General features: G+C 71.2%; 57 protein-coding genes and 2 pseudogenes (1 of these 59 cut by a window edge). 24 read left to right on the forward strand and 35 right to left on the reverse strand.

The window, feature by feature from the left end; all coding sequences use genetic code 11:
- Window positions 1–332: 332 nt before the first annotated feature.
- Window positions 333–1661, reverse strand: coding sequence for an IS110 family RNA-guided transposase (locus ABD899_RS11005; RefSeq protein WP_345205753.1), 1329 nt, complete (start codon window positions 1659–1661; stop codon window positions 333–335).
- 355 nt (window positions 1662–2016) lie between these two features.
- Window positions 2017–2376, reverse strand: coding sequence for a hypothetical protein (locus ABD899_RS11010; RefSeq protein WP_345205756.1), 360 nt, complete (start codon window positions 2374–2376; stop codon window positions 2017–2019).
- A 332-nt stretch (window positions 2377–2708) separates the two neighbouring features.
- On the opposite strand from ABD899_RS11010, the gene ABD899_RS11015 reads away from it, so the two are divergent.
- Window positions 2709–3308, forward strand: a complete 600-nt coding sequence (locus ABD899_RS11015; RefSeq protein WP_345205758.1) for a phage baseplate assembly protein V — start codon at window positions 2709–2711, stop codon at window positions 3306–3308.
- A 31-nt stretch (window positions 3309–3339) separates the two neighbouring features.
- Window positions 3340–3636: a PAAR domain-containing protein gene (locus ABD899_RS18935; RefSeq protein WP_425474960.1), complete on the forward strand. Its 297-nt coding sequence runs from the start codon at window positions 3340–3342 to the stop codon at window positions 3634–3636.
- A 261-nt stretch (window positions 3637–3897) separates the two neighbouring features.
- On the opposite strand, the gene ABD899_RS11020 is transcribed toward ABD899_RS18935, so the two are convergent.
- Both ABD899_RS11020 and ABD899_RS11025 read right to left on the reverse strand, forming a co-directional pair.
- The gene (locus ABD899_RS11020) at window positions 3898–4251 is read right to left on the reverse strand and encodes a hypothetical protein (RefSeq protein WP_345205761.1); all 354 of its coding nucleotides are present in this window, start codon (window positions 4249–4251) and stop codon (window positions 3898–3900) included.
- 27 nt (window positions 4252–4278) lie between these two features.
- Window positions 4279–5394 carry a hypothetical protein gene (locus ABD899_RS11025; protein ID WP_345205764.1) on the reverse strand — a complete coding sequence of 372 codons (1116 nt, stop codon included), beginning with the start codon at window positions 5392–5394 and terminating at the stop codon, window positions 4279–4281.
- A 459-nt stretch (window positions 5395–5853) separates the two neighbouring features.
- Here ABD899_RS11025 and ABD899_RS18940 point away from each other — a divergent pair.
- The 3 genes and pseudogenes from ABD899_RS18940 to ABD899_RS11040 form a co-directional block, all read left to right on the forward strand.
- Window positions 5854–5943: pseudogene (locus ABD899_RS18940) on the forward strand (hypothetical protein); the annotation flags it as partial.
- Window positions 5944–6075: 132 nt separating this feature from the next.
- The gene (locus tag ABD899_RS11035) at window positions 6076–6411 is read left to right on the forward strand and encodes a sensor histidine kinase (RefSeq protein ID WP_345205768.1); all 336 of its coding nucleotides are present in this window, start codon (window positions 6076–6078) and stop codon (window positions 6409–6411) included.
- Complete coding sequence (locus ABD899_RS11040) at window positions 6408–7022, forward strand: response regulator (RefSeq protein ID WP_345205771.1); 615 nt, start codon at window positions 6408–6410, stop codon at window positions 7020–7022. Before ABD899_RS11035 ends, ABD899_RS11040 begins: the two co-directional genes overlap by 4 nt.
- A 143-nt stretch (window positions 7023–7165) precedes the next feature.
- Here ABD899_RS11040 and ABD899_RS11045 read toward each other — a convergent pair.
- Window positions 7166–7526 (reverse strand): annotated as a pseudogene (locus ABD899_RS11045) (bleomycin resistance protein).
- Between the two features lie 736 nt (window positions 7527–8262).
- On the opposite strand from ABD899_RS11045, the gene ABD899_RS11050 reads away from it, so the two are divergent.
- From ABD899_RS11050 to ABD899_RS11060, 3 genes are all read left to right on the forward strand, one after another.
- Window positions 8263–8805 (forward strand): hypothetical protein, encoded by a 543-nt coding sequence (locus ABD899_RS11050; RefSeq protein WP_345205774.1) that lies wholly within the window; start codon window positions 8263–8265, stop codon window positions 8803–8805.
- A complete protein-coding gene (locus ABD899_RS11055; RefSeq protein WP_345205777.1) occupies window positions 8798–9253 on the forward strand; it encodes a hypothetical protein in 456 nt (151 codons plus the stop codon). The genes ABD899_RS11050 and ABD899_RS11055 overlap by 8 nt, the downstream gene beginning before the upstream one ends.
- Window positions 9254–9453: 200 nt before the next feature.
- Window positions 9454–10401, forward strand: a complete 948-nt coding sequence (locus ABD899_RS11060) for a hypothetical protein (protein WP_345205779.1) — start codon at window positions 9454–9456, stop codon at window positions 10399–10401.
- A gap of 93 nt (window positions 10402–10494) precedes the next feature.
- Here the strand turns inward: ABD899_RS11060 and ABD899_RS11065 are convergent, their stop codons facing one another.
- Window positions 10495–11556, reverse strand: coding sequence for an IS110 family RNA-guided transposase (locus ABD899_RS11065; RefSeq protein WP_345205781.1), 1062 nt, complete (start codon window positions 11554–11556; stop codon window positions 10495–10497).
- 414 nt (window positions 11557–11970) lie between these two features.
- On the opposite strand from ABD899_RS11065, the gene ABD899_RS11070 reads away from it, so the two are divergent.
- Window positions 11971–12618 (forward strand): hypothetical protein, encoded by a 648-nt coding sequence (locus tag ABD899_RS11070; protein ID WP_345205784.1) that lies wholly within the window; start codon window positions 11971–11973, stop codon window positions 12616–12618.
- A 157-nt stretch (window positions 12619–12775) separates the two neighbouring features.
- Entirely contained in the window at window positions 12776–13537 is a 762-nt protein-coding gene (locus tag ABD899_RS11075) for a hypothetical protein (RefSeq protein ID WP_345205787.1), read from the forward strand.
- A gap of 245 nt (window positions 13538–13782) precedes the next feature.
- Here the strand turns inward: ABD899_RS11075 and ABD899_RS11080 are convergent, their stop codons facing one another.
- A complete protein-coding gene (locus ABD899_RS11080) occupies window positions 13783–14100 on the reverse strand; it encodes an antibiotic biosynthesis monooxygenase (protein ID WP_345205789.1) in 318 nt (105 codons plus the stop codon).
- Window positions 14101–14236: 136 nt separating this feature from the next.
- On the reverse strand, window positions 14237–14551 hold the full coding sequence (locus ABD899_RS11085; RefSeq protein ID WP_345205790.1) for a cytoplasmic protein: 315 nt from the start codon (window positions 14549–14551) through the stop codon (window positions 14237–14239).
- Between the two features lie 1162 nt (window positions 14552–15713).
- Here ABD899_RS11085 and ABD899_RS11090 point away from each other — a divergent pair.
- Window positions 15714–16079, forward strand: coding sequence for a hypothetical protein (locus tag ABD899_RS11090; RefSeq protein WP_345205793.1), 366 nt, complete (start codon window positions 15714–15716; stop codon window positions 16077–16079).
- A 154-nt stretch (window positions 16080–16233) separates the two neighbouring features.
- Here ABD899_RS11090 and ABD899_RS11095 read toward each other — a convergent pair whose 3' ends face one another.
- The 5 genes from ABD899_RS11095 to ABD899_RS11115 form a co-directional block, all read right to left on the reverse strand.
- Window positions 16234–16560: a hypothetical protein gene (locus ABD899_RS11095; protein ID WP_345205795.1), complete on the reverse strand. Its 327-nt coding sequence runs from the start codon at window positions 16558–16560 to the stop codon at window positions 16234–16236.
- Between the two features lie 286 nt (window positions 16561–16846).
- Complete coding sequence (locus ABD899_RS11100; RefSeq protein WP_345205797.1) at window positions 16847–17347, reverse strand: hypothetical protein; 501 nt, start codon at window positions 17345–17347, stop codon at window positions 16847–16849.
- A 245-nt stretch (window positions 17348–17592) separates the two neighbouring features.
- Window positions 17593–18678, reverse strand: a complete 1086-nt coding sequence (gene ychF / locus ABD899_RS11105; protein ID WP_345205800.1) for a redox-regulated ATPase YchF — start codon at window positions 18676–18678, stop codon at window positions 17593–17595.
- A gap of 149 nt (window positions 18679–18827) precedes the next feature.
- Window positions 18828–19337 (reverse strand): NUDIX domain-containing protein, encoded by a 510-nt coding sequence (locus ABD899_RS11110; protein WP_345205802.1) that lies wholly within the window; start codon window positions 19335–19337, stop codon window positions 18828–18830.
- Window positions 19338–19346: 9 nt separating this feature from the next.
- On the reverse strand, window positions 19347–20351 hold the full coding sequence (locus tag ABD899_RS11115; protein ID WP_345205805.1) for a serine hydrolase domain-containing protein: 1005 nt from the start codon (window positions 20349–20351) through the stop codon (window positions 19347–19349).
- A gap of 33 nt (window positions 20352–20384) precedes the next feature.
- Between ABD899_RS11115 and ABD899_RS11120 the strand changes: the two genes are divergently transcribed.
- Window positions 20385–21584: a DNA recombination protein RmuC gene (locus tag ABD899_RS11120; protein WP_345205807.1), complete on the forward strand. Its 1200-nt coding sequence runs from the start codon at window positions 20385–20387 to the stop codon at window positions 21582–21584.
- Window positions 21585–21659: 75 nt separating this feature from the next.
- Here ABD899_RS11120 and ABD899_RS11125 read toward each other — a convergent pair whose 3' ends face one another.
- Window positions 21660–22325: a GNAT family N-acetyltransferase gene (locus tag ABD899_RS11125; RefSeq protein ID WP_345205811.1), complete on the reverse strand. Its 666-nt coding sequence runs from the start codon at window positions 22323–22325 to the stop codon at window positions 21660–21662.
- 5 nt (window positions 22326–22330) lie between these two features.
- Window positions 22331–23344, reverse strand: coding sequence for a 4-hydroxy-3-methylbut-2-enyl diphosphate reductase (locus ABD899_RS11130; protein WP_345205813.1), 1014 nt, complete (start codon window positions 23342–23344; stop codon window positions 22331–22333).
- A 98-nt stretch (window positions 23345–23442) separates the two neighbouring features.
- On the opposite strand from ABD899_RS11130, the gene xseA reads away from it, so the two are divergent.
- Window positions 23443–24723: an exodeoxyribonuclease VII large subunit gene (gene xseA, locus ABD899_RS11135; protein ID WP_345205816.1), complete on the forward strand. Its 1281-nt coding sequence runs from the start codon at window positions 23443–23445 to the stop codon at window positions 24721–24723.
- A 154-nt stretch (window positions 24724–24877) separates the two neighbouring features.
- Here the strand turns inward: xseA and ABD899_RS11140 are convergent, their stop codons facing one another.
- Window positions 24878–27016, reverse strand: a complete 2139-nt coding sequence (locus ABD899_RS11140; RefSeq protein ID WP_345205818.1) for an HNH endonuclease signature motif containing protein — start codon at window positions 27014–27016, stop codon at window positions 24878–24880.
- A 621-nt stretch (window positions 27017–27637) separates the two neighbouring features.
- On the opposite strand from ABD899_RS11140, the gene ABD899_RS11145 reads away from it, so the two are divergent.
- A complete protein-coding gene (locus tag ABD899_RS11145; protein WP_345205821.1) occupies window positions 27638–27916 on the forward strand; it encodes an exodeoxyribonuclease VII small subunit in 279 nt (92 codons plus the stop codon).
- Window positions 27917–28053: 137 nt separating this feature from the next.
- On the opposite strand, the gene ABD899_RS11150 is transcribed toward ABD899_RS11145, so the two are convergent.
- Window positions 28054–28611, reverse strand: coding sequence for a DUF4245 domain-containing protein (locus tag ABD899_RS11150; RefSeq protein ID WP_345205823.1), 558 nt, complete (start codon window positions 28609–28611; stop codon window positions 28054–28056).
- Window positions 28612–28701: 90 nt separating this feature from the next.
- Here ABD899_RS11150 and ABD899_RS11155 point away from each other — a divergent pair, with 90 nt between their 5' ends.
- Together ABD899_RS11155 and ABD899_RS11160 are read left to right on the forward strand one after the other, a co-directional pair.
- On the forward strand, window positions 28702–29715 hold the full coding sequence (locus tag ABD899_RS11155) for a carbohydrate kinase family protein (protein WP_345205826.1): 1014 nt from the start codon (window positions 28702–28704) through the stop codon (window positions 29713–29715).
- A complete protein-coding gene (locus tag ABD899_RS11160; protein ID WP_345205829.1) occupies window positions 29712–31427 on the forward strand; it encodes a fumarate hydratase in 1716 nt (571 codons plus the stop codon). The genes ABD899_RS11155 and ABD899_RS11160 overlap by 4 nt, the downstream gene beginning before the upstream one ends.
- Window positions 31428–31430: 3 nt before the next feature.
- Here ABD899_RS11160 and ABD899_RS11165 read toward each other — a convergent pair whose 3' ends face one another.
- Window positions 31431–31559 carry a hypothetical protein gene (locus tag ABD899_RS11165; protein ID WP_345205832.1) on the reverse strand — a complete coding sequence of 43 codons (129 nt, stop codon included), beginning with the start codon at window positions 31557–31559 and terminating at the stop codon, window positions 31431–31433.
- A gap of 68 nt (window positions 31560–31627) precedes the next feature.
- Here ABD899_RS11165 and ABD899_RS11170 point away from each other — a divergent pair, with 68 nt between their 5' ends.
- From ABD899_RS11170 to lhgO, 4 genes are read left to right on the forward strand one after another with little or no spacing between them, the layout of a single operon-like run.
- Window positions 31628–32296 carry a carbonic anhydrase gene (locus ABD899_RS11170; protein WP_345205835.1) on the forward strand — a complete coding sequence of 223 codons (669 nt, stop codon included), beginning with the start codon at window positions 31628–31630 and terminating at the stop codon, window positions 32294–32296.
- Window positions 32297–32334: 38 nt separating this feature from the next.
- Window positions 32335–33174, forward strand: a complete 840-nt coding sequence (locus ABD899_RS11175) for an MOSC domain-containing protein (RefSeq protein WP_345205837.1) — start codon at window positions 32335–32337, stop codon at window positions 33172–33174.
- Window positions 33175–33184: 10 nt separating this feature from the next.
- Window positions 33185–34585, forward strand: coding sequence for a GH1 family beta-glucosidase (locus ABD899_RS11180; RefSeq protein WP_345205839.1), 1401 nt, complete (start codon window positions 33185–33187; stop codon window positions 34583–34585).
- Window positions 34586–34605: 20 nt separating this feature from the next.
- Window positions 34606–35793 carry an L-2-hydroxyglutarate oxidase gene (gene lhgO / locus ABD899_RS11185; protein WP_345205841.1) on the forward strand — a complete coding sequence of 396 codons (1188 nt, stop codon included), beginning with the start codon at window positions 34606–34608 and terminating at the stop codon, window positions 35791–35793.
- A 24-nt stretch (window positions 35794–35817) separates the two neighbouring features.
- Here lhgO and glmM read toward each other — a convergent pair whose 3' ends face one another.
- From glmM to rplM, 3 genes are all read right to left on the reverse strand, one after another.
- Window positions 35818–37167, reverse strand: a complete 1350-nt coding sequence (gene glmM, locus ABD899_RS11190) for a phosphoglucosamine mutase (RefSeq protein WP_345205844.1) — start codon at window positions 37165–37167, stop codon at window positions 35818–35820.
- Window positions 37168–37282: 115 nt separating this feature from the next.
- Window positions 37283–37798: a 30S ribosomal protein S9 gene (rpsI, locus tag ABD899_RS11195; protein WP_345205846.1), complete on the reverse strand. Its 516-nt coding sequence runs from the start codon at window positions 37796–37798 to the stop codon at window positions 37283–37285.
- Window positions 37798–38241, reverse strand: coding sequence for a 50S ribosomal protein L13 (gene rplM, locus ABD899_RS11200; protein WP_345205849.1), 444 nt, complete (start codon window positions 38239–38241; stop codon window positions 37798–37800). Before rplM ends, rpsI begins: the two co-directional genes overlap by 1 nt.
- A 239-nt stretch (window positions 38242–38480) precedes the next feature.
- Between rplM and ABD899_RS11205 the strand changes: the two genes are divergently transcribed.
- From ABD899_RS11205 to ABD899_RS11215, 3 genes are read left to right on the forward strand one after another with little or no spacing between them, the layout of a single operon-like run.
- Complete coding sequence (locus ABD899_RS11205; protein WP_345205851.1) at window positions 38481–39095, forward strand: helix-turn-helix domain-containing protein; 615 nt, start codon at window positions 38481–38483, stop codon at window positions 39093–39095.
- Complete coding sequence (locus ABD899_RS11210; RefSeq protein ID WP_345205853.1) at window positions 39092–40405, forward strand: MFS transporter; 1314 nt, start codon at window positions 39092–39094, stop codon at window positions 40403–40405. Before ABD899_RS11205 ends, ABD899_RS11210 begins: the two co-directional genes overlap by 4 nt.
- Complete coding sequence (locus ABD899_RS11215; RefSeq protein WP_345205856.1) at window positions 40402–41076, forward strand: LmeA family phospholipid-binding protein; 675 nt, start codon at window positions 40402–40404, stop codon at window positions 41074–41076. Before ABD899_RS11210 ends, ABD899_RS11215 begins: the two co-directional genes overlap by 4 nt.
- Window positions 41077–41097: 21 nt before the next feature.
- Here ABD899_RS11215 and ABD899_RS11220 read toward each other — a convergent pair whose 3' ends face one another.
- The 14 genes from ABD899_RS11220 to infA form a co-directional block, all read right to left on the reverse strand.
- Window positions 41098–44619, reverse strand: a complete 3522-nt coding sequence (locus tag ABD899_RS11220; RefSeq protein WP_345205859.1) for an alpha-amylase family glycosyl hydrolase — start codon at window positions 44617–44619, stop codon at window positions 41098–41100.
- Between the two features lie 118 nt (window positions 44620–44737).
- Entirely contained in the window at window positions 44738–45844 is a 1107-nt protein-coding gene (locus ABD899_RS11225) for a glycosyltransferase (protein WP_345205861.1), read from the reverse strand.
- A gap of 15 nt (window positions 45845–45859) precedes the next feature.
- Window positions 45860–46480, reverse strand: a complete 621-nt coding sequence (locus ABD899_RS11230; protein ID WP_345205863.1) for a TetR/AcrR family transcriptional regulator — start codon at window positions 46478–46480, stop codon at window positions 45860–45862.
- A 234-nt stretch (window positions 46481–46714) separates the two neighbouring features.
- The gene (locus tag ABD899_RS11235; protein ID WP_345205866.1) at window positions 46715–47125 is read right to left on the reverse strand and encodes an ester cyclase; all 411 of its coding nucleotides are present in this window, start codon (window positions 47123–47125) and stop codon (window positions 46715–46717) included.
- Window positions 47126–47179: 54 nt separating this feature from the next.
- A complete protein-coding gene (locus tag ABD899_RS11240; RefSeq protein ID WP_345205868.1) occupies window positions 47180–48919 on the reverse strand; it encodes an ABC-F family ATP-binding cassette domain-containing protein in 1740 nt (579 codons plus the stop codon).
- Between the two features lie 61 nt (window positions 48920–48980).
- Entirely contained in the window at window positions 48981–49499 is a 519-nt protein-coding gene (locus tag ABD899_RS11245) for a hypothetical protein (protein ID WP_345205871.1), read from the reverse strand.
- Window positions 49500–49599: 100 nt separating this feature from the next.
- Window positions 49600–50436: a tRNA pseudouridine synthase A gene (locus ABD899_RS11250; protein WP_345206135.1), complete on the reverse strand. Its 837-nt coding sequence runs from the start codon at window positions 50434–50436 to the stop codon at window positions 49600–49602.
- A 166-nt stretch (window positions 50437–50602) separates the two neighbouring features.
- Window positions 50603–51370, reverse strand: coding sequence for a 50S ribosomal protein L17, sunset domain variant (gene rplQ, locus ABD899_RS11255; RefSeq protein WP_345205874.1), 768 nt, complete (start codon window positions 51368–51370; stop codon window positions 50603–50605).
- Window positions 51371–51411: 41 nt separating this feature from the next.
- Window positions 51412–52446: a DNA-directed RNA polymerase subunit alpha gene (locus ABD899_RS11260; RefSeq protein ID WP_345205877.1), complete on the reverse strand. Its 1035-nt coding sequence runs from the start codon at window positions 52444–52446 to the stop codon at window positions 51412–51414.
- Between the two features lie 147 nt (window positions 52447–52593).
- Window positions 52594–53202 (reverse strand): 30S ribosomal protein S4, encoded by a 609-nt coding sequence (rpsD, locus tag ABD899_RS11265; RefSeq protein ID WP_345205880.1) that lies wholly within the window; start codon window positions 53200–53202, stop codon window positions 52594–52596.
- Between the two features lie 38 nt (window positions 53203–53240).
- Window positions 53241–53645, reverse strand: coding sequence for a 30S ribosomal protein S11 (gene rpsK / locus ABD899_RS11270; RefSeq protein ID WP_159900872.1), 405 nt, complete (start codon window positions 53643–53645; stop codon window positions 53241–53243).
- Window positions 53646–53730: 85 nt separating this feature from the next.
- Window positions 53731–54108, reverse strand: a complete 378-nt coding sequence (gene rpsM, locus ABD899_RS11275; protein WP_345205883.1) for a 30S ribosomal protein S13 — start codon at window positions 54106–54108, stop codon at window positions 53731–53733.
- Between the two features lie 232 nt (window positions 54109–54340).
- Window positions 54341–54454: a 50S ribosomal protein L36 gene (rpmJ, locus tag ABD899_RS11280; RefSeq protein ID WP_006592630.1), complete on the reverse strand. Its 114-nt coding sequence runs from the start codon at window positions 54452–54454 to the stop codon at window positions 54341–54343.
- A gap of 32 nt (window positions 54455–54486) precedes the next feature.
- The gene (gene infA / locus ABD899_RS11285; protein WP_006946284.1) at window positions 54487–54708 is read right to left on the reverse strand and encodes a translation initiation factor IF-1; all 222 of its coding nucleotides are present in this window, start codon (window positions 54706–54708) and stop codon (window positions 54487–54489) included.
- 235 nt (window positions 54709–54943) lie between these two features.
- On the opposite strand from infA, the gene ABD899_RS11290 reads away from it, so the two are divergent.
- Window positions 54944–55555 carry the start of a CPBP family glutamic-type intramembrane protease gene (locus ABD899_RS11290; protein WP_345205886.1) on the forward strand. The gene runs 837 nt beyond the window's last position, so only the first 612 of its 1449 coding nucleotides appear in the window; it begins with the start codon at window positions 54944–54946; the stop codon falls past the right edge of the window.

A 55555-nucleotide genomic window follows, 5' to 3' on the forward strand; every position in this document is an offset into this window, starting at 1 on the left:
CCGACGAGATCCTGGACTCGATCGGACGACTTCTTACACGAATCTCAGGTGCAGGACACTAGGAGGGGGCACGCGGACACTGCGAGCACGGCAGTGATTCGGGGGAGCATCATGCGGCGGACCTTTCCTGGGCGGGACGAGCCGCGCCACGAGGTCCACGGCGCTGGTACTGAGCGTCCTCCTGCCTCTGCACCTTGTCTACGGAGTTAACGCGGCCGCCTCGCCCATCGTCAGGCGGCCACCCGGCCGCGCACGCGGCGATGATGACCAACGTCCGCACCTCGGCATTGCGCGCGAACATCGGGGTGCGTCTCAGCGGCACCCCTCTGACGTCAAGGGGTGGGTTGGAGGGACTTCGGCGTCACGGTCTTCCGCGTGGTCATGGGCGCGGGTAGCGTCGTTGGTGCGGGTCCGGGAAGTGGCTGATCCGAAGTGCCGGTGTGCGGGTGCAAGCCGGCCGCGCTGGACTGAAGTGCCGCCCCGCTGTGCCCTCCCGGGCCCGCCTCAAAGACCGCGGCTGCGTCGTCACGCAGCCGGCGGTACAGGGCGTCGGAGATCCGCCGCTTGAGGCAGCGCATCGCTTCACGCCGGGACTTCCCGGCGGCGATCTTGCGCCGGTAGTACGCCCGGCCAGGGGTGTCCAGTCGGATCTGGGTGGCTGCGGCGATGTGGATCATGTGGTTCATCCGCCGGTTTCCGGTGCGACGACCTGAGTCCCGCGGGACGGGGACCAGCCCGGCCGCTGAGGCGAGGTGTCCGGCGTCGACGTAGCGGGACAGGTCGCCGGCTGCCGCGATGAGCTCGGCGCCCAGGATCGTGCCGATGCCGGGCATCGACTCGATGATCTGTGCCTGGGGGTGGGCGTGGAAGGTGTCACCGATCCGCGCGTCCATGACGCGGATGCGCTGGTCGAGCTCGAGCAGGGCCGTGGCGATCTCCGCGACGATGCTTGCCGCGACGTCCTGGCCCGGGACGGTGGTGTGTTGCGTGCTGGCGGCCTTCACCGCGGCCGTCGCGATCTGCTCGGCGCTGCGGACCTTGCGGGCCCGCAGCCACGTCGTCAGGCGAGCCCGGCCACGAGCTCGGATCGCGGCTGGTGTCTGGTAGCCGGTCAACAGGACCACCGCTCCGCGACTGGTGGAGTAGTCGAACTCCCGCTCCAGAGAGGGGAAGTAGCCGCTGAGCACGTCCCGGAGCCGGTTGATCATCCGGACCCGGTCGGCGACCAGGTCGGTGCGGTGGGTGACCAGCAGCCGCAGCTCGGCCACCAACGCCGCCGGGACGTCCACGGGTGTGAGGTCACCGCGCAACCGAACCGTTTCTGCGATGACGTACGCGTCGCGGGCATCAGTCTTGGCCTCCCCGGCGTACGCCGTCGACATCTGGTTGACCGTTCGTCCCGGCACGTAGGTCGCAGCCTGCCCATGAGCGGTCAACAGGGCCAGCAGCAGGGCGCTGCTGGTGCCGGTGATGTCGACACCCCACGACACTCGCTGTGCTCGGCCCAACACCTCGGCGATCGTGTCCAGGATCGCCGCCTCGTCGTTGACGACCTTGCTCGACCACAGCGTCGAGCCCATGTCGTCGATCAGGCACACCCAGTGGTGCGCCTTGCCGACGTCGATACCTGCCCATCCAGGGGCGACCTGATCTGCTCCCACCGGTTCCTCCTCCGCAGGGGTTGGCCCAACCTGATGGCCCGAAGAACACCCCGCTGACGGATCCGTAAACAGCGACCAGAACGCACATCTCAATCAGCAGTCAGGGCGCCCCGAAGGGTCGGACGGCCAATCCACCGGAGCCACCAAGGACGATCAAGGCTCAGCCACATCCGACCCTCCCGGGCCACCCACCAACTTACGGATCGAGGCTAAGGCGCCTGCCCCGCCCGGCCAAGGGTCCTGGGGCGGCGAGCGGCGCTCCGGATCGCGCGGTAGGCAGCGACGAGTGCGTCTCACCGCCGCCTGCAGTTCGCATACCTGGCCCGAGCTTGAGGCCCGCCGCCATCGTGGTGCATCAGGGCGTCGGTTCGCGTTCGCCTCGGGCGATGCCATCGGTTGGGTGGTCACCCACAACATCGAAGTGAGCGGAATGCTGATCGAACCGCGACAGCAGCGCTCGAGCCTGCGGGGGAACCACACTGCCCAGTCCATCACCGCCGGCGAACTCCCGGACGGCGTCCCAGCCCTCGAACGTCATGATCGTGATGAACTGGACCTCGCTCCCCTGCGGCTCGCGTTCTCGCAGGATGACGGTGCCACGATGGCCCGCGATACGCCGAGCCGTGATGCCCGGAACGATGGCCGTGTTCAGCAGTTGCTCGTACTCGTCGGCGTTGTCCACACTCGTCCAACCACGCCAGATCCGTTTGATCATGGATGCTCCTCACGTGCCGTCAGGGCAATTCTGAAGCCAGGGCAGGATCGGCTGCAAGGGAGCAAGGTTGGGATGGAGATCTCTCCGCTTGTCGGCCTGAGGGCGACCGCGCGACCAGTGTTGGGTAGCCCCCAGACGACCCCACCCGCGAAGGTCCCCTGGTTCAAACCGGGAACGTCCAGCCCGGTGCACCGGTTTGGGTCAGCGTCCACCGCTGAGGAGTCGTTCTAGGCTTGCCGCTGGGTGGCAGCGGAGCGACACCCGGCTGATAGGCCCGCGCCACCCGCCGTGCGGATGCCCCGATGTTCGTGGAGTTGAGAGGAGACACACCTATGGGTAAACGATTGGAAGGGGTAGCCGTCGGCGTGGTCACCGACAATAGGGACCCGGATAGCCTCGCCCGCGTCCGGGTCCGGCTGCCCTCACGCGCTGAGGGCGACAGCAGCTACTGGGCCCGTCTCGCAGTCCCCATGGCCGGCAACGACCGGGGCACCTACTTCCTCCCCGAGGTCGGCGACGAAGTCCTGGTGGCCGCCGAGCAGGGTGACCCATCACGTCTGTACGTCCTTGGGATGCTCTGGAACGGCAGGCAGTCACCCCCCGCCAACAACGACGACGGCGCCAACAACGGTCGGATGATCAAGAGCCGCTCAGGCCACCAGATCAGGTTCAACGATGACGAGACCAAGCCAGAAGTCGAGGTGCGCTTGCAGGACGGCAAGCTGGTCCTGCTCGACGCGGACGGAATCACCCTCAGCGACGGCGGCGAGAACGTCATCACCCTCACCGCGACATCGGGCACCATCCGGATAGAGGCAGGCCAGAGGCTCTCCCTGACCGCTCCCAACGTCTCAATCGAGGCAGCGGCGACGATGGCGGTGAAGTCCTCCGGGACGCTCACCCTCAACGGCGCGCTGGTCAAGATCAACTGACGCCAGGCGCCCAACACCTCCAAGGATCACGATGGGACAGCCAGCCGCCCGTGTCGGCGACCCCACGAGCCACGGAAATCCTCTGGGCCCAGGCCCCGGCTGCCCGACCGTTCTCATCGGCGGCAGACCGGCATGGCGTGCTACGAGCGACGCCCACAGCTGTCCGCTGTACGACGGGCCCAAACCACATGTCGGAGGAACCGTCGCCCTCGGCAGCGTCACCGTGCTGATCGGTGGTCTTCCCGCATCCCGAGTGGGCGACCGAGTCATCGAGGCGGCGGCGCCGAATACCATCACCACGGGCGAAGTGACGGTGCTGATCGGGTGAGCTTGCGGGCCAACCGACCCGGCGTCGACCAAGGGGCTCTCGCGGAAGTCTCGAGCCTGTCCCCGAGTAGTGACTAGCTCATCGTGCGCCTCATCCGCGGACCTATGCCTCCAACTCCCCCCGGTTGGTGAGCGCACGACCGCCCTTGGTGCGTCACCACGGCTGCCGCCTGTCCGCCGAATGTGGCGCCGTGCTCGACCAACCCCTTGCGACCCAAGGTGACCGTCGACTGGTTATCCTCGACTCCGGCTTCGGCAGGCATTAGCTTTGGCTGCGATCGATCTCGTCCAAGATGCGGAGCGCGTGCTGGGCTGCCTGGGCAAGATCTGGCGAGCCACTGGAAGCCAGTCGCTGGAGCTCCAACCGGGCCGTGTCGGTGCCGATGCTGCCGAGGATCTCGACGAGAGCTGACGAGGGTCCGTAGGCAGTGAGTCCTTCGTGGATCAGTGGCACCGCTTGGTCGCCGGCCTTGACGAGGAAGAAGGCCGCGATCGTCTGCTCATTCTCGCCGCCTTGGTTGACGGCATCGACAAGCCTGCGACCGGCCGCCGCACGGCCGGTCAGCCGCCAGGCCGAGCCCGTCGCGAGGACCTTCGCAGAGGAGGCCGCACCCACCCGGGCAAGCCTATCGGCGATCGCGGATCACAACGCGGCGGGCAGGCCGTGCTGTTGCCAGTACCCCGGGTCGTGGGTCGCCCCATGGTCGAACCACCCATTGACGTGCGAGGTGACCTTGCCTCGGTATTCCGCTGGGGGCGTGAAGGTCTGTCCACCCCGGTCGGCGATGATCACGAGGTCGAGGCGGACCCTGACATCGACGATCCGCTGAACCTGGGTGAAGTCCGGGAACCACTGGGTGTGGACCGGCCAACTGAGCAGGACGAGGCGCTTGAACTCCGCGCCCGCGCGGGTGGCGAGGTTGCCCACGGTTCCACCGTGGCTGTGTGCGAACAGGTCCGGCTGCTGCAGCCCCTGGTCCACGAGCCAGGCGGCCAACTGCTGCGCCGCCAGCCTCCGAGCGGGATCGCTGTAGAGGCCGCTCCATCCGAAGCTCGGGTCGTGGAGGCTAAGCGGCGGAACCAGCCCATCCAGATAGGTGTAGAAGTCGCCCCCCGGACGCCACCAGCGGGTCCTGCCCGCGAACGTCCCGTGGGTGAGGACGGCGGTATGCGACGGACGGTCCCTGCCGGTCAGGTCTGCCGCTCGGCCGACCACACGGGCCAACTTGTCATGCTCCGGGTCCACTCGTGCGAGTCCGATCCGCGCGATCTGCCGGGTCAGGGCATCCCTGGCGTCGGCGCCGTCCACGAGCGTCGCCACCACATCGGTTCGCTGCGCCCCACCCGCCGTGTCGAGCGCCGCAACCGCTGCCGAGGTGCGCACCAAGCGGCTGTCGCTGTGCAGGCTCACTTCGACCAGTGCTGCGGCGGTCACCGCGTGTGGCCGGTCGATGAGACGTTGCGTCATCTCGGCACCAAGTTCCGAGGGGATCCTGCGTCCCCGAGCGGAGACATAGGACTCGGCATCGACCTCGAGCGGCGCCACCGCCTCCTCGAGGCTGACGCCGCCGGCCTTCTCGATCTGGCCGAGCTCCGGCGGAAGCCCCAAGGCCTCGGGTGAATCCAGGCGCCCCCATTGGCCACCGACCGCTGCTCCGGCGGACAAGACGATCGCTGCCTGGCTCAATCGCGCATCACGCCCGCTCGCGCGGAACGCGTCCGGGCCGGGAATCGGTGTCGCTTCCCTGAAATCACTCATCCCACACACCCTGCTTCTCTACGAGACCGCGGTGTCGAGCGCGGGTGTCCTGTGGCTGGTCGCGACGGTTCGGCCCAGACCCTTGGTCAGACTAGAACGACGCCCACCAACCGCGCCACGGAACTGAGCACCACGATGTGACACCCACGGACATGAGAGCAGCCGCCGACGTGCGTCCTATGCCGGGAGAGGTGCGTCCTATCGCCGCGATCCGGGCTGTTCGTTCCGGGTGGGCGTCGCCTCTCAGGGACTGAAGGCACCCTGCTCTGGGCCAGCGGCCACGACCTGCGCGACGGGGACCGACGGCTGCTCACCGACGTCGCGAGCCAACTCGGGGGCGTCGTCCACGCCGCCGGCCTGGTCGACACGCTGCGCGCCGCGCAGCACCGGCTGGTCCTGGCGCGAGAGGAAGAGCGACGACGGCTCCGCCGCGACCTGCACGACGGGCTCGGGCCGACGCTGGCCAGCCTCACACTCAAAGTCGACGAGCTGCGCAACCGCTGGGACCGCCTCGAAGACCCCGATACAGAACTGCTCGAGCTGCGTGCCTCGACTCAGACCGCGGTGGCCGATGTCCGACGGATCGTTGAAGGGCTTCGACCCGCTCCCCTGGACCAGCTCGGACTCGCCGGCGCCTTGGAACAGCTGGCCATACGAGCCAGCGATACCGACGTGCACGTCATGGTTGGCGACCTGCCGCCACTACCAGCGGCCGTCGAGGTCGCAGCGTTCCATGTGGTTCGGGAAGCCCTGTCAAACGCTGTCAAGCACGCGCACGCCGACCGCATCGTTGTCGAAGTGCAAACCGTTGGCGATCGGCTGCGCGCCGAGGTCCGCGATGACGGCAACGGAACTGTATCGCCGCGCCAAGACGGCGTCGGTCTGACGAGTATGCGTGAGCGAGCTGAGGAACTCGGCGGGGACTTCGCCATCACCAGCGACCCAACCCGTGGAACAACCGTGCGACTCGAACTGCCCACTGCGGGCGGTGCTGCTGCGAAGGTGGGTCGACCATGACAACCGTGTTCATCGCCGACGACCACCCGCTGTTCCGTAACGGCCTGGAGTCACTGCTGGCAACCGTCGACGATGTCCGAGTCGTCGGCGCTGCCGGCGACGGTGCGAAGGCTGTGGCGCGGGTCAAGGCGCTGCGCCCCGACGTCGTCCTGATGGACATCAACATGCCACGGATCAGCGGCCTGGAAGCCACCCGCCAGCTCGCCGCCGCGGTGCCAGGCGTCGCAGTCCTGATTTTGACCATGGTCGACGACGACGACAGCGTGCTCGCGGCACTGCGCGTCGGAGCCCGCGGCTACGTGCTCAAAGGCGCCGGCCAAGAGGAAGTCCTCGCCGCAATCCGCACCGTCGCGGCCGGCGGAGCAATCTTCGGCGCCGATGTCGCCCAGCAAGTCCTCGCCGGCGGCCGCACGAACCGCTTTGCCGCCTACGACCTCACCGAACGCGAATCCGAAGTGCTCGCCGGCATCGCCGCAGGCAAGAGCAACCCCGACATCGCGCACGATCTCGGGGTCAGCCTCAAGACCGTCCAAAACCACGTCACCAAAGTGCTCACCAAACTCCAAGTCCGTGACCGCACCCAAGCAGCCCTGCGAATGCGCGGCCTGTGACCCGTGCCCTCACCCGCCTGACCCAAGACGCAATCTGCGTCTCATCGCCACCAGCAGACCTTTCTGACGGTCGGGTCCTTCACGATCAGGCGACTTTGGAGCGCAGCCGCTTGAACCATCACGACGTTTGTCGACGCCAAGCTTCATGGATTCGCGATCAGGCGCAGAAGCGTGCCGTCCAAGTCGATCAGCGCTCCGATGCGCAGCCCTGACTCCTCCAGCCTGAGCGGATGCAGTCGGGGCCAACCCCGCGTGGTAACCGGCACTTCCGCTGCCTTGCACGCATCGAAGAACGCATCGACATCGTCCAGGCGAAGACAGCAGCCGAAGGAGCTCGTTGCCGGGTCGAGATCGGCGAACGGAAAGAACTCCAGCGTCACGCCATCGCGGGCCAGGATCAACCAGCCCGCGTCGCGATACTCCTCCCCGAAACCGAGCCGCATATAGAACTCACACGTCGCCACAAGGTCGCGACGGAAGGTTCGGCGTCGCTCGGTTGACCATGCCCGGACGGTAAGGAACCCCACTCGAGTGGTCAAGCCCCACTTCCTGGGCCCTGCACATCTGCATGAGCGCGAAACTCGAGATGCATTTCAGCCGCCTTCCGCATGGCGGTTCGTGGGGGAGCTTGTTGGGAGGCTTTGCCGATTGCGGGCTCCGGGCGCCATTCGGCAAGGACGGCCTGCTGGACGAGTGGATGGCCGGTCTCACGTCCCGCGGGCGCTGCCGGTCACGCGCAGGGTCTCCCGGTGTCAGCCGGCCCGGCGCGGCGAGCGACGCTCAGGCTCCCGGTCGGGGTGTTGGTCTGGGGATACCGCCGTCACATGGCCACGTGTAGGCCGGCGTTTCGCGCCCTGGCCGACCGCGTCGCGTTGACGGCATCGTGGACCACGGCGCTGCAGGAGTGGTGGCGCAGTGGTCAGGGCCGAGGGCTGACCAGTGGCGTCCGCGTCCGAGACCGACGAGGGTGCCTGTCCTCACAGCGCCATCCCGCTCGCGGACAGCCGCTGCGGTGACGCATGGAGTCACCCAAGCCTCGACCGCTCCCCAGGCTCGAGCCGGCGATGCGCATCCGTGGCCACGTGCAGTGCTCAGGCGCAACACGCGGGCACCTGGCAGGACGAGCGCGGCTTGGTGATCTCTGTGACAGTGAAGGCCACCGACCCCACCGGAGAGGACGTCCTGGATGACTGGCGACCCGACACCTGCACCACTTGCTCATGTCGCAAAGGCGTTAGGCATGCCCGAGGAGAAGTTGGCGGACTTGGCCCTCGACCTGTTCGGGCAATGGCTGACGGGACAGCGCCGTTTCCCCAGTCTCAGCCAGCAGAACCAGGAGTGGTACCGGACGGTGCTAAGCGCTGCGGGCAGGTCGAACCCCAGCCGGGAGGACCTGAAGAGTTGGTTCGGCCTTCCCCATGGAACAGCCCAGTACCTCGCCGGCGTGTACTACGACCCCGAGGCAGATCGGGCCACAGAGCAAACGAAGGCCGACATTGCGACGCGGGCCGTTGCCGCCATCACTGAAGCAGGCGACGGGCAAGGACTGGGACCCAACGAGGCGAGCTTCTACCTGAGCCCCAAGGTGGCAAGGTCTTTTGAGACGCTCCTCTTCGAGGCATTGGCTGACACGCCCATGGCTCCCCCCGTTCTGACCCGCTTGGCCGGCACGGTAAGGGTCAGTTTCAGCGCCAATAGAGGGCTGCAGGCTCTGTGCCTGGCGCTCGGCGACCAAGGCGGAGCGGTCCGACAGGCCGCGAAGACGCCAGGCTCACATGGCTGACACGACGTCCATCTCCGCGCTCTTGTCCGCCTCGGCGGTCGTTGGCGCGCTCACCACCTCGCAGGTCGTCACCTGGTACGTCGAGGCGGCGCAGCTCAGCACCGACGTCACTGTGCGTTCCAGCGCCCGCAAGGCCGACGACGAATACACGCGGCAGTTGAAGGCACGGCAGACCGAGCTCACATCCAAGAAGCGCGCGCTGTTGTGGGTCGCTGGGATTCAGTGGGCTGTCGTCACCGTCCTGCTGCTCCTCGCGCTCTCCATGGCCAATCCGTGGCAGAACGCCGCCTTCACACAGGCACTGGTGCCCTTCTTCATGGCCGCATGCGCTCTCGTCCTAGCCCTTGTCGTGGTCCCAGTCACGATCGCAGCCGTAGCCGTTGGCGACTTGCGGGGGGTGGCTTCAACCATCGGCCCGGCGTCTGGGCCGATCAAGACTCGACGCTGAAGACGCCTGCTGATCCCTCCAAAACAGACAAGCAACGAATCGCTCCTCTTGCTTTTGCTCGGGTTCAGCATGAGCCAGGAACGACTCGCGCTCGTTGATGCGTCTAGTAGCCGCGATACGCCAAGGGCTGGATGCCAGAACGTGGACATCCTCGACACCGTCGCGAGATTCTGGGGAGGCGTTCACCATCGGAGGTGCGTATGTGGAACAACGAGCCCCGAGAGAGCCAACGCGTTGCAGTGACCGCGGCGATGGCGACCTTCACCCTCGGCATCCTCGCGGCAGCTTGGGCCACGCTCCGCTCCACTCAACTGCTAGGCAGGACGGGCCTGTGGCGTTCGGACCGGTGGCACGAGTTGGAGGCAGCCGCCGCCCTCTATGTGGTCCTCATGGCCATCCTGGTGTGGCTTGGCTTCATCCACCGGCCCCGTCGCGGTGTACCGACACGACCGCTCCCGAGCCCGGGCCTGCTTGGCGTGCTGGCGGCGGTCGCCGGCTTGATGCTGGTGTATGGGGACCCGCTGACCAGCCTCAGCGCGGTGCTTCTGGGCGGGATGTTCACCGCGGTGGCGTGGGTGTTCGTCCTGGTGGTCTCTCGCGCACGCGCTGAGGCGCTCGACCCGCCTGCTGACCATCGCGAGGCGGCGGCCACGCCGGACACGCCGGACTCGGCCCCTGTAGCGGTGGTGGCGCCGAACACGTTGGCGGTGAGGCCTCGCGACCGGTGGTGGTGGTTCTGGGGCTGGGTCGCTGGTGCGTTGTTCTGGGCGGGTATGGGCATCGCCAGCCGCTTCGGCCCCTACCAGCAAGACCCGGACCTCCCGATCACCATGACGGTGGCAGTCACCTGCTGCGCTGTCGCCTCGCTTGGCCTGCGCATGGGTCTCACGGCCGACGAGTCCGGCATCCACCTGACTGACCTGGTGCGCCGCCGTACTGTTCCTTGGAGCGAGCTACTCACCGTTGAACTCGAACCCGTAGTCGCCGAGGCAATCAACCTGGGGCGCTTCCGCCTGGTGTGCCTCACCGTCGACGGCCGCCGGGTCCCCGTCATCGCCCCGACGGGGTCCCCCCAACAGGGGGGCGCCCTCGACGTCCTTCGCGCGCAGCTGCTCGCGATGAGGGACCGTCACGCCGGTGCGCCTTGAGCCGATCCCTGCGCGTCAGCGGGTGGGCCCGCCGTACCAACGGACCGAACACGCAACGGTGAACCCGCCGACCTGCGACGCTCCTATGCTTTGTCAAGCAGCTGGCGGCCCACTTTCGAGTAGGCGGTAGAGGTCGCGGGCGACGTAGCGTGCAAGGCAGCGCTTGATCTCCCGGCTGGTCTTGCCTTCGGCGGTGCGGCGGGAGACGTAGTCGCGGGTGGCTTGCTGGTACTGGATCCGGCTCTGGACCACGGTGTGCAGTGCGGTGTTGAGCTGGCGGTCGCCGTAGCGGTTGAGCCGATGACGGGTGGTGACTTGGCCACTGTTCGCCGGGATCGGTGCCACGCCGGCGAGCATCGCGAACGCCGCCTCGGAGTGGACACGGCCGGGGTGGGACCAGGCGCACAACACGGTGGCGGCCACGATGGGTCCGACGCCGAACTCCTCGAGCAGGTCGGGGCGCCAGCTGCGGATGATGGCCACCATCGCCTTCTGCAGCTCGCGTGCCTCTTTGAGCATCGCGTGTGCGCGACGAGCCAAGGTCCGCAGCGCCACCACGGTGTTGGTCGTCTCGGTGTCCCAGGAAGCGTGCACTCGCAGGTTCGCTGCGGTGGTGAGCATCGCGGCAAGCTTTTGGCCGCGGAACCTGGCCCGGATGGGTTCGGGTGCTGCGATGACCAGGCTGAAGACCTGCTGCTGGGCCTCGGTGGAGGCATTGATCGCGGAGCGGCGTGCAGCCAAGAGCACTGACAGTGCTTGGCGTTCGCCTCCGGTTCGGGGGTTCCCCAGCCGTGGTCGAGCCATCGCCTCCCGCGCGGCTCGGATCGCGTCGAGCGGAGCGGACTTCGCGCCGTTGCGGCGTGCGGCCCGCTTCGGGCGGTCCAGCTCGATGACGATCTCCGACATCTGGAGCAGGTGACGGCTCAGACCGGTGCCGTGGCCGCCGGTGCCTTCGATCGCCCAGGCCCGCACCATGAGGTGGTTGTTGGCGAATTCCACCAGTTCGCCATAGCCCTGGGCTGTCGCCTCGACGGTGGTCTCGTCCAGGACACCACCGGTGGCAGCGTCGACCACGGCCGCGGAGTGGGTACGGACGTGGGTGTCGACGCCGATGACGACATCGACCACCTCGCATAGATCGGTCAGACTGGTCATGCGTTCTCTCCTTCGCCGGACGGGACGTGGTTCCGGTCCGGGACGGAAGGCTCGGCAGGACTGTGATGAGACACATCCGGCGCCGCTAACGCCAGGTGGTCAAGCTCCTGATCAGGCCAGCTCCTCCAACCCGCGGCCCGGGCCGGTGACCACGAGCGGACAAGTCGCAGCAAGGCACAGTGGCCAGTCTCTTCGGGGGTCACGCTCGCGGTCACCAACCACAGCCCAGCACCTTCAGGCTGCGTTGGCGATCCTCACAGTCTCTCCGCCGCCTGTAGTCGGGCCGCGGAGGGATCTCGAGGTAGGTGAGTGGGGGTATCAGGCGGCCGTGGCCTTCCTCCTGATGTGTACGTCGCACGGGACCGTGTCACCGATCGGTGCAGCAGTCCTCCGGGGCCCTCTGGGAGGTCGGAGATGAAGAAGGTCATTGCCGTAGCGGGCCTGCTTTTCGTGCTGGGGTGCTCACCCGACTCCACGAGCACGGCTGAGGGGCCTGGCGATGAAGCCACGTCTGAAACTTCACCTGCGCAGGAGGACACCACGCCGCCCGATGACGGCGGGGACAGTGGGGACGCGGCGGGTGAGGACAACCAGGAGGTCTCCGTCGAGCTGCCCGGGTTGCCGATCGGCGGCAGTGGAGCGGTGTTCTCGCCCGACGCGCCCACTCAGTGCGTCGACGTCAGCTGGACCGGACCGGTGCTCCCGGACGGCGTCGGGCTCGAGTTCACCAACTTCGCGGTACCGCCGCAGTTCACCGTGGACTCATCCCCTTGCTCCGACGCCCCCTGCGTCGGGGGCAGCTACGTGGTCACCGCTGAGAGCGGGGGGTGCACTGTGTCGGTCACATGGAAGGGTGAACCCGTCGACGCAGAAGGTTCCGTCCTGCGCGCAGACGCCAAGGCCTTCTGCACGTCCCAGACGGCGTGCGCCGAGGTGAAGGCCGCAGCCGACGCCGTCAACGAGCAGACCGGCGGACAGTCCGCCATCGGGCTCACCGTCAGCGACACAGTCGACGGCGAATCGGACGCGTCCTCGCCATCGGCCGACGGTAGCGGCGGCTGAAGTGTCCGACACTGAAGCCGAAGCTGACCCGGCCGGAAACCCTCCGATCGACGTGGAGCGCGGCACTGGAGGCCCTGCGAGGGCCCAGCGCGTCGACTTCGAACGGTGGTACGCGCTCGCCACGAACTTCGTCGCTCCCGCTACCTTCCTGACCGCCGTGCTCTTCTACTACGGGTACGTCTCGTCGCGCGCTCAGTACCGTTACTTCGGGCTCGACGTCGACACGATCGGGCTGAGCACCCGCGACTACGTGATGCGCAGCCCCCAGCCGCTCCTGGTGCCGCTGCTCCTCGTGCCCGCCATCGGTGCCGGCCTGCTCATCGTCGCGCGAGTACTGCAGCGCCGCGTCCCGCTGAAGATGCTGCGGTCCGCGACGTGGGCCTCAACCTTCATTCTCGGCGCCGGGCTGCTGATGCTGTTCGGATACGCCTGGATCGGCGAGTGGCCGTACTACCCGATGGTCACCCCGCTCGTCCTCGCCGTTGGACTCCTGGCCCTGGTGTGGTGTTGGCGCCGCGTCGGTGGACGGCCTACCGCCGTCGTCCTCGCCCTCATCGCGGTCGCTGTATGCGTCTTCTGGGCCACCGCAACCCTGGCCCAGTGGACCGGCCTGGGCGCCGCCCAGCGCACGGCCCGCAACCTCGATCAGCTCCCTGCGGTCGTGATGGACACCAAGGAGCGTCTCTACTTGGGGACCACGCCGAATTCGGGCGTCACCGAGACAAACGTGGGTGCTCTTGCCGTGGCCGACGAGGACCAGGAGTTCAAGTTTCGCTACCGCGGACTACGGCTCCTCATCCAGTCCGGAGACCGGATGTTCTTGGTTCCGGAGCACTGGACGCCCAGCAACTCCACCATTCTGGTGCAGACCGGCAGCGTCCGGGTGCGGTTCCGGTTCGTCAACGACGCACCGGAGTGAGGAGCGAGGACCGCAGCGGCACGCTGGTCAACGTTCACCACCCTCCATCTCATCGTCGAGGGCGGTGCCACACATCGACGCGCGCGACCTGGGCGCCCCGCAGGCCAAACCGATGCCATTACGCATGTCCGGGGGTGCGTCATACCGGCCGCCAGCCGCCTACTTGGCAGGCCGAATGATGACGGCGGTTGCCGCCAGTGCCTCACCCTGGATCCGGGGGCATCGTGGCAGGGGTTGTTCCAGGACTACGCGGTCTCACTGCCCCCAGCACCCAGGTCGGCCATCTTGGTCATGACTGCAGCGCTACGTGCCTCGAGCCCGAGCGATCTCAGTTCACCTGAGTGTTGGTGCTGCTCCTTGCCCCAGTCGGTGACCGCTTCTGGGCTCTCCCATCGGCGCACGACCACGAAATGCTTGGGGTCGTCAGCATCCTGCAGGATCATCCCTTCGTGCGCTCCGCCACGGGCGGTGGCTCCATCGGCGAACCGCTGGAACGCCGCGACGAACGTCGCTGGATCGGCGTCCCCGATCGACCAGTCGCTGACGGTCCAGATCTCGGCCACGACAGCCCTCCCGTCCCAGCGCCGCCGCACCGCAGCGACGGTCACAGCAGCAAAGGTGCGCGCTCGGCGAACCCCATGTCAATGGCGACCCGCAATCATGCTCAGAGGATGCGTCTAAGCGCCGACAAGCGGTGCGTCACACCGCAGGTTCAGGCGACGGTCCAGGAGTGCCTTGCCCGGGTTCCTTTGGAGGCCCCGGTTTCTTGAGCTCGATGAAGAACGTGACGGTATCGGTCGCGCCGATGTTCTCCCCCGAATGCACCTGTGAGTCGAGCCACCGCACTTCACCTGCCGGCAGGGTGACGTCGACGCTCTGGCCGTTTTGGCGCAGTCGGCGGTCGAAGGTGGAGGCGGTGATCATCACGCTGTCGGGGTGCTCGTGAGGACGTGTCTGGTCGCCGGGGCGATCGTGGCATCGCAGGACCCGGACGCGGTCATTCTCGAAGGCCACGGACACTCCGTAGCCTGTTCGTGGCACAACGCGTCGCTCGGTCGCGGTACGGTCATCCCGCCGGCCGGTGGTCTACACGACCGGGTCGCTTGAAGAAGGTCAACAATGCCGTTCGGGCAACGGAACAGGCGCCGGGTGCGCCGCGGCGGTGCCGCCGGCATGATCTGGGTGGCTGTCTTCGTTGCGGCGGGATGCTCGGCGAACTCGGTCGATCCGGTTCCGCGATCGCAGTTGCCGGTGCCGGTGACGTCCCCAGCGTCAAGTGTGACGCCGTCTCGAGCGCCTGGCGCGGCGCCGTCTGTGAAGGTGCGGCGTTACGAGTACCTCTACGCGGTGGTGGCGCTCGGAACCGGGAGCGGGGCGCGGGTCATCAGCGAGCGAAGCTTCAAGGCGGCCAAGGACGCGGTGGCCGCGTTGGAGAAGTCGCTGCGCGGCAGCTATGAGCTCAGTGTTCGCGACGCGGGGGTGGTGAGCCTGCCCTTGACGGACAGGCAGGAGCGAACGTTCCGTGAGTCCGCCGAGAGCCAGGCCGGGGAGGGGGAGTCTGCGGCGAGGGAGCTGTACATCGAGAAGCTACGCGCGGCGCTGCGAATGATCGGCCCGGAAAAGGTCGCGCGGTACGACGGGGTGGTGGCCAGCGTGGTCATCGACATGCCCGAGGCCGAGCTGTGGCTGGAAACAGAAACAGACGGCGCGACCGGGGGGATCTTCCTGGCGCCCATTTTGTTCGAGCCGGACGCTGCGACCGGGGCTGGTGTGATGACCGAGAACATCACCAACCTGGAGGTCGCGACCAGGCAGGAGTCCACCCGGGTCCTTGCTCACGAGATCGGTCACAGTTTCGGACTGGGTCACGCCGGCATCGCCGAGTGCCACGTTGAGTCCAGCGCACCCTGGGATGGGGCCCTGCCGGTACGAATGACCGGCAATGAGTGCAGGGTCGACGAGTACGGCGACCACACCAACATCATGGGCCAAGCAAAGGTGCCTCGCCAAGCCGAGCAACCGGAGCTGTTGAACGCGCTGCAGCTACGTCAGATGGGGGTGCTTCCTGATGCGGAGGTCGTCAATATCACCCCGGGCATGGTCACATCTGGCGCCACTACTGAGTACACCCTGCACACCTTGTCCAGCACCGAGCAGGGGGTGAGGCTGATTGCCGGTGATCCCCGGCGCGAAAACCCCAGTCTCGAACCAAGAATGGGACGACGCCGGCTCCAGGCCCTATCTCGTGCTCAGCCCGGAATACGATGCGCCCACCGACGTCAGCCTGCCCCCAAGGTTCACCAACCAGTCGCTCAAGGTCTTCTACGCGTTGACCACGACGAGGCCCCCAGAGAACAACCACGTCAGCAGCTACGCCATCCCGCTCACGACAACAGACGAAAACTTCAACGCACCCAAGGACATCGGCGCCCCGGCCGGGCACACCGGCCCGGTCTTCGTCGACCAGGGCGGGAACACCGTATCCATCGTCAACCGCCAACCGACCAGCGTCACCGTTCGCATACAACTCAACCGAAGCTGATCCCGCCTCTCAACGTTCCCACCCCTCACGGGATCTCTCGTCGACTGCGTCCTTCCGCCGCCGTATCCACACTTCCGATTCACGGCAGTTCCGGACGTCGAGCAGGTGGGGCCGATGTCTGGCGTACCGGCGGCGGGAGCGGAGCTGGCCGGTGTCAGATCGATCCCGTAGCCGTTAGGAAGACCCACAACGCAACGAGCACCGCACCCGCGGCCACGACCGCTACGACAGCCCTATTGGGCCATGATGTTCGTCGAGGCTGCCCGGCAGGTCCGTCACCGGACACAGGTTCGACCGGCACACCGATGAGAGCACCCACCGCGGCGCTGATGGTGATCATCGGCAAGCCCATGAAGACCAATGGGTCACTGAACTCGTAGAAGTCGCCGGTGAGTGCCGCCGGAAGCCACAGCACCACGCCGACGAGCACCACACCGACGACCAGGCCGATGAGCGCCCCCGGACCTGGTCGTCCCCTCATGGCCCGAGTGTGGCCACGGCGGTCCACCTTGGCAACCTGCCCGAGGGTGGAGACACCGATCGCGGCATTTGGGAGGGCGTTGCCGGCCGGGCCGGCCCGGGCCAGGGGCCGGACCCTTCACGTCGCAGCGGCTCTGCTCGGTTGGGTGAGGGCACGATCGAGGGCGGTGACTGTCAGGGTCGCTCTTTGTAGGCCCCGCCGCGTGTCAACGGCGGTCAAGTTCGATGAGCCGATTGGTGTTCACCGAACTTGACCGCCCGACCTACGGCAAGGCCCGGTCGGTCGTTCACGGGGCCAGCGCGGCGCAGACGTCCAGGGGGGGTGCGGTGTAGCTGGTCGTGGAGGTGACGTTGCCGGACTGGTCGTACTCCACGGTCGTCACTGTCTGCCCGGTGGACCAGATGATGTGGCCGGGCGCGAGATCGATCAGGGGACCAGTGAACCTCAGCACCTCCACGTAGTGGCCCTGTGTGCCTACGGGAGTCGGCGGGGCGATCTTCACCGAACCGTTGACCATGAGGTCAATCGACTCCCCCGTGTCGAGGTTGGTCACTGTGGCGCGTAGCCCTGGTGCGGTGCCCAGGTAGCGTCCGTCTGAGAACTGGATATCGACGAGTTTGCCCTCGTCCTGGTACATGACCGGGAACTCGCACCGGTTCGCGTAGCCGTTGACGGGGTCTGGGAACATCCACGTGATTCCGGCGTCAGGGTACCGGGTGATGTCGGGCGGATCGGCGGCTGCCGGGCTCACAGCCGCGACGCCGACCATGAGCAGCGATGCCGCCATTATGGCGCCACGAGCGCCGGACGAAAACCTCCGACATTCGGCAGGACCGGAAAGGTCTGCGGCCCTCAGGCCTGCTGCATACCGCCGCCCAAAGGGTCACGTCACGGGTGGGACACATGGCCGCCGCGGGGTCCGGACATAGGCCCTCAGAACGGGCAGATCGAGCACACCGCGCTGAAAATCTTGCGGACTGTGTGCGGAGTGCGGAGGATCGCACCCCATCTGACCTGGGCAAACGTGCCAATTCAGACGTTGAAGCGAAACTCCACGACGTCGCCGTCCTGCATGACGTAGTCCTTGCCCTCCATGCGGACCCGCCCGGCCGCGCGCGCAGCGGCCATCGAGCCCGCGGCATCCAGGTCGGTGAACGAGACGATCTCGGCCTTGATGAACCCGCGCTGGAAGTCCGTGTGGATGACGCCGGCCGCCTGCGGCGCGGTCCACCCTTGGTGGATCGTCCAGGCGCGCGACTCCTTCGGGCCGGCGGTGAGGTAGGTCTGCAACCCGAGGGTGTGGAAGCCCACCCGGGCGAGCTGGTTCAGCCCCGACTCCTCGGCCCCGAAGGACTGGAGCATCTCGAGGGCGTCCTCCTCGGACATCTCCATGAGGTCCATCTCGAGCTTGGCGTTGAGGAACACCGCGTCGGCCGGGCCCACGAGCTCGTTGAGGCGCGCCTGCAGGTCGGCGTCGGCGAGCTGCTCCTCGTCGAGGTTGAAGACGTAGATGAACGGCTTGGTCGTCAGCAGGCCGAGCCCCGACGCCAGCGCGAGGTCGACGCCGGCCGCCTCGCCACCGGCATACAGGGTGGTGCCCTCCTCGAGCACCTTCTGGGCGGCGAGCGCGTTGTCGAGCAGCGGGCGGCTCTCCTTCTTGATCCGCGCCTCCTTCTCGAGGCGCACGACGGCCTTCTCGAGGGTCTGCAGGTCGGCGAGGATGAGCTCGGTGTGGATCGTCTCGATGTCGGATGCCGGCGACACCTCGCCGTCGACGTGCACGACGTCGCCGTCCTCGAACGCGCGCACGACCTGGCAGATCGCGTCGGCCTCACGGATGTTGGCGAGGAACTTGTTGCCCAGCCCCTCCCCCTCTGACGCGCCGCGCACGATGCCGGCGATGTCGACGAACGAGACCGTCGCGGGCAGGATCTTCTCGCTCCCGAAGATCTCGGCGAGGCGCGCGAGCCGCTCGTCGGGCAGCGGGACCACACCGACGTTGGGGTCGATGGTCGCGAAGGGGTAGTTCGCGGCGAGGACGTTGTTCTTCGTCAGGGCGTTGAACATCGTCGACTTGCCGACGTTGGGGAGTCCGACGATTCCGATGGTGAGGGCCACGAGGCCGAGAGTCTACCGGCGCGCCCGCCGCCCCCGGACCGCTCAGCCCGTCAGTGCTGACACGACGATCCACCCCAGGATCCCGGCGCTGACGAGCACGAGCGCGCCGAGGAGCACGAACGCCAGCCGCTCCTCGTCGTTCGGCCGCCTCACCGTGGCACCACCGGGTCGCTGTTCTCGAGGTACTGCGTGTGCTCGGCGTCGGCGGCGACCTCGAGCATGCGGGCGGTGTACGGCGCGACGTGCGCCGCGGCATCCGCGATGGTCCGCCAGTGCGCCCCGGTGATCTCCCGGCGCAGGAAGAGGGCCGGGTCGAGCTCGCCCGCGTCGTGGACGCCGAGGTCGAAGAGGTGGAGCAGCGCGTCGTCCCACCCGCGCCACGGCGGCAGCCAGTTGACGGCGAGCAGCCGCCCAGCGTGCACCTCGATGCCGAGCTCCTCCTGGACCTCGCGCTCGACGCAGGATGCCGGTGACTCGCCGGGGTCGACCACCCCTCCGGGCAGGTCCCACTCGCGCTTGTAGCTGAGCTCGCACAGCAGCACCTGCCCGGCCGGGTTGCGCAGCAGTCCCTGTGCGATGGCGCGCTTGCGCGGGAGACGGGCGTTGAGGATCGCGATGCGGCGCAGGCGCTCTGCCTCGGACTCGCTGCGTGGCGGCATGGCCCGAGGCTATCCGCCCGTCCCGACACACTCCTCGACGAGGGCGAACCCCGCGCGGTCGACCGAGCGGGCCGTGGCGCTGACGACGGCCACCCCGGCACCGGCGGCGCGGTCCAGCACGACGACGCTGCGGAAGCCGCCGGTGCCGCCGTTGTGCCAGGTGAGCGCGACCCCCCTGCGCTCCAGGGTCAGCCACGCCGCGCCGACCCGGACCGGCCCGGAGAGGCGGGTCACCGGCTCGAGGGCCGACAGGCCCGGCGCCGTGCCGTCGAGCACGGCCTTCATGAGCCGACCGAGGTCGTCGGCGGTCGACCGGATGCCGCCCGCCGGGCCGAGCGCCTCACCCGTCCAGGGCTGCATCGGCCTGCCCCGTCGGGAGCGGCCCGGCACGGCGAGGGGCAACAGGTCGGCCGGGGTCGAGGGGACGGTCGTCGCGGTCATCTCGAGGGGCCCGGCCAACCGGTCGCGCAGCAGCCCGGCGTACGTCGTCCCGGCGGCGACTGCCACGGCGTGGCCGAGGAGCATGTAGCCGAGGTTGGAGTAGTGCGGCCGGCGCCTTCCGACCGGCGTGCGCCGGGTCGCGGCGAGCAGCTCGTCGAGGCTCTCACCGTACGGGTTGCGCCCGTGCCGCCACAGGTCGAGCGTGGCGCGCAGCGCACCGGAGCTGCTCGGGAGCCGTGGCAGCCCGGACGAGTGGGTCGCGAGCGAGCCGAGGGTGACCTCGGCGGCGGGGGCTCCGGCGAGCGGCAGGAGGTCGCCGAGCACGGTGCTGTCGCAGACCTCGCCGCGGTCACGGGAGTCCGCGAACAGCATCCCCGTCAGACCCTTGGAGACCGACCCGATCTCCACGTCCGCTCCGTCCGGGAGGCCGGCCCGGGCACGGCGCACCGCACCCGCACGCACCTCGACGGCGACGAAGCGCTCGTGCCTCCGGCCGAGGTGGCGGGCGGTGCGCGCGGCGAAGTCGTCGTCGCCGTGGGTCCGCGGGTCCATGTCCGGGGCAACGGTCGACATGCCCTGTCGGTGCCGGCTGGCATGGTCCCTGCCATGAGCGGATGGATGTGGGGCGTGCTGGGTCTCGTCGTCGGCGTCGTCGCGGCCGCCGTCGTGGTGCGACTCGTGGATGCCGCGCGCGCGGCTGCCGTCGTCGCCGAGCGCGACCTGCTGCGGGAGCGGGTCGTCGACCTCGAGACCTCCCTCGCCGAGGACATGGAGACCGCGGCGCTCCTCGCTCCGCTCAAGGACGCCCTCGTGCGGGTCGAACACCACGTCGGCACGCTCGAACGCGACCGCATGGAGCAGTTCGGCTCGCTGCGCGCCCTCCTGGCCCGGGTCGAGGGTGAGACCCAGCACCTCGGGCGGCAGACCGCGTCCCTCGCCGGGTCGCTGCGCTCGTCGACCGTGCGCGGCGCCTGGGGCGAGGTGCAGTTGCGGCGGGTGCTCGAGGCGTCCGGGATGCTGGCGCGCTGCGACTTCGACGAGCAGGTCGCCGCGGTGAGCGCCCACGACCGCGGGGTGCGCCCCGACGTCGTCGTCCGGTTGCCGGGGGCCAAGGTGCTCGTCATCGACGCCAAGGCGCCGATGAACGCGTTCCTCGACGCCCAGACCGACGACCTGCCCGACGACGAGCGGGCCGCCCTGCTCGCCGAGCACGCCGCGACGCTCGGCCGGCACGTCGGCGCCCTCGCCGCCAAGGAGTACTGGTCGGCCTTTCGCGAGGGCCCCGAGATGGTCGTCTGCTTCGTGCCGAGCGACGCCATGCTCGGCGCCGCCCTCGCTGCGCAGCCGTCGCTGCACGACCGGGCCCTCGCCCAGCGGGTCGTCCTCGTCGGCCCGGGATCGCTCATGGCGCTGCTGCGCACCGTCGCGTTCACGTGGCAGCAGCACGCCCTGTCCTCGAGCGCTCGCGAGCTGCTCGACATCGGTCGCGACCTCTACGGCCGCCTCGGCACGCTCGGCGGCCACACGGCGAAGGTCGGCCGCAGCCTCCAGTCGAGCGTCGAGGCGTACAACGCGATGGTCGGGGCGCTCGAGTCACGGGTCCTCGTCACGGCGCGACGGATGAACGACCTCGACCTCGTCGCCGACGAGCTCCCGGTGCTCGGCCCGGTCGAGACGGCGCCGCGACTGCTCACCGCGCACGAGCTCATCGACGCCGCCACCACCGAGGACGCCCGGCCCGACCTGCTGCTCGACCTCGGGCCGCCCCGGTCGCATCCCGTCAGCGAGGTTCGCGGCGCCGGTTGAGGTGTTCGTGCCGGCTGAGGCGCGGCCGGGGAAGCCGCGGCTTGGTGGGTGTTGGTCGGGTCGCGAGTCCTGGTGTCAGCAGGATGCCGGGTCGCTCGCCCCCGGCCCGAGATCCAGCTCGTAGTGGAAGGTGAGCGGCCCACCCGCGCCCTCGGTGCGCCGGAAGCCCTCGGCCTCGTAGAGGTGGCGCGCGGCGACGTCGTCCTCGCTCGTCGCGAGGTCGACGTAGTCGCAGCCGCGCTCGCGCGCTCGGTCCAGGGCTGCCCGGAGCAGGGCGCGGCCCAGGCCCGCTCCCCGCCGGTCGGGGGCGACGTAGAGCTCGGCGAGGTAGCACTCCTCGGCGGTCGACCACAGCGACGGCCGGTACCGGAGCACGGCGACCGCCACCGCCGGCGCGTCACCATGGTGGGCGCCGGCGGTGTCCGCCGTGTCCGCCGTGTCCGCCGTGTCCGCCGTGTCCGCCGTGTCCGCCGTGTCCGCCGTGTCCGCCGTGTCCGCCGTGTCCGCCGTGTCCGCCGTGTCCGCCGTGACGGTGGTACCGATAGTGCCGGCGAGAAGGACGTCGGTCGACCCGGCGTCGACCAGCTCGGCGACCCGGGCGGCGAGCGCCGCCGCGCCCGGAGTCGGGTCGTCGTACTCGGTGTTGAAGTCGTGGAGGAGCCGTCCCGCGGCCGCCTGCTGCTCCGGGGTGACGACGAGCGCGACCCAGGGAGAACTGCTCCGGCCCGGCACGGCGTCCACCTCGGTCAGTGGAGGGACCCGGCCTCGGCGAAGCTCGCGTCGTGCCGCATCTTGTCGCTCTTGCCCGCGGCCTTGAGGTCGCGTCGGATCTCGGTGGGCAGCGAGAACATGATCGACTCCTCGGCCGCGACGACCGGCCGGACGTCGTCGTAGCCTCGCGCTGCGAGGAGCTCGAGCACCTCGCGGACGAGGATCTCGGGCACCGAGGCGCCGGACGTCACCCCGACCGTGGAGACACCGGCGAACCACGCCTCGTCGATCTCGTCGGCGTAGTCGACGAGGTGGCCGGCGCGTGAGCCGTGCTCGAGCGCGACCTCGACGAGCCGCACCGAGTTCGAGGAGTTGCGAGAGCCGATGACGAGCATGAGGTCGCACTCCGCCGCCATCTGCTTCACCGCGAGCTGGCGGTTCTGGGTGGCGTAGCAGATGTCGTCGCTCGGCGGGTCCTGGAGCGAGGGGAAGCGTTCGCGCAGCCGCCGCACGGTCTCCATCGTCTCGTCGACCGACAGCGTGGTCTGCGAGAGCCAGACGACCTTGTCGGGGTCGCGGACCGTGACGTTGACGACGTCGTCGGGGCCGTCGACGAGCTGGATGTGCTCGGGGGCCTCGCCGGCCGTGCCGACGACCTCCTCGTGGCCTTCGTGGCCGATGAGGAGGATGTCGTAGTCGGCGTCGGCGAAGCGCACGGCCTCGCGGTGCACCTTGGTGACGAGTGGGCACGTGGCGTCGATGGTGCGCAGCGACAAGGCCCGGGCCTCCTCGTGGACGACGGGGGCGACACCGTGCGCCGAGAAGACGACCGTGGCACCCTCGGGCACCTCGTCGGTCTCGTCGACGAAGACGGCACCGCGCTTCTCCAGCGTGGTGACGACGTGCTTGTTGTGCACGATCTGCTTGCGCACGTAGACGGGCGCCCCGTAGAGCTCGAGGGCCTTCTCGACGGTGACGACGGCCCGGTCCACGCCCGCGCAGTAGCCACGGGGGGCGGCGAGGAGCACGCGCTTCGGGGAGTCAGCCATGCGCTCCATCGTAGGTGGCGGTGCACCGCTGCCCGAATCGCACGATGATGCGCCTCGCCCGCCGGCCGGTGACGGCACGGCGCCCTAGAGTGCACCGCATGAGCACGCCGGCAGCGCAGAGCCGGGGTCCGCTGCCCGAGAAGGCGGCCGACACCACGGCCGAGCAGCCGTGGCCGGTGCGCCTTCTGTCGATGCGGATCGGCGAGTACGTCGAGAAGATGTCGACGCTGTGGGTCGAGGGCCAGGTCGTCCAGCTCACCCGGCGTCCCGGCGCACGCACGGCGTACCTCACCCTGCGGGACGCCGACGTCGACATGAGCCTGTCGGTGTCCATCCAGGTCACGGCCCTCGACGCCATGCCGGCCCCGGTGGGCGAGGGCGCGCGCGTCGTCCTCCAGGCCAAGCCCGTCTTCTGGACGCAGCGGGGCTCGCTCGTGCTCGACGCACGCCAGATCCGACCGGTCGGGGTCGGCGAGCTGCTGGCGCGTCTCGAGTACCTCAAGCGCCACCTCGCCCAGGAGGGCCTGTTCGACCGCGACCGGAAGCGGCCGCTGCCCTTCCTCCCCCGCCGGGTCGGCCTCATCTGCGGTCGGGCGAGCGCGGCCGAGCGCGACGTCGTCGAGAACGCCCGCCGCCGGTGGCCCGCCACCCGCTTCGAGGTGCGCCAGGTGGCGGTGCAGGGGCCGAACGCGGTCGCCGAGGTCACGGCCGCCCTCGCCGAGCTCGATGCGTACCCCGAGGTCGACGTCGTCGTCATCGCCCGCGGTGGGGGCGGCGTCGAGGACCTCCTGCCGTTCAGCAACGAGACCCTCGTGCGCGCCGTGGCCGCCGCACGCACCCCCGTCGTCAGCGCGATCGGTCACGACGTGGACACCCCGTTGCTCGACCTCGTCGCCGACCACCGCGCCAGCACGCCCACCGATGCCGCCAAGGCCGTCGTGCCGGATGCCGCCGCGGAGCGGGCTGGCGTCGCAGGTGCTCGGGAGCGGGCCCATCGAGCCCTCGAGGGACGGCTGCACTCCGAGCGACGGCGCCTCGTCGAGCTGCGGAGCCGGCCGGTGCTCGCCGACAAGGGGGCGTTCGTGCGCACCCAGCGCGAGGTGGTCGCGGCCCTCCGCGCCCGTGCCCGACGGCGGGTCGAAGCGCAGCTGCACCGGGCCCGCGACCACACAGTCCACCTGCGCGCCCAGGTGCGCACGCTCTCGCCGCAGTCCACTCTCGACCGTGGGTACGCCATCGTCCAGCAGCACGACGGCACGGTCGTCACCGACCCGACTGCCATCGAGGTCGGCGAGCTGCTGCGGGTCCGCGTGGCCCGCGGCGACTTCGCGGCGAGGCCCGTCGACCGTGCCGACGACGCCGGTCCGCAGTCCCGCTGAGCGGATCGAGGGATGGCACGGTCGCCGTGTGAGCCTCGACGGGCCCTCGGCGCGGTTCATCGGGCCGGTCCCTTGCGTGTCGCGCAGTCGGTCGGCCGCTTGGACCCGTCCCGGGTCTTGCGTCGGCGCGGTTGAGGATCGTGAGGGCGTCCGCTCAGAACGGGGGTTCGTCGGGGAACCGGGTGCGTGCGCGGCGTCGGGCCAGGGCGGCGCGCAGGACGGTGCTGGTGCGACGTGGGTGGGTCGGGCGCACGGTGAAGGAGTGCGGCGGTGGTGGGTGGTGCTCCAAGGCCAGCTCGAGGTGGGTCTGCAGGGCACTCCACGCCCCGGCGAGCACCGCACCGTCGCCGGCGGCCCGCTGGCCGTTGACGTGGCCGGCGGCCCGCCCGCTGCCGCTGTGGCTGTGGCTGTGGCTGTGGCTGTGGCCGGTCCCGGGGTTCCCGGTGGCCCGGGCGAACCCTGCGGTGCTGTCGTGGTCGTCGTGGCGCAGGACGAGCACGGCCAGGGCGTCCAGGGGGTGGGTGGTGCGCACCGTGCCGGTGGGGTCGGTCCAGGTGGTGGTGGCGTCGGGGTGCAGGCGCACCACCCACCCGGGGGTCTGCTTGACCCGGTGATGGCGACGGCACAGCACCATCAGGTTCTCGGCGGTGGTCGGCCCGCCGGGCCAGGCCCGGGCGTGGTCCAGGTCGCAGAACCGGGCCGCGACCGCGCACCCGGGGAAGCGGCACCGCCCGTCGCGGGCGCGCACCAGCGCCGCCAGCGCCGGGCTGGGCCGGTAGGCGCCGCTGGCCAGGTCCTGCCCGGGGTCGACCCGGGCCCCGGACACCGGGTCACACGGCACCACCCTCGGCTCGATCACCGGGGCCGGCACCGGGGCGGTCGAGCACGGGGCGGTCGACGTGGGCCCGGCCCGGTCCGGCGTGCCGTCGCGGCGTCGCCGGCGCCGGTGCCGGGGTCCTGGCTGCTTCCCGGACGAACCGCGTGCCAGGTGCTCCAGCAGCCAGGCCCGGGGCACCAGCAACGGCTCCGAGGGGCGGCAACCCTGCACCTGCACCAGGTCACCCCCACGCCCGCCTCCACCAGCACCCGAGAGGGGCCCGCTCGCAGCGCCGGCAGCCTCGGCCACGGCATCCCCGACCTGCCGGGCACCCGCGCCCCCGCCATCGGCGACAGCGTCCCGGTCGTCGGCGACAGCGTCCCGGTCGTCCTCGTCCTCGTCGTGGTCATCGTGGTCATCGTCGTGGTCATCGTCGTCATCGTGGGTGGAGGTCGTGCTCGCCTCCCCCGAGGCGGCAGCGTGCGGTGCCGTCGCCGGCACCCCAGCGTCGGCCCGATCGGCTGCCGCATCGGCCTCGAGGTCGGCACCGGCCGGTCGGTCCGGCACGTGGGCGGGGGTGGCCGCATCCGGTGCGGTCGTCCGCGACGTCGCGTCCCGGTTCTCGTCCTCGTCCTCACCGTCGACGGCCGGGGAGCCCGCCTGACCGGCGGCGGTCTCGTCGTCGGGAGTGCCGTCCGTGCCCGGCGCGGGCGAAGGGGTCGGGTCGGCGGGCGCCGGGTCGTCCGGGACGGTGTCGGCTGGCAGGGCGTCGGCCGGGACGGTGAGCACGACCTGCACGTCGATCGTGGCGTTGCCGGTGACCAGGTCCGTCAACGCCTTCCCCCTGGCCGCCTCCACCCCGGCACACACCCCCTCGGCGACGTACCGGTGCGCCAGCTGGTCCACCGCCGCCCACGCCGTGGCGGCGTCCTCACTCGGAAAGGACCCCAACCAGGTGTCCACCCCCGGCTCGGCCACCCACCGCCGCAACCCACACTCCGCCCGCGCCCGCACTGCCCGCTGACGCAGCAGGTCCGGGCAGATGCGGGCCAGCAACCGCCGGGTCCGCCGCCGCAGGTCCGTGCCGTCCTCACCCCAGTGCCCGGCCAGCGCGGCCACCACCGCCTGCGCCACGGGCGCCGGGGTGTCCACCAGCTCGGCCGCCACCACCGAGGCCCGGTACGAGTCCAGCACCCCGGCAGCCATCGCCGCGTGCAACCCACCCAGACCACTGGCCTGCGGCACCTGCCCGCTGCCCGCCGGGACCGGGTCACACCCCCCGGCAAGGCGCACCGCCGCCTCCACGCGCCGCTGCGCCTGCGCGTGCGAGGCCCCCAACGCCGGCGCCAGCACATCCGCCGCGTCCACGCTGACCCGCCCCGCGCCCAGCACCACCTCCCCCAGCGTGCCGTCCTCACCCCACACCCCCTCGCGGCGCGAGACCGCCACCACCGCCACGTCCTGCACCGCGCTCACCGTGTTCACCAACCCCTGACAGGCCGCCACCACCCCTACCCACTGCGCCCGGTCACCACCGGCCGCGGCAGCGGCGACCGCCGCGGCCACCCGACCCGCCCGGGCCACCACATCCGAAACGGCGACACCCACACCAGCGCCGGGCAACCCCCCGCCGCCGGGAGAGACACCCCCGGGTACCGCAGCCGCCGGCACCGCACCCGACGGGGCGCCACCCGGGACGGCATCCGGCGGCGAGGCACCGGGGACGGCACCAGGCGCTTCGGTGACCCCCGTGAGATCACCCGGGGAGCCGGTGACGTCACCAGCGGCACGTGAGCGTGCGGGCTCCCCCGCACTCGCACCCCGAACCGGCGCCGCACCCTCCGCGTGACCGACCATCTCGCCCCCCTTCCCCGTGACCCCACTCTACCGGCGCGAAGCGATTCGAACAAGTGTTCCACAGGTTCGGATTCCGCTGTCAGCGAACAGAACTCGAAGCAAACCGAACGCACGGCAGGCGCACGCCTACCCGAGCGGTACCCCCTCGACCCGGGCGTCCGGGCGGCCGTGTCGTCAGTCGGCGAGGTTGACGCACCTGCCCCGCGTCCTCGAGTCGGTGCCACGCCCTAGGCTCCCCGCATGGTGAGGAACGCCGACCCGGAGCAGCCCGACACGACCGCCTCCGAGGCGCAGGACGAGGCCGGCGCCGCAGCCGGTGGCTCCGAGCTGCCGGGCGACGTCGCCGCGATGTCCTACGAGCAGGCCCGCGACGAGCTCGTCGACATCGTCGCCCGTCTCGAGAACGGCCAAGCCGGTCTCGAGGAGAGCATGCTGCTGTGGCAGCGTGGCGAGGCACTCGCCGCCCACTGCGCCACGTGGCTGGACCGGGCCGAGGCACGGATCAGCGCCACGGAATGACCCCAGCGCGGAGCCAACCCGCCCGCCACCAGGCGACCCCGGCGCGGTGCCAGCGGTCCCCGGTGCCAGCGGTCCCCGGTGCCAGCGCCCCCCGGTGCCAGCGAGCCCGGCCCAGCCTTCGGTACGAGCGCCCCTCGTCAGGGAGTGACCGGCTGGAGGTACGAGACGAACTGCTCCATCTCCTCGAAGCTGGCCGTCCCGGTGACGAGGGTGGTCAGCTCACCCGCCCCCGTCGGAGCGTCGACGAGGCTGTTCTGCACCTTCGTGTCCCGTTCGTACATCGTCCAGGTCCGTCCGCCCGCCTGCAGCGTGCCGACCTGCGGCGCGCGGTTGGTCTGCGACTCGATCCACTCGCGCGTCGGGTCGACCGTCTGCTCGACGGCGACGTAGGTGCCCGACGGGGTCTGGTAGCCCGCGTGCCAGGTCGAGAAGCCGCCCGTCGTGCGCACGTAGCGCGCCGACGTCGCGCTCCAGCCCTCCGGTAGGCCGACGGCCTCGACGATCGGCCAGCCCGAGCGCTCCTTGACGTCGACCGCCGTGGCGTGGACGTCCACCGGCGGGCCGCTCACCGAGCTCACCCGCGGCACGATGAGCACGAGCACCGCGACCATCCCGAGCACGGCGGCCAGCGACAGCACGAGGTTCTTCGCGGAGCCCATCGAGTAGCTGGTCTGCGGGGGCGCGGGCGTCGTCACCCCCCTATCGTCCCCGACGGGGGGCCGGGACGCCGAATCGCCCCGGCGCTAGGGTTGACACGCCGCACCGCCGCCCGTGAGGACGCCGTCATGGAAGACAAGGACGAGATGCCGTCGAGCCCGCATGACCTCGCCCCGGGACCCGACGCGTCCGGCAGCGCGCCACCGCCCACCCCCACCCCGACCGCCTCCCCCGTCGTCGTCGTCGGCGAGCTGCTCGTCGACATCGTCCACACCCCCGACGGACAGACGGCCGAGCACGTGGGCGGATCCCCCGCGAACGTCGCCCTCGGCCTGGCCCGCCTGGGCCACGACACGTGGTTCGCGACCCTCGTCGGCACCGACGAACGCGGCATCCGGTGCCGTGAGCACGTCGAGGACGGCGGCGTGCGGCTGCTCCCCGGCAGCACGAGCCCCTCCCACCCGACCTCGACGGCGGCGGCCACCATCGACGCGAACGGCGCGGCCACCTACGTCTTCGACCTCCACTGGAACCTGCCACGCGTCCAGCTCCCCGCCGGCACGACGCACCTGCACGTCGGCTCGATCGGCACGACGCTGCGACCGGGGGACGCCGAGGTGACGGATGCCGTCCGCCGCGCCCGCGCGGCCGGCACGGTCTCCTACGACCCCAACATGCGCCCGACGATCATGGGCAGCCCCGATGCCGTGCGCCCCCGCGTCGAGGAGCTCGTCGCCCTCTCCGACGTCGTCAAGTGCTCCGAGGACGACATCGAGTGGCTCTACCCTGGCGACGACCCGTCGCGGGTCATGGCGCGCTGGGCCGAACTCGGCGCGGCGCTCACCGTCGTGACGCTCGGCCCCCGCGGTGTCGTGTGGCGAGCCGGGTCGGGCGAGGAGGACAGCGAGCCGGCTCGTGACACCGCGGTCGTCGACACCGTCGGGGCGGGCGACTCGTTCATGGCCGGCCTCGTGTCCGGCCTGCTCGACGAAGGCCTGCTGGGCAGCACGGACGCCCGCGAGCGCCTGCACAGCGCCGGGTCGGCCGACGTGCGACCCGCCATCGACCGCGCGCTCGCGACGAGCGGCGTCACCGTCGGGCGCGCCGGCGCCTACGCCCCCACCCGGGAGGAGATCCGATGACCGAGTTCGCCTACGAGGACCTGCTGCCGACCGGCGCCGACGAGACGCCCTACCGGCTGCTCACGACCGCGGGCGTCTCGGTCGTCGACGGCCCCGGGGGGCGGCGCTTCCTCCAGGTCGAGCCGGAGGCGCTGCGACTGCTCACCGAGACCGCCATGCACGACATCGCGCACTACCTGCGCCCGGCGCACCTGCAGCAGCTCGCGAACATCCTCGCCGACCCCGAGGCGAGCAACAACGACAAGTTCGTCGCCCTCGACCTGCTCAAGAACGCCAACATCGCCGCCGGCGGCGTCCTCCCGATGTGCCAGGACACCGGCACCGCGATCGTCATGGGCAAGCGTGGCCAGCACGTGCTCACCGCGGGGCGCGACGAGGAGCCGATCAGCAGGGGTGTCTACGACGCCTACACGCGGCTCAACCTGCGGTACTCGCAGATGGCCCCGGTCACGACCTGGGACGAGCGCAACACGGGGTCCAACCTGCCCGCTCAGGTCGAGATCTACGCCGACACCGTGCCCGGGCACGAGACCACCTACAAGTTCCTCTTCATGGCCAAGGGCGGGGGCAGCGCCAACAAGTCCTACCTGTTCCAGGAGACCAAGGCGATCCTCAACCCCGACGCCATGATGCGCTTCCTCGACGAGAAGCTGCGTGGCCTCGGCACCGCCGCCTGCCCGCCCTACCACCTCGCCATCGTGATCGGCGGCACGAGTGCCGAGTTCGCCCTCAAGACAGCCAAGTACGCGAGCGCGAAGTACCTCGACCAGCTGCCCAAGGCAGGTGACGCGGCCACGGGCCACGGCTTCCGCGACACCGAGCTCGAGGAGAAGGTCCTCGAGCTGACCCGGCAGTTCGGCATCGGCGCGCAGTTCGGCGGCAAGTACTTCTGCCACGACGTGCGGGTCGTGCGCCTGCCCCGTCACGGTGCCTCGCTGCCCGTCGCGATCGCGGTGTCGTGCTCCGCCGACCGCCAGGTGCTCGGCAAGGTCACCCCGGAGGGCGTGTTCATCGAGCAGCTCGAGACCGACCCCGCGCGCTTCCTGCCCGACGAGACCCACACCGGGTTCGGCGCCGGGCAGGCGGATGCCGTGGGCGCGTCGTCGACCGGTCAGGGCGCGGTCGTCCACATCGACCTCAACCGCCCGATGGCCGAGATCCTCGCCGAGCTCTCGAAGCACCCCGTCAAGACCCGGCTCTCGCTCACCGGCCCGCTCGTCGTCGCCCGCGACATCGCGCACGCGAAGATCAAGGAGCGGCTCGATGCCGGCGAGGAGATGCCGGCCTACCTGCGCGACCACCCGGTCTACTACGCCGGTCCGGCCAAGACACCCGAGGGGATGCCGTCCGGCTCGTTCGGGCCGACCACCGCCGGTCGGATGGACTCCTACGTCGACCAGTTCCAGGCGGCCGGCGGCTCGATGGTCATGCTCGCCAAGGGCAACCGCAGCCAGCAGGTCACCGACGCGTGCCGGACGCACGGCGGCTTCTACCTCGGCTCGATCGGCGGTCCGGCGGCCCGGCTCGCCCAGGACTGCATCCGCAGCGTCGAGGTGCTCGAGTACCCCGAGCTCGGCATGGAGGCGATCTGGAAGATCGAGGTCGAGGACTTCCCGGCGTTCATCGTCGTCGACGACAAGGGCAACGACTTCTTCGCCTCGGTCACCACGCCGGTCGCGCTCACGATCGAGAAGCGCGCCGGCCTGCGCTGACCGTCACCGGCGGCGGTGGGCGACCATCACCAGCTGGAGGAAGCCGGTCTCCCCGGGCAGGCACCAGGCGGTGCCCACGAGCCCGGCCCGGCCCGCGAGCTCGGTGAGCCCTGCCCGGGTGTAGGCCCGCATCCACCGTCGGTGTTCGGTCCCCGGGCGCGGATGCCGGTCACGCGCCGCCCGCTGGTAGCGTCCCGTGCGTGATCGAGCGGCACCGCACGCAGCCGGGGACGCGCCCGACGACGCCCGAGCAGGCGTGGCGCGTGCTCGCGGCCGGCAACGCGCGCTTCATGGCCGACGAGCGGGCCCACCCGCACCAGGACGTCCACGTACGGCACCGGATCGCGCTCAAGCAGAACCCCTTCGCCATCTTCTTCGGGTGCGCCGACTCGCGCGTGGCGGCGGAGATCATCTTCGACCAGGGGCTCGGTGACCTGTTCGTCGTGCGCACGGCCGGCCACGTCCTGGACCCGAGCGTGCTCGGGTCGCTCGAGTTCGGCGTCGCCGTGCTGGGCTGCCCGCTCATCGTCGTGCTCGGCCACGACTCGTGCGGCGCGGTCAAGGCCGCGAGCGAGGCGGTGACGACCGGCGAGGTGCCCGGTGGCTACCTGCGCGACATCGTCGAGCGGGTCACCCCGAGTGTCCTGGCCGCCTCGCGCGGCGGGCACACCCCGACGATCGAGGAGATCGAGCGCGAGCACGTCGAGCGCACGTGTGAGCTCATCGCCGAACGCTCCACCCTCATCGCCGACCGGCTGCGCGGCGGGACGCTCGGCATCGTCGGGGCGGAGTACGACCTGGCGCACGGCGAGGCCCGCGTCGTCGAGGTGGTCGGCGAGGTCGGCGTCGAGCCGCGAGCCGGCGGCTGAGCAGGTGGGCGTGAACGGGTGGGCGTGAGCAGGTGGGCGTGAGCCGGCTCGAGGGCCTCGCGGTCCATCCCGTCAAGAGCACCGCGGTCCGGCACGTGCTGCACGCCGACGTCGAGCCCTGGGGGCTGCGCGACGACCGCCGGTGGATTGTCGTCGGAGCCGACGGCGAGTGCCTCACCGCGCGCGAGTGCCCGGCCCTCCTCGGCGTTCGCGCCGACACCCCGACGACCGACCCCGGCCTCGCCGCTGCGCTGCGGCTCACCGCTCCGGGCCGGCCCGCGCTCGACGTCGAGGTGCCGCACGGCGACCCGGTGCCCGTCAGCGTGCACGGCCGGGGGCTGGAGGCGGTCGCCGCACCCGCCCGCGCGGGGGCGTGGCTCGCCGACGCCATCGGCCGCGACGGCGTGCGCCTCGTCCACGTCCACCGCCCGCGACCCCTCAACCCGGCGCACGCCCGGCCCGGCGAGGCCACGGCCTTCGCCGACGGCTACCCGGTGACGCTCGCGTCCGCGGCATCCGTGCGCCGGCTCGACGCCTGGGTCGCCGAGACCGCCCTCGACCGCGGGGAGGGTCAGCCCGGCCCGCTCGCGGTCGAGCGCTTCCGCCCCAACCTCGTCGTCGACGGAGAACTCGAACCGTTCGAGGAGGACACCTGGGTGCGCGTGCACGTCGGCGCGGTGTCGTTCCGGGTCGTCAAGCAGGTCGACCGGTGCGTGCTCACGACGATCGACCCGGCGACGCTCGAGCGGGGCCCCGAGCCGATCCGCACCCTCGCCCGGCACCGGCGCCGCGACGGTGCGACGTGGTTCGCGCTCCAGCTCGTGCCCGAGGTCCGCGGGGTGGTCCGGGTCGGCGACGAGGTCGCGGCCGAGCGGTAGCGTGAGCGTCATGGAGACCTTCGACCGCACCTTCCCCGACGGTTTCCTCTGGGGCGCGGCCACGGCCAGCTACCAGATCGAGGGGGCGACGACGGAGGACGGTCGCGGGCGGTCCATCTGGGACACCTTCTCCGCGGTCCCCGGCAAGGTCGCCGGCGGGGACACCGGCGAGGTCGCCTGCGACCACTACCACCGGGTCCCCGAGGACGTCGCCCTCATGCGCGACCTCGGGCTGGACGCCTACCGGTTCTCGATCGCGTGGCCGCGGATCCTCCCCGACGGCACCGGCACCCCCAACCCCGCGGGCCTGGCGTTCTACGACCGGCTCGTCGACGAGCTGCGCGGGGCCGGCATCCGCCCCGTCGTCACCCTCTACCACTGGGACCTGCCGCAGGCCCTGGACGACCGCGGCGGCTGGCTGTCGCGCGACGTCGCCGGGTGGTTCACCGACTACGCCGCGGTCGTCGTCGACGCCCTCGGCGACCGGGTCACCCACTGGACCACGCTCAACGAGCCGTGGTGCTCCTCGGTGCTCAGCTACAGCATCGGCGCGCACGCACCCGGGCACGAGGACCCCCTCGAGGGGCTCGTCGCCGCCCACCACCTCATGCTCGCCCACGGCACCGCGGTCCCGGTCATCCGCGATCGGTGCGCCGGGGCGGAGGTCTCGATCACCCTCAACCCGACCCAGGTCTGGGGCCCCGACGACGGCGACGAGCTCGACGCCGATGCCGTGCGCCGCGCCGACAACGTGTTCAACGGCCTGTTCTTCGGCCCGATCTTCCACGGTGCCTATCCCGACGGCATGCTCGACGACACCGCCCACCTCACCGACCACGCGTTCATCCGCGACGGCGACCTCGCCACCATCTCGGCACCGCTCGACACCCTCGGTGTCAACAACTACTTTCCCACCCGGGTGCGTGCCGCCCGCGACGGCGAGGACGGCCGCAACCCGATGCCGGGCTGCGACGGCGTCGTCGAGACCGCGCCCCGCCCGCCGCTCACCGCGATGGGCTGGGAGCAGTCACCCGAGAGCCACCGGCTCATCCTCGAGCGCTCGGCCCGCGAGAGCGGGCTGCCCCTCTACATCACCGAGAACGGCTCGGCATGGGACGACACCGTCTCCGACGACGGCCGGGTCCACGACCCCGAGCGGGTGGCCTACCTGCACGACCACCTCGGCGCGGTCGCCGACGCCATCGACCACGGGGTCGACGTGCGTGGCTACTTCGCGTGGTCGCTCCTCGACAACTTCGAGTGGGCCTACGGCTACGGCAAGCGCTTCGGCATCGTGCACGTCGACTACGACACCCAGGTGCGCACCGTCAAGGACTCCGGGCTCGAGTACGCCCGGATCATCGCCGCCCACCGCGCCGGCCGGGCCCCCGAGCCCGCCGCCAGGTCCTGACCGCACCCCGGGAGGATGCCGTGACACCCGCCGCACGCGTCGTGGTCGTGGGCGGCGGCATCGTCGGCCTCGCCGTCGCCGACCGGGTGCTGCGCGACCGCCCCTCCACGCAGGTCACGGTGCTCGAGAAGGAGCAGGACTGGGCCCGGCACCAGACCGGGCGCAACAGCGGGGTCGTGCACTCGGGGCTGTACTACCCGCCAGGCAGCCTCAAGGCGGCCTGGTGCCGGGCCGGCGCCACGTCGCTGCTGCGCCTGGCCGGTGAGGAGAGCATCCCGCACGCGGTCACCGGCAAGCTCGTCGTCGCGACCCACGCGGGCGAGCTCGACCGGCTCGCCGCGCTCGAGGAGCGCGGCCGGGCCAACGGCCTCGCCGTCACGAGGCTCACGGCGGCCCAGGCCCGCGAGCACGAGCCGCACATCGCCGCCGTCGGGGCCCTGCACGTCGCGGAGACCGGCGTCGTCGACTACCGGGCGGTGTGCGCCGTGCTCGTGCGGCGCCTGCGCGAGGCCGGGGCGCACCTGCGCCCCGGCACCGAGGTCGTCGGCGGCCGCGACACGAGCCGGGAGGTCGTCCTCGACACGACGCGGGGCGAGGTCACCGCCGACGTCGCGGTCGTGTGCGCCGGCCTCCACGCCGACCGGGTCGCCCGGCTCCTCGGCCACCGCCCGTCGGTGCGAATCGTCCCGTTCCGGGGGGAGTACCGCTCCCTCACCGAGCGGGCCGCGCCGCTCGTGCGCGGGCTCGTCTACCCGGTGCCCGACCCCGCGCTGCCGTTCCTCGGGGTCCACCTGACCCGTGGCGTCGACGGGCACGTCCACGCCGGGCCGAACGCCGTGCTGGCGCTCGCGCGAGAGGGGTACACGTGGGGCGACGTCAGCGCCGCCGACCTCGCCGGCACCCTCGGGTATGCCGGGTTCTGGCGGCTGGCCCGGCGGCACCACCGCAGCGGCGCGGCCGAGCTGGCGCGCTCGCTGTCCGCGCGACGCTTCACCGAGAGCGTGCGCCGTCTGCTCCCCGAGCTCGGCGACGACGACCTCGTCGACGCCCCGGCCGGGGTGCGCGCCCAGGCGGTGCGGCCCGACGGCACCCTCGTCGACGACTTCCTCGTCGAGCGGCACGGCCGGGTCGTCCACCTCCTCAACGCGCCGTCACCCGCCGCGACGGCATCCCTCGAGATCGCCCGGCACGTCGTGTCCCAGCTCTGACCCCGGACCCGCCGGCGGCAGCGGTCAGAGCGAGAGGCGCTCGCGCACGACCCCCGCGAGGCGAGCCGCGACGGCATCCGCCTGCTCCTGGGTCTGGGCCTCGACCATGACCCGGACGAGCGGCTCGGTCCCGGACTTGCGCAGCAGGACGCGGCCGGAGCCGTCGAGGGCCGCCGCCTCGGCGCGCAGGGCGGACTGGAGCCCTTCGTCGCTCTCGACGCGGTTCTTGTCGACCCCGCGCACGTTGACGAGCACCTGCGGCAGGCGGGTCATGACGGCCCCGAGATCGGCGATGCTGCGCCCGGTCGCCGCGACCCGGGCGGCGAGCATGAGGCCGGTGAGCACGCCGTCGCCGGTCGTGCCGTGGTCGAGCATGATGACGTGGCCGGACTGCTCCCCGCCGAGGGAGTAGCCGCCGGCCCGCATCTCCTCGAGGACGTAGCGGTCGCCGACGGCGGTCTGCCGCACGTGGACGCCCTCGCGCTCCATGGCCTGGAGCAGTCCGAGGTTGCTCATGACCGTCGCGACGAGGGTGTCCTGGGCGAGCACGCCCCGTTCCTTCATCGCGACGGCGAGGATGCCCATGATCTGGTCGCCGTCGACCTCGGTGCCGGTGGCGTCGACGGCGAGGCAGCGGTCGGCGTCGCCGTCGTGGGCGATGCCGAGGTCGGCGCCGCGCGCGACGACGGTCGCCTTGAGCGGGTCGAGGTGCGTCGAGCCGTAGCCGTCGTTGATGTTGAGCCCGTCGGGGGCCGTGCCGATCTCGACCACCTCCGCACCGGCGAGTCGGAAGACCTCGGGCGACACCATGCTCGCGGCCCCGTGGGCCGCGTCGATGACGACCTTGAGGCCGTCGAGCTGGTTCGGCAGCACGCGCAGGAGGTGCGCGATGTAGCGGGTGTGGCCCTCCTGCATCGACACGATGCGGCCGACGTCGGCCCCGATCGGGCGGGCCCACCGCTGGCCCATCGCGGCCTCGATGCGGTCCTCGACCTCGTCGGGCAGCTTGTGCCCCCCTCGGGCGAAGAACTTGATGCCGTTGTCGGGCATCGCGTTGTGCGACGCGGAGAGCATGACGCCGAAGTCGGCGCCGATGTCGGCCGTGAGGTAGGCGACCGCCGGGGTCGGCAGGACCCCCGCGTCGTAGACGTCGACGCCCGCGGACGCGAGCCCGGCGACGACCGCGGCCGCGAGGAACTCGCCGGAGGCGCGCGGGTCGCGCCCGACGACGGCCTTGGGTCGGTGCCCCGGGTCCGCCCCGGCCTGGCCGAGCACGCGGGCGGCGGCCACGGAGACCGCGAGGGCCGTCTCGGCCGTGATGACCGGCCCGTTGGCGAGGCCGCGGACACCGTCGGTGCCGAAGAGTCGGGACATGGAGTGCCTTTCGGAGCGATGCGGAGTCAACCTACTCCCGGACGCGCCGAAGGCGGCACCGGTTCGGGTGCCGCCTTCGGAGCGGGCACGGCATCGGGGATGCCGTGGGGCCGGGTCAGCGCTTGCTGTACTGGGGCGCCTTGCGGGCCTTCTTCAGGCCGGCCTTCTTGCGCTCCGGCACGCGGGCGTCGCGCGAGAGGAAGCCGGCCTTCTTCAGCGCCGGGCGGTTGAGCTCGGGGTCGACGCCGTTGAGGGAGCGGGCCACGCCGAGGCGCACCGCGCCGGCCTGGCCGGAGGGGCCGCCGCCGTGGACGCGCACGAGCACGTCGTAGGCGCCGTCGAGCTCGAGCACCTTGAGGGGCTCGTTGACGATCTGCTGGTGCACCTTGTTCGGGAAGTAGTTCTCGAGGGTGCGGCCGTTGATCTTCCACTCGCCGGTGCCGGGCACGATGCGCACGCGGGCGACGGCCTGCTTGCGGCGGCCGGTGGCGGCGCCGGGCGCGGAGGCGCTCGGGCGGGCGACCGGCTCGCCGCCGACGACGGAGGCGTCGGACTCGGAGGTGTACTCGCTGACCGGGGCGTCGTTGACGTCGGTCCCCGCGGTCTCGTCGATCTGGGCGTTCTCGGACATCACTGGGCCACCTGGCTGATCTCGAAGGGCTTGGGCTGCTGCGCGGCGTGGGGGTGCTCGGCGCCGCGGTAGACCTTGAGCTTGCTCAGCTGCTCGCGGCCGAGGGTGTTCTTGGGGAGCATGCCGCGCACGGCCTTCTCCACGGCCTTCTCCGGGTTCTTGGCGAGCAGCTCGGTGTACGAGGTGCTCTTGAGGCCGCCCGGGAACCCGGAGTGGTGGTAGGCCTTCTTCTGCTCGAGCTTGGCGCCGGTGAGGGCCACCTTCTCGGCGTTGATGATGATGACGAAGTCACCGGTGTCGACGTGGGGCGCGAAGGTCGGCTTGTGCTTGCCGCGCAGGAGGATCGCGGTCTGGCTCGCGAGGCGGCCGAGCACGACGTCGGTGGCGTCGATGACGTGCCACTGGCGCGTGATCTCGCCCGGCTTCGGGGTGTAGGTACGCATCAGGTGTCCTGGGTCGTCGGGGTCATGGTCGAAGGGGTATGCCGCGTGCTCCCGGAAGGGACCGACGGCCCCTGTCGAGGGCGCACGGCACAACAGTCGACCAGTCTACGAGCGCCGGCGTCGCGCCCCAAATCAGGTGGTGCCACCCCCTCGATGCACTCTGACCTGCGAGGACATCCGTGCACACTCTCTCTGCACGTCTCTTGTGCAAAGCATGTGTGCACAGGTATTGTGCACACATGGCCACCTCAACGCCCGCCTCCCTCGACGAGACCTCCGGCGACCTCACCGGCATCCGCCTCGACGCGACGAGCCTGCGCGTCCTCGCCCACCCGCTGCGCTCGCGCCTGCTCTCCCAGCTGCGGATCGGCGGCCCGGCGACGGCCACCGACCTCGCGGCGCAGCTCGGCACCAACTCGGGCGCCACGTCCTACCACCTGCGCCGGCTCGAGTCGGTGGGCCTCGTGGCCGACACCGGGGCGGGCGAGGGCAAGCGGCGACTGTGGCGCGCCGCCACCGACTTCCACTCCTACTACCCGAGCGACTTCGAGGGCGACGAGGACTCCGAGACCGCGCTGAACTGGCTGGCCCGCGACTACGTGCGGCACTTCTCCGAGCAGGCCGAACGCTGGGTCGACGCCTCGCCCGCGTGGCCCGCCCCCTGGCAGGACGCCTGCGGCAGCAGCGACGAGATGGTGCTCGTCACCGCCGAGCAGCTCAGCGCGATGCGCGACGAGATCGGCGAGGTCGTGCAGCGCTACCGGCGCGTCGGCCAGGGCAACCCCGAGGCCAAGCGGATCGCCGTCTACCTCTTCGCGTACGCCCTCGACCTCGACAAGGCGCCGGGCCGATGAGCCACGGCCACCTCACCCCCCGCGAGGCCGAGCGCCGTCTCTACCTCCTCACGGTGACCCGCTGGTTCCCCGTGGGCCTCGTCGTCGGCATCTTCGTCCTCGTCCAGACCGGGCGCGGCCTGTCCATCGCGCAGGCTGCCACGGTCGGCGGCATCATGGGCATCGCGTGCTTCCTCCTCGAGCTGCCGACGAGCGGCTTCGCGGATGCCGTGGGCCGGCGCCCCGTCTACCTCGCCGCGGCCGTCGTCAACGTCATCGCCGCCCTTGCCTACGCCCTGGCGCAGGACTTCTGGGCGTTCGTCGTCGCGGGAGCCCTCATGGGGGCCTTCCGGGCGCTCGACTCCGGGCCGCTCGAGGCGTGGTTCGTCGACACGGTGCACGTCAGCGAGCCCGGGGCCGACGTCGACCGGCAGCTGTCGCGGGAAGGCACGCTGGTCGGCGGCGCCATCGCCCTGGGTGCCGTGCTCTCCGGCGGGCTCATCTGGTGGGACCCCGTGCGCACCGTCGCCGGATTCGAGGGGGTGTCGGCCCTCGACGCCGCCGTCTGGGTCTCGGTCGCGCTCACCGTCGTGCACCTCGTCGCGGCCGCCGTCCTCATGCACGAACCCCGCCTCCCCGCCGCGGAAGGGCGGACCCGGCTCGCCCACGCCCTCACCGAGTCCCGGCAGACCCCGGCCGTCATCCACAGCGGGCTGCGCCTGCTCGGCACGAACCGGGTCCTGCTCGCCCTCGTCGTCGCCGAGGTGTTCTGGTCGATCGGCATGATCACCTTCGAGTCCCTCATGCCGTTGCGCCTCGAGGAGATGCTCGGCTCGTCCCAGCAGGCCGGTGCGCTGGTCGGCCCCGTGTCGGCCGCGGGCTGGGGCCTGTTCGCCGCCGGCTCGTGGCTCGCCGGCGTGAGCTCGGCGCGCCTGGGGGTGGCCCGGGCAGCGATGCTCGGTCGCACCCTCAACGCGATCGGAGCCGTCGTCATGGGCCTCGTCGCCGGGCCGGTCGCGCTCGTCGTCGCGTACCTGTTCACCTACTCGATGCACGGCATGAACGGCCCGCCGCACGCCGCGCTGCTCCACCGCGAGGCCGACGCCTCGAACCGCTCCACCGTGCTCTCGATCGACTCGATGATGGCGTTCCTCGCCTTCGCCGTCGCCGCCCCCCTCGTCGGCACCCTCGCCGACCGGGCGAGCATCGCGGCGGCCATGGTCACCGCCGGTGCGATCAGCGTCCTCGGCGCCGTCTTCTACCTCCCCGCACGCCGCGCGGAGCGGAGTCGCGCCCTCGCCCCCGTCGAGAGTGGCACGCTGACGGGGTGAAGCACTTCCTCCTCGGCGTCGGCACGACGCTGGCTGTCCTCGCCCTCGCGGTCCTCGCCCTCCTCCTCACGCTCGGCAGCGGCGGCGGTGACGCGCCCGCGGTCCCCACGCCCACGGCATCCGGCAGCGCGTCGGCCCCCACCCCCCAGGCCCCCGCCGACCTCGCTCCGGAGGAGACCTGGCTCGGCTCGGTCGACCTGCGCAGCGCGGACGTCGTGTCGCCCGACGGCGAGCTCGCCGACGTCGTGGCCACGGGCAGCGGGGTCCGCTTCTCCCCCGAGGGGTTGCGTGCCGAGCGCCTCGACATCGACGCGACGATCCCCTACGCGACGGTTGCGTCGCAGGTGGGCACGGACGTGCGCATCTACGACGCCGGCGGCGGGCTCGCCGGCATCGAGCGCGAGGTGACGGTGCTCGGGCGCGACGTCACCGTGAGCGCGACCGGAACCGTCGAGGCCGACGGCGGACAGCTGCTCATCGAGCCGGAGACCGTCGACCTCGGTGGACCGGCCTTCCTCGACGCCGCCGCGAGCGCGCTCGCCCGCAGCCTCGTGACGATCCGCGAGGACGTCCCCGGAGTTCCGGAGGGCATGGCCCTCACCGACGTCGAGGTGACGGATGCCGGGTTCGCCGCCTCGCTGGCCGGCGCCGACGTGACGATCGCGCGCTGACCGGCATCCGTCGCCTCGGCCTCAGCCGATGTCGCCGACGACCTCCACGCCGGTTGCCTGCACGACCCGGCCGAGCTCGTCATAGGCGACGACGGCGATCTGCCCGGCGCCCGCGATCCGTCCGGCGTCCTTGGCCTGCTTCTTCGTCAGCCGCAGGACCTCGTCGTCCTCGAGCTTCGGGTACTGCGAGGCCAGAGCCGCTGGCAGCCCCGCCGGGTCGAGCGACAGCGGGATCGAGGACCCGCCGACGGTCTCGGCATCCAGCTCCAGTGAGCCCGCCGGGCCCCAGTGCAGCCGGTAGGCCCAGCTGCCCCTGTCGTCGGGAAGGTTCCACGAGATGACCTCGGGCGTCAGCCAGGAGGCGCGCGCCGCGGAGAGGTCGGGCCCGAAGTCCGGCGCGAAGAAGTCGACGCTGATCGCACCCGAGGAGTTCTGGTACGAGATCGTCGTGGCGAGGCCCTCGGGAACGGTGAACTCCACCGGCCCCGCGGAACCGACCGAGACCGCGTACGTCCCTGCTGGGATGTCGATCGTGCTGAACGAGTACGTCCCGTCACGGTCCGGGTCCTGCAGCCATGACCGCAAGCAGCCGGCGTCACCGTCCGCCGGGCAGCCCAGCTCGGACTGGAAGTCACCGGTCGCGACGAGGATCGGGTCGAGCTCGGTGTTCGTCACCCACTTCGTGCGGTAGTCGAAGTAGAACTTCACGTCGCCACCGTCGGTCGAGTACGGGATGTCCGACCCGTTGCGGTTGCCTCCGGCTCCGTAGTTCTCGTCCCACGACCTGTTGATCGCGGCCTTGAACGCGTACTGCCCGGGGTCAGGGTCGAAGGTGCCCTCCCAGACCTGGTCGGCCCGAAGGGTCAGCTGGACCAGGTCGCACGCCGGGTCCCAGTCGCCGGCATTGGAGCCCCCCGTGCAGCCGATCTCGCTGCCGTGGCTGCCCGGCACCGAGACGGCGTCCGGCTGGGTGATCGGCCCGAGCACGATGCCGGGGTCGGCGGGGGGCTGCGGCTGGCCGACGACGGCGCTCGTCGAGACGACGCCGAGGTCGCCGTCGTGGTCGCGCGCGATGGCGCGGTACTCCACCGGGGTCCCCTGGGCCAGGCGGCGGACGTCGTGGAAGACCCGGTACGGGGCGTTGTCGTCAGTGCCCAGCACCTGCCAGTCGGTCGTGCCGACCGGGCGCCAGGCGAACGTCACCTGGCTGAAGTCGCCGCCGGGAACCGTCACGCCGACCTCCGCGCGACCGGTCACGATCCCGGCGGTGCCGGGGGCGGTGAACACCGGTGCCGGAGCATCGTTGTCGGCACGCAGCGTGGAGTTGGCCCGGTACACGACGGCGGAACGGGGCGGCACGGTGACGGTGACCCGGCCCTCGGTGTCGGTCTTGAGTCGCTGCTTGGCCACGGATGCCGGCCAGACACCCTTGAGCATGGCGTTCTGGGGCTGGTAGGTGTCGAAGGTCGCCGTCTTCGTGGCATCGGCGTTGTTGACGGCGACGACGTACTCGACCTGCTCGTCGGCGTCCATCCGGCTGAAGGCGAAGATGCCCGCGTCGCTCGAGGCGTAGCGGTGCACCTGGGCTCCGTCGGCCAGCGCCGGGTGCTCCTCACGCAGCTCGGCCAGCCCGGCGATGTGCCGGTAGAGCGGGTGCGCGGCATCGAAGTTCGCGTCGGCCGTCGTTGCGTCGGTGCCGATGAGGTCGTAGCTGTCGTTGTGCAGCGCGACCTGGCTCTCGAACATGTCCTCGCGGGCGCGCTGGTCGCCGATACCGCCCGGGACATCCGGAGGGGCGGAGAACCCCTGTTCGTCGCCGTAGTAGACCACCGGCTGCCCACGGGTGAGGTACATGAGCGAGTGCGCGAGCTCGTCGCGCTGGAGGAGCTGGGTGTCGGTCCAGCCCGTGCCCTGCCGCAGGAAGCTCCCGACCCGGCCCATGTCGTGGTTGCCGAGGAAGGTGGGCAGGGAGTACGCGTTGGAGTCGGCGTCGGTGAAGTAGTCGTCGAGCGCGTAGAAGTCGCGCAGCTCGCTCGTCGGCTTGCCCTTGGCGAAGTTGACCCCGCTGCCCTGGAACCCGAAGTCGACGGTGGCCTGGAGGCGCCCCTCGGTCGTGTACTGCGACATGAAGCGCGGGTCGGCGTCGTAGACCTCACCGAACATGAAGAAGTCGTCGTTGCCCACGGAGGCCGCGTACCCCTGCAGGGCCGGGCCGAACTGCTTCCAGAAGTCCATGTTGACGTGCTTGACGGTGTCGATGCGGAACCCGTCGACGCCGGCGTCCTCGACCCAGGTCTCGTAGATGTCGATCATGCCCTCGACCACCTGCGGCCGCTCGGTCCACAGGTCGTCGAGCGCGGAGCGCTTGCCGGACGGGAAGTCGCCGTACTCGCTGTTCTCGCCGGAGAACGTGGACGTCCCGCGGTTGTGGTACATCGTCGGGTCGTTGAGCCAACCCGGCACCTTGACCTTGTCATCGCCCGGGTCCCGGAAGGTCGGCTCATAGGGGAAGGTCACCTCGGGATCCACGTCGGGGAAGGGGTCCCCGATGAAGGTGAAGTCCCGGTCGTCGAACTCGTCGCCCTCGGCGTCCTTGTACGGGGCCTCGGCCTTGGTCTTGTACGGCACCTGCCCGTTCGCGTCGTAGGCCGAGTCCGGGTAGTCGAGCACGTCGGCCGTGTGGTTGGTGATGATGTCGAAGAAGACCTTCATCCCGCGGTCGTGGGCGAGGTCGATGAGGGTCTTGAGCTCGTCGTTCGTGCCGAGGTGCGGGTCGATCTGCGTGAAGTCCGTGATCCAGTAGCCGTGGTACCCGGCCGACTCGTTCCCCGGCTCGCCCTGGACGGGCTTGTTCTTGAAGGACGGCGTCATCCAGATCGCCGTCGTCCCGAGGTCCTCGATGTAGTCGAGCCGGTCGATGATCCCCTGCAGGTCGCCACCGTGGTAGAACCCCTGGCTCGTCGGGTCGAAGCCATGCTCGAGCCTGGTCCCGGCGATCCCTGCCGTGTCGTTCGTCGCGTCGCCGTTCTCGAACCGGTCGGCCATGACGAAGTAGAAGTTCTCCCGGGTGAGGTCCTTGCGCAGGCTGTCGGTGGCCAGGGCGCGGTCGGCGCCGGTGAGCCCCCCGGCCGGCTCGGCTGGGCCGACTGCGACCCGGTGCGTCTCGTGGTCGTACGTGAAGCGCAGCTCGCTCGTCTGCTCGATCGCGAGCGGGATGTTGCCGCCGAGGCCGAAGGTGGCGTCGCCGTAGCTCTCGGTCCACGAGCCGTCGAGGCGCACCTTGTACTCGTACGAGCCCTTCGGGACGGTGAAGGTCCCGGCGAACAGGCTGGTCGAGCCGGCCACCGGGAGGAGGTCGGTGGCCTGGCAGGTCTCCGACCAGTCCGCCGTGCACCCGAGCTCGTCCATGAGGGAACCCATGAGCGTCACCCGCTCGGGCACGTCGGTGTGGTCGGCCGCCGCGGGTGCGGCGGTGACCACCGCGGGGGCCAGGGCCAGGGCGGCCCCCGCTGCGACGGCATACAGGCGGCGTGGTCCGGGCATCGGCGCTCCTCCGGGCTCACCGCGCGACCCCCGTGGCGCGCGGACGGTTCTACCGCGCAGGACGCTAGCGGCGCCACCGCGTCACAGGGGCGCCCGGAACCGAGAACTTGAGAAACCTTTACCCTTCGGAGCCGGAGGCCACCGCCCGGGCGCTCTCGGGGAGCACCGCCTCGAGGGCGTCGGCACCGCCGGCCGCGCCGGACGCCGCACGGACGCGAGCCCCGAGCCGTGCCGCGGCCGCCCGGTGCGGGCCGTCGGCGAGGAGGCCACGCACCGTCGCACCGATCTCGTCGGCGGAGGCCGTGCGCCCCAGCAGCCGCCCGGCCCCGGCCCGTTCGAGGCTGCGACCGACCATCCGGTGGTCCGCCCTCGGGTCCAGCGGCAGGACGGCGACGGGCACGTCGTGGGCGAGCGCCGCCATCGTCGTGCCGTGCCCACCGTGGCCGAGCAGGGCCGTGACCCGCGGGAAGAGCTCGTCGTGCGGGACGAACCGGTGCACCTCGACACCCGGCGGAACCCGCAGTGCGGAGGGGTCGACGCGGGGGCCCGACGTGACGACGACGCGGGCGGCCAGCCCGGCGCACCCGTCGACGGCGGCCTGGAGGCGCTCGGTCATCCCGTCGTAGCCGAAGGTGCTCAGGCTGACGAGCACGGTCGGTTCCGCGTCGACCCGCGGGCGCCAGGGGACGATGGGGCCGACCTGGCGCGCGACTCCCCCGGGCCGGACCGTGTCGAGGTCGGGCAGCGTCGTCACGACCCGGACCGCGGCCTCGCGCAGGGCGCGTCCCGGGCGCAGTCCGGTGGCCCGCAGGAGCAGGCCGAGGGGGCCCCGCAGCGCCCCGTGGTAGTACTCGTCGTAGCAGTGCACGAGGACGGCGTAGCGCACCCCGCAGCCCCGCGCCGCCTCGAGTGCGCCGAGCATGAGCGCGTCGACGAGCACGAGGTCGGCCGGCCGCCGGGCGAGCTCGGCGAGCAGGTCGCGCCCCATCCCCCGGTCGCCGAAGGTCGCGAGCAGCTCTCGCGTCGTGTGCTCGTCCCCGGCGCGGAAGTCCCTGGCGTGCTCGGCGGGCACCGCGGCGAAGCCGGCCGCCTCGATGGCCGCGCGCTGCGCCGGGTGGCCGAGCACGCGGATGCCGTGCCCGCGCGCCGCGAGCTCGCGGGTGATGGCGAGCGCCGGGGGGACGTTCCCCCCGCCGTCCCACGTGACGACGACGACCTCGGCCATGACGGCTCCTTCGGTTCAGTGGGGGCCCGGGCCGCCTCGACCCGGGCGCTCGAGGACGGCGCGCACGAGTGCCTCCATGCGCGCGCGGGTGACCGGCACCGGCAGGCCGCGGTCTCGCCGGAGCAGCTTCCACGTGTAGACGTCGGTCGCGACGACGAGGAGGTCGACCGCCTCCTCCCGGCCGGCACCGGGCGGCAGGAGGGGCGCGAAGCACTCGGTGACCCAGCGCCGGTGCATGACCCGCCCGTTCGAGGTCACCCGGGTGGCGAAGGCCTCGGTGCCCTCCTGCGCGAGGAGCAGGAGCACGCCGTCGCCCCGGCGCTCGTAGTGCTCGACGACGACGCGCACGGCACCGGCGACGTCGCCCGGCTCCGAGCGCCGCTCGTCCTCGACGGCGGCCGTGGCTCGCTCGAGGGCCGCGTCGACGAGGCCCTCCCGGCTGCCGAAGTGGCGTAGCACGGTCTGCACGCTCACCCCGGCGTCGGCCGCGACATCGGCGAGGGAGATGTCCGACGACAGCCGCTGCTCGTGCAGCGACACGACCGCGTCGAGCACCCGTTCGCGGGTCTCCTGCACCGCCCGGGCCCGGGCCGTCATCCGGTACGTCCGGGTCGGGGCCACCGTCGGTGATTTCATGCCAACGGACGTTAACGGCAAATCGCTGTTCGCGTCAATGCCCGTTCACGCGAAATGATGCCCCGGGCGCGGCCGGGGTGCGCGCGCCGACAGGCAGTGAGCGCGGGCGCGGCGGTGACGGCACGGCATCCACGCTCGCGACCGCACGACACCGGCGCCCACTGCCTGTTCGTGGGCACGCCCCTAGGTCAGCGGACGCCCGCGAGCACGCCCACCGGCGCCCGCCTGCGTGCGTCAGAGCAGGCCGAGCTGGTGCAGCAGCGCGAGGTCGTTGCCGACGATCCACCGCTCGACGACCCGGCCCTCGTCGTCGAAGCGCCGGAAGGTCATCGCCTCCCACGACAGCACCTTGCCCGTCGGGGCCACCCCACGCATCGGGCCGAGGTGGGTGCCCGTGTAGTGGATCCGGGCCGCGACGAGGTCCCCCTCCGCGACGACGGCCTCGAGGTCGGACCGGAAGTCGGGCAGCGAGGCCCGGGTCTCGGCGAGCACCGCGCGGTGACCCGCGGCGTCGGGGGTGACGTGCGGGGGGAGGCCGTGGACGACCGCACCCGGCGCGTAGATCGCCAGGTACCCGTCGAGGTCACCTCGGTTGAGCGCCTCGACGGCGTCGTGCATGCGTTCCTTGTTGCGCTGCGGGTCCATGCCACGAGTCTCGCGCCCGGCGGGGGAGGCCGACAAGTGCGACGCGGTGTGACGTCAACGCGTCCGGTCGACGCGCCCCTCGACCCACACCGGCTCGTCGCTCTCGACGACCCGGCCGTCGGCCCGGAACACGAGGAAGCGGTCGAGTCCGCGCGCGAACCACCGGTCGTGGGTCACGGCGAGCACGGTGCCCTCGAAGGCGGCGAGCGCGTCCTCGAGCGCCTCGGCCGAGTGCAGGTCGAGGTTGTCGGTCGGCTCGTCGAGGAGCAGCAGGGTCGCGCCCGACAGCTCGAGGAGGAGGATCTGGAGCCGGGCCTGCTGCCCGCCCGAGAGCGAGTCGAAGACCTGCTCCGACGCCCGCGCCAAGCCGTAGCGGTCGAGCGCGCGGGCGGCCAGGTCACGCGGCATCCCCGCGCGGTGCTCGTCACCGCGGTGGAGGATCTCGAGCAGGGTCCGCCCGTGGAGCGCGGCGTGGTCGTGGGTCTGGGCGAACCACCCCGGCCGCACCCGCGAGCCGAGCACGACCCGGCCGGCGTGCTCGACGGGCGCGGGGCGGATGTCCCCGACCGGTTCGTGCTCCCGGTCGGGGTCGCTGCCGCCCGCGGCGAGCAGGCGCAGGAAGTGCGACTTGCCCGACCCGTTGCTGCCGAGCACGCCGACGCGCTCGCCGAACCAGATCTCCGCGTCGAACGGGCGCATGAGCTGGCCTCCGTCGACGCGCAGCTCGAGGCCGCTCGCGACGACGGCGCGCTTGGCGGTGCGCCCGCCGGTGAGCCGCATCGCGACCTTCTGGCGCAGCGGCACCGCCTCCGGGGGCCCGGCCTCCTCGAAGCGGCGCAGCCGGGTCTCGGCCGCCTGCAGGCGCGCGGCCATGTCGGAGTTGTACGCGGCCTTCTGCCGGTACATGACGACGAGCGCCTTGATCTTGGCGTGCTCCTCGTCCCAGCGCCGGCGCAGCTCCTCGAGGCGCGCGTTGCGGCCGGCACGCGCCTCGTCGTACGTCGAGAAGCGACCGGGGTGCACCCACACGGTGTTGCCGCCCCGGCTCGGCTCGAGCGTGGCGATCCGGGTCGCGACACGGTCGAGCAGCTCACGGTCGTGGCTGACGAAGAGCACCGTCTTCGGCGACTCGACGAGTCGCTCCTCGAGCCAGCGCTTGGCCGGCACGTCGAGGTAGTTGTCGGGCTCGTCGAGCACGAGCACCTCGTCCGGGCCGCGGAGCAGGGCCTCGAGGACGACCCGCTTCTGCTCGCCCCCCGACAGCGTCGACGCCCGGCGCCACTGGGCGCGCTCGAACGGCGTACCGAGGGCCGCGACCGTGCAGACGTCCCAGAGCGTCTCCCACTCGTAGCCGCCGACGTCGCCCCAGTCGGCGAGCGCCTGCGCGTAGTCGAGCTGGTCCTGCTCGGTGTCGTGCTCCATCATCGCGAGCTCGGTGCGGTCGATCTCGGCTGCGGCGCGGCGCACCGGTTCGGGCGCGACCGACACGAGGAGGTCGCGCACCGTCGTGTCGTCGCGCACCTGGGGGGCGCCACCCGCGGGTACGGTGGCGCCAGCCACCCGCGGGGGAACGATGAACTGGCGCATGACCCCGAGGCCGCCGCTGCGCGTCACGGCCCCGTCGGATGCCGTGAGGTCGCCCGCGAGGATGCGCAGCAGGGTCGTCTTGCCGGTGCCGTTGGGCCCGACGAGCGCGACCTTGGCCCCCTCCCCCACCCGGAAGGTGACGTCGCGCAGCAGCGGCCTGCCGTCGGGCAGCGAGAAGCACACGGTGTTGACGTCGAGGTGGCCCACGGGGCCCAGTGTCCCCGAGTCGGCCGGCGATCTCACCCGGGATTCCGACCCGCCCCGGGAGTCAGTGGAGCAGCGTCTTGAGCAGGATGAAGACGACCCCGAACATCCCGGCCACGACCGTGGACACCACGCGCTCGCGCGGCGAGAGCCGGCCGTCCCGCCCGACGGCCCATCCCGCCACGCAGAGGAGCACGGTGCTGCAGGTCAGGGCCGCGAGCACGGCCGTGACCAGCTCGGCGCCGAACACGCTCATGACGGCGAGCACGACGAGCGGGAGCGTCGACGCGGTGACCATCTCCCAGCCGTGGGTCAGCTGGTGGCGCACCGTCGTCCAGCTCGGGTGGTGCCCCTCGTGGATGCGCTCGGCCACGATGCGGGCGTACCGCTCGGCCCCCCAGTAGATCGTGAGGGTGACGAGCACGGCGATGATCACCTGGTAGGCCTTCTCGGCGTGCGAGGCCGACATGACCGCGGCGCTGACGATCACGCCGTAGATCCCGGAGGCCGTCGCCTCCTGGTTGTCCCGGGTCACGTGCACGGATCGGGGCACGCTCGGGGACCAGTCGGCATCCGGCGCCATCGCTCCACCTCTCCCGCGCCACGGGTCCCTCCCGCCGACGCTCGTCCCATGCTCCCCCACGACCCCCGTTGGACGGTAGACGTTCCACGGTCGTGGGGCGTCAGCCGGGCATCAGCCGCGTCGCGCGCGCCTCGTCCGCCCGCGCGGACAGCTCGGCGTCGGGCGGGTAGACGACCTCCTCGAGCGAGAGCCCGTGCGCCGGCATCACCCTGACGCGGGGGTCGCGCACGCCGGCCGCGAGGAGGTCGGCTGGGACGTCGCGGCCGAACCGGCCCAGCCCCACCGGCACGACGGCACCCACGAGGGCGCGCACCATGCTGTGGCAGAACGCGTCCGCGACGACCGTGCCCTCCACCGTGCCGTCAGGCGCCCGCGACCACTCGTGGGCCAGCAGGGTGCGCACGGTGGTCGCACCCTCGCGCCGCCGGCAGAAGGCGGCGAAGTCGTGCAGGCCGAGCAGCCGGCCGGCGGCGTCGGACATCGCCTCGACGTCGAGCGGCCCGCGGACGAGCGCGGTGTCGTGGCGCCGCAGCGGGTCGGCCCGCGTGGGGTCGTCGCACAGCCGGTAGAGGTAGCGGCGGCGCAGGGCCGAGAACCGTGCGTCGAAGCCCTCGGGGGCGCGGGACACCGCGCGGATGCCCACGTCGGGGGGCAGGATGCCGCGCAGCCGGGTCGCGGCGACCTCCTCGGCAGGGCGTTCCGAGCGGCCGCGCACCGCCTCCCACACCCGTGGGTCGACGTCGGCGTGGGCGACCTGGCCGCGGGCGTGCACCCCGGCATCCGTGCGGCCGGCGACGACCAGCCGCACGGGCTCGGGGCTGCGCAGGAGGGTGGTGAGCGCCGCGGAGAGCACGCCCTCGACAGTGCGCCGCTGGGGCTGGGCGGCCCATCCCGAGAACGCGGTCCCGTCGTAGCCGAGGTCGATGCGGATCCGCAGGGTCACCGCGTCAGCGTAGTGCCGGGTGGCGCCGCCTCTCGCCCGGGTCGGGTGCCCAGGTGGCTGCCCTGGCGACCGGGCGGGCACCCGACCCCGACGGGACGCGGAACGGCCCCCTCCCGCAGCGGGAGGGGGCCGTTCACGGCATACCGGCGCCAGAGGAGGCTCAGGCCTCGTCCTCGACCTGCTGCTTCTCGGCGCCACCGGCCGGCTCGAAGCCAGCGGCCTCGGCGGCCTCGGCGTCCTTGAACCAGAACTCGGCGTTGGTCTGGTCGAACCACTGCGAGCCCTCGACGTGGTACTTGCCGGAGTCGGCGTTGCCCTTGACGGTGTAGCCCTCGGGGGCGCTGCCGTCCTCGGGAGCGGCGACCGCACCGGCCGGGAGCTCGACCGCGGTCGTCTCCTCCCCGGTCGTCTCCTCCCCGGTGGTCTCCTCGGCGGCAACCTCCTCGGCGGCCTTGGTCTCAGCGGCGGCCTCCTTGGCCTCCTCCTGCTTGGCCTTGCGCTTGGCGGCGTCGTCCTTGGCGGAGCGCTTCGTGGCCGCCTCGGCCTCCTTGACGGTGGCCTTCCTCGCGACCGGCTCGCGGACGAGCTCGATGACCGCCATGGGGGCGTTGTCGCCCTTGCGGGCACCGATCTTCGTGATGCGGGTGTAGCCGCCGTTGCGCTCGGCCATGTCGGGCGCGATCTCGACGAACAGGCGGTGCACGACGCCCTTGTCGCGAACGACGGTCATGACGCGGCGGCGCGCGTGGAGGTCACCCCGCTTGGCGAAGGTGATGAGGCGCTCGGCGAGCGGGCGAAGGCGCTTGGCCTTGGCCTCGGTCGTCGTGATCGAGTCGTGCTCGAAGAGCGAGGTCGCGAGGTTCGCGAGGATGAGCCGCTCGTGAGCGGGACCGCCTCCGAGACGGGGACCCTTGGTGGGGGTGGGCATGGCTTTCTCCTTGGTTTACGTGCCGGGGTGGAGGCGAGACGTCAGAGCTGCTCGTCCTCGGCGTACGCCGCGTCGTCCTCGCCCTCGCCGAAGGTGAAGTCGTCGTAGCGGTCCGCGATGAGGCTGGGGTCGAAGCCGGGAGGGCTGTCCTTGAGCGCCAGGCCCATGCCGGCGAGCTTGGCCTTGACCTCGTCGATCGACTTCGCGCCGAAGTTGCGGATGTCGAGCAGGTCGGCCTCGCTGCGACCGACGAGCTCACCGACGGTGTGGATGCCCTCGCGCTTGAGGCAGTTGTAGGACCGGACCGTGAGGTCGAGGTCCTCGATCGGCAGCGCGAGGTCCGCGGCGAGCGCGGCATCCGTCGGCGACGGGCCCATGTCGATGCCCTCGGCCTCGACGTTGAGCTCGCGGGCCAGGCCGAAGAGCTCGACGAGCGTCTTGCCGGCGGAGGCGAGCGCGTCCCGCGGGGCCATCGAGTTCTTCGTCTCGACGTCGACGACGAGGCGGTCGAAGTCGGTGCGCTGCTCGACACGGGTGGCCTCGACCTTGTAGGTCACGGTGAGCACCGGGGAGTAGATGGAGTCGACCGGCATGCGGCCGATCTCCTGGTCGCCCGACTTGTTCTGCTGCGCCGAGACGTAGCCGCGACCGCGCTCGACGGTCAGCTCCATCTCGATGGTGCCCTTGTCGTTGAGGGTCGCGATGTGCAGGTCGCTGTTGTGGACCTCCACCCCGGCCGGCGGTGCGATGTCGGCTGCGGTGACCGCGCCGGCACCCTGCTTGCGCAGGTACATGACGACCGGCTCGTCGTGCTCGGAGGAGACGACGAGGCCCTTGACGTTGAGGATGATCTCGGTGACGTCCTCCTTGACCCCGGGGATCGTGGAGAACTCGTGGAGCACACCGTCGATGCGGATGCTCGTGACGGCCGCACCGGGGATGCTCGAGAGCAGGGTGCGGCGCAGGGAGTTGCCGAGCGTGTAGCCGAAGCCGGGCTCGAGGGGCTCGATGGCGAATCGGCTCCGGTTCTCGGAGACGACGTCCTCGGACAGGACCGGACGCTGTGCGATGAGCACGGTGGTTCTTCCTTCCCACGGGCGACCGCTATATGACGCCTCGTGATGCCGGGCTCAGGGCCCGGCCTCCGCCCCACCTCTGTCCGTGGCGCGGATCTCGCGACCGGATGCCGTCCGCCCCAGCGGGCGGACGGCATCCGGTTCGTACTAGTTCTTGGAGTAGTACTCGACGATGAGCTGCTCGGTGAGGACCGTGTCGATCTGGCCCCGTGTCGGCAGCTGGTGGATGAGGATCTGCAGGGTGCCCGGGACGACCTGCATCCAGGCCGGGATCGGGCGGTCACCGAAGGTCTCGCGGGCGAGCTGGATCGGGAAGCTCTCGACCGACTGCTTGCGGACGGTGATGATGTCGTACTGCTCGACCCGGTAGCTCGGGACGTCGACGCGCACGCCGTTGACCTCGAAGTGGCCGTGGGTCACGAGCTGGCGCGACTGGCGGCGCGTGCGGGCCAGGCCGGCGCGGTAGATGACGTTGTCGAGGCGGGACTCGAGGATGGTCAGGATGTTCTCACCGGTCTTGCCGGGGCGGTTGGCCGCCTCCTTGTAGTACCGGCGGAACTGCTTCTCCATGACGCCGTAGGTGAAGCGCGCCTTCTGCTTCTCCTGGAGCTGGGTGAGGTACTCCTTCTCCTGGATCCGGCGACGACCGTGCTGGCCGGGCGGGAAGGGACGCAGGTCGAAGTTCTTGTCGCCGCCGACGAGGTCGGTCTTGAGCCGGCGCGACTTCTTGGTGATGGGTCCGGTGTAACGGGCCATATCTCTCTACTTACCTTTCGCGAAGTCTTGGGACGCGCTCAGACGCGGCGGCGCTTGGGCGGGCGGACACCGTTGTGCGGGCTGGGGGTGACGTCCTGGATCGAGCCGACCTCGAGGCCGGCGGCGGTCAGGGAGCGGATGGCGGTCTCGCGACCGGAGCCCGGGCCCTTGACGAAGACGTCCACCTTGCGCATGCCGTGCTCCATGGCACGGCGCGCAGCGGCCTCGGCGGCGGTCTGCGCGGCATACGGCGTGGACTTGCGAGACCCCTTGAAGCCCACCTGGCCCGCGGAGGCCCAGGCGATGACGGCCCCGGTGGGGTCGGTGATCGAGATGATCGTGTTGTTGAACGTGCTCTTGATGTGGGCCTGGCCCACGGCGACGTTCTTCTTCTCCTTGCGGCGCACCTTCTTGGCGCCCGCGGTACGGCCCTTGGGAGGCATGTGTCTCTCCTACGGAGTTCTTCGAAGTCTGGAAGCGGCCGGCTCGCGAAGCGAGCCCGGATGACGGGGAGCGAAGCGACCGGGGTTACTTGCCGGCCTTCTTCTTGCCGGCGACGGTGCGCTTGGGGCCCTTGCGGGTGCGCGCGTTGGTCTTCGTGCGCTGACCGCGCACGGGCAGGCCACGACGGTGACGCAGGCCCTCGTACGACCCGATCTCCACCTTGCGGCGGATGTCCGACTGCACCTCGCGGCGCAGGTCACCCTCGACCTTGAGGTTGTCCTCGATCCAGTCGCGCAGCTTGACGAGCTCTTCGTCGCCGAGGTCCTTGACGCGGGTGTCCGGGCTGACGCCGGTCGCCGCGAGGGCCTTGCTCGCGCTGGTCCGACCGACTCCGAAGATGTAGGTCAGTGCGACCTCGACGCGCTTGTCGCGCGGGAGGTCCACTCCAACTAGACGTGCCATCTGTGGATGGTTTCCTTTTCTCGTGGTCCGGAGGTCTGGTGCAGCCACCGGTCCGGCCCATCCTGGTCCGGTCCCCGGCCTCCGGGCCGGGGGTGACGTCCCGCGCTCACCTGCTGTTCCAGGTGACCCGTCGGGGGTCGGGTGCTGCGTGCTTCTTCTCGTGGTGCGTGTGCTCGAAGCCCTGTGGACTCGTGCGGCCCCTCGCGGGGCGGTGCTGCCTTCCTGACTCGCGTCAGCCCTGGCGCTGCTTGTGGCGCAGGTTCTCGCAGATCACCATGACCCGCCCGTTGCGGCGGATCACCTTGCACTTGTCACAGATCTTCTTGACGCTCGGCTGAACCTTCATGTCGCCTTTGCTGTCTCGTCGATGCGTGTGTGTTAGCGGTAGCGGAAGACGATGCGGCCGCGGGTCAGGTCGTAGGGGCTGAGCTCCACCACCACGCGGTCCTCCGGGAGGATCCGGATGTAGTGCTGGCGCATCTTCCCGGAGATGTGCGCGAGGACCTTGTGACCGTTCGTGAGCTCAACCCGGAACATCGCGTTCGGGAGTGCCTCGACGATCGTGCCCTCGATCTCGATGACGCCGTCCTTCTTGGCCATACCCTCTCAATCCGCCGTTGGGCGACTCTTTCGTCGTGTCGATCCGCCCATGGAAATCGGCCCCGTGCTGCTCTTGCAGGGTTGCACCCATGCTCGAACGCACACGTGACCGACGTTCAATGCTACCGACTGGGCGCCCGAGCACGAAATCCGCGGCCCTCGGTCCCGCGCCACGAGGCCGGGTCGGGGTGGCACCGCCTCACGGGGCCGTGCCGCCACGGGCGAGGATGGCCCCATGAGCGTGCGCATCGCCGTCGTCGTCGACCCCGCCGACCCGTCGGGCGTCCCCGACCCGGATGCCGTGCGCGCGGCTCTCGGGGGCGACGTCGCCTCGTGGGTCCTGCCCCCGTCGTCCCCCGCGCTCACCGACCTGTCCGGGCTCGACGGGGTGTGGGTCTGCTCGGGGCCGGGCGGCCCGGACGGTGCGGCCGCGCTCGCAGCGGTGCGGTGGGCCCGCACCCACGGCGTGCCCGTGCTCGCCTCGGGCGCGGGGTTCGACACCGGGCTCGTCGAGGCGGCCCGCACCGACCTCGGCGCCGAGGTCGCGCCCACCCTGACCCCCGCCCTCGCGGGGGCCCTCGGCCAGCGCGGCTGGGTCGTGCACGACACCACGAATGACGGCGAGCCGCTCTCGCTCGGGCTGCCGACCCACCCGTTCCTCGTCCTGACCCGGTTCCGCCCGTGGCCCGGCCCGCACCCGGCGCTCACCGCCTTCGTCGAGGCCGCCCGCACCCGGGCGCGGTACCGTGAGTGGTCGGAGGAGGACCGGGCCCGGGCGACGGCGATGGCGGCGGCAGAGGCGCAGCCGCGCCCCTACGTCCACCAGATGCGCGGACCCCGGCACCGC

It is taken from the genome of Fodinibacter luteus (assembly GCF_039541575.1).
Taxonomy (GTDB): Bacteria; Actinomycetota; Actinomycetes; order Actinomycetales; family Dermatophilaceae; genus Fodinibacter; species Fodinibacter luteus.

Coding starts and splice junctions, on each gene's coding strand:
- ABD899_RS11010 (WP_345205756.1), bottom strand. CDS start 2,376: ATGATCAAACGGATCTGGCGTGGTTGGACGAGTGTGGACAACGCCGAC.
- ABD899_RS11015 (WP_345205758.1), top strand. CDS start 2,709: ATGGGTAAACGATTGGAAGGGGTAGCCGTCGGCGTGGTCACCGACAAT.
- ABD899_RS18935 (WP_425474960.1), top strand. CDS start 3,340: ATGGGACAGCCAGCCGCCCGTGTCGGCGACCCCACGAGCCACGGAAAT.
- ABD899_RS11025 (WP_345205764.1), bottom strand. CDS start 5,394: ATGAGTGATTTCAGGGAAGCGACACCGATTCCCGGCCCGGACGCGTTC.
- ABD899_RS11035 (WP_345205768.1), top strand. CDS start 6,076: ATGGTTGGCGACCTGCCGCCACTACCAGCGGCCGTCGAGGTCGCAGCG.
- ABD899_RS11040 (WP_345205771.1), top strand. CDS start 6,408: ATGACAACCGTGTTCATCGCCGACGACCACCCGCTGTTCCGTAACGGC.
- ABD899_RS11050 (WP_345205774.1), top strand. CDS start 8,263: ATGCCCGAGGAGAAGTTGGCGGACTTGGCCCTCGACCTGTTCGGGCAA.
- ABD899_RS11055 (WP_345205777.1), top strand. CDS start 8,798: ATGGCTGACACGACGTCCATCTCCGCGCTCTTGTCCGCCTCGGCGGTC.
- ABD899_RS11060 (WP_345205779.1), top strand. CDS start 9,454: ATGTGGAACAACGAGCCCCGAGAGAGCCAACGCGTTGCAGTGACCGCG.
- ABD899_RS11065 (WP_345205781.1), bottom strand. CDS start 11,556: ATGACCAGTCTGACCGATCTATGCGAGGTGGTCGATGTCGTCATCGGC.
- ABD899_RS11070 (WP_345205784.1), top strand. CDS start 11,971: ATGAAGAAGGTCATTGCCGTAGCGGGCCTGCTTTTCGTGCTGGGGTGC.
- ABD899_RS11095 (WP_345205795.1), bottom strand. CDS start 16,560: ATGAGGGGACGACCAGGTCCGGGGGCGCTCATCGGCCTGGTCGTCGGT.
- ABD899_RS11100 (WP_345205797.1), bottom strand. CDS start 17,347: ATGGCGGCATCGCTGCTCATGGTCGGCGTCGCGGCTGTGAGCCCGGCA.
- ABD899_RS11110 (WP_345205802.1), bottom strand. CDS start 19,337: ATGCCGCCACGCAGCGAGTCCGAGGCAGAGCGCCTGCGCCGCATCGCG.
- ABD899_RS11115 (WP_345205805.1), bottom strand. CDS start 20,351: ATGTCGACCGTTGCCCCGGACATGGACCCGCGGACCCACGGCGACGAC.
- ABD899_RS11120 (WP_345205807.1), top strand. CDS start 20,385: ATGAGCGGATGGATGTGGGGCGTGCTGGGTCTCGTCGTCGGCGTCGTC.
- ABD899_RS11130 (WP_345205813.1), bottom strand. CDS start 23,344: ATGGCTGACTCCCCGAAGCGCGTGCTCCTCGCCGCCCCCCGTGGCTAC.
- xseA (WP_345205816.1), top strand. CDS start 23,443: ATGAGCACGCCGGCAGCGCAGAGCCGGGGTCCGCTGCCCGAGAAGGCG.
- ABD899_RS11145 (WP_345205821.1), top strand. CDS start 27,638: ATGGTGAGGAACGCCGACCCGGAGCAGCCCGACACGACCGCCTCCGAG.
- ABD899_RS11155 (WP_345205826.1), top strand. CDS start 28,702: ATGGAAGACAAGGACGAGATGCCGTCGAGCCCGCATGACCTCGCCCCG.
- ABD899_RS11160 (WP_345205829.1), top strand. CDS start 29,712: ATGACCGAGTTCGCCTACGAGGACCTGCTGCCGACCGGCGCCGACGAG.
- ABD899_RS11165 (WP_345205832.1), bottom strand. CDS start 31,559: ATGCGGGCCTACACCCGGGCAGGGCTCACCGAGCTCGCGGGCCGGGCC.
- ABD899_RS11180 (WP_345205839.1), top strand. CDS start 33,185: ATGGAGACCTTCGACCGCACCTTCCCCGACGGTTTCCTCTGGGGCGCG.
- glmM (WP_345205844.1), bottom strand. CDS start 37,167: ATGTCCCGACTCTTCGGCACCGACGGTGTCCGCGGCCTCGCCAACGGG.
- rpsI (WP_345205846.1), bottom strand. CDS start 37,798: ATGTCCGAGAACGCCCAGATCGACGAGACCGCGGGGACCGACGTCAAC.
- rplM (WP_345205849.1), bottom strand. CDS start 38,241: ATGCGTACCTACACCCCGAAGCCGGGCGAGATCACGCGCCAGTGGCAC.
- ABD899_RS11205 (WP_345205851.1), top strand. CDS start 38,481: ATGGCCACCTCAACGCCCGCCTCCCTCGACGAGACCTCCGGCGACCTC.
- ABD899_RS11210 (WP_345205853.1), top strand. CDS start 39,092: ATGAGCCACGGCCACCTCACCCCCCGCGAGGCCGAGCGCCGTCTCTAC.
- ABD899_RS11220 (WP_345205859.1), bottom strand. CDS start 44,619: ATGCCCGGACCACGCCGCCTGTATGCCGTCGCAGCGGGGGCCGCCCTG.
- ABD899_RS11225 (WP_345205861.1), bottom strand. CDS start 45,844: ATGGCCGAGGTCGTCGTCGTCACGTGGGACGGCGGGGGGAACGTCCCC.
- ABD899_RS11230 (WP_345205863.1), bottom strand. CDS start 46,480: ATGAAATCACCGACGGTGGCCCCGACCCGGACGTACCGGATGACGGCC.
- ABD899_RS11235 (WP_345205866.1), bottom strand. CDS start 47,125: ATGGACCCGCAGCGCAACAAGGAACGCATGCACGACGCCGTCGAGGCG.
- ABD899_RS11245 (WP_345205871.1), bottom strand. CDS start 49,499: ATGGCGCCGGATGCCGACTGGTCCCCGAGCGTGCCCCGATCCGTGCAC.
- rplQ (WP_345205874.1), bottom strand. CDS start 51,370: ATGCCCACCCCCACCAAGGGTCCCCGTCTCGGAGGCGGTCCCGCTCAC.
- rpsD (WP_345205880.1), bottom strand. CDS start 53,202: ATGGCCCGTTACACCGGACCCATCACCAAGAAGTCGCGCCGGCTCAAG.
- rpsK (WP_159900872.1), bottom strand. CDS start 53,645: ATGCCTCCCAAGGGCCGTACCGCGGGCGCCAAGAAGGTGCGCCGCAAG.
- rpsM (WP_345205883.1), bottom strand. CDS start 54,108: ATGGCACGTCTAGTTGGAGTGGACCTCCCGCGCGACAAGCGCGTCGAG.
- rpmJ (WP_006592630.1), bottom strand. CDS start 54,454: ATGAAGGTTCAGCCGAGCGTCAAGAAGATCTGTGACAAGTGCAAGGTG.
- infA (WP_006946284.1), bottom strand. CDS start 54,708: ATGGCCAAGAAGGACGGCGTCATCGAGATCGAGGGCACGATCGTCGAG.